The sequence below is a fragment of the Paenibacillus sp. KS1 genome (genome assembly GCF_001680695.1).
Lineage (GTDB): Bacteria > Bacillota > Bacilli > Paenibacillales > Paenibacillaceae > Paenibacillus_B > Paenibacillus_B suaedae.
The window spans coordinates 1-50,145 of the sequence record NZ_MAIS01000042.1; the positions used below are offsets into that span (position 1 = coordinate 1).

At 47.4% G+C, this 50,145-nt stretch carries 45 protein-coding genes, 1 tRNA gene and 1 pseudogene; 36 read left to right on the forward strand and 11 right to left on the reverse strand.

The window, feature by feature from the left end:
- Nucleotides 1–75: 75 nt before the first annotated feature.
- Nucleotides 76–161: transfer RNA gene (locus BBG47_RS15235), tRNA-Leu, on the forward strand.
- Between the two features lie 441 nt (nucleotides 162–602).
- Nucleotides 603–1,385: a BclA C-terminal domain-containing protein gene (locus BBG47_RS15240; protein ID WP_065292399.1), complete on the forward strand. Its 783-nt coding sequence runs from the start codon at nucleotides 603–605 to the stop codon at nucleotides 1,383–1,385.
- A 199-nt stretch (nucleotides 1,386–1,584) separates the two neighbouring features.
- On the opposite strand, the gene BBG47_RS15245 is transcribed toward BBG47_RS15240, so the two are convergent.
- The 6 genes from BBG47_RS15245 to BBG47_RS15270 form a co-directional block, all read right to left on the reverse strand.
- Nucleotides 1,585–2,454: a polysaccharide deacetylase family protein gene (locus BBG47_RS15245; RefSeq protein ID WP_065292400.1), complete on the reverse strand. Its 870-nt coding sequence runs from the start codon at nucleotides 2,452–2,454 to the stop codon at nucleotides 1,585–1,587.
- A 90-nt stretch (nucleotides 2,455–2,544) separates the two neighbouring features.
- On the reverse strand, nucleotides 2,545–2,763 hold the full coding sequence (locus BBG47_RS15250) for a hypothetical protein (protein ID WP_021256403.1): 219 nt from the start codon (nucleotides 2,761–2,763) through the stop codon (nucleotides 2,545–2,547).
- Between the two features lie 95 nt (nucleotides 2,764–2,858).
- The gene (locus BBG47_RS15255; protein ID WP_065292401.1) at nucleotides 2,859–4,037 is read right to left on the reverse strand and encodes a YncE family protein; all 1,179 of its coding nucleotides are present in this window, start codon (nucleotides 4,035–4,037) and stop codon (nucleotides 2,859–2,861) included.
- A 64-nt stretch (nucleotides 4,038–4,101) separates the two neighbouring features.
- On the reverse strand, nucleotides 4,102–4,932 hold the full coding sequence (locus tag BBG47_RS15260; protein ID WP_028531680.1) for a carbohydrate ABC transporter permease: 831 nt from the start codon (nucleotides 4,930–4,932) through the stop codon (nucleotides 4,102–4,104).
- Between the two features lie 9 nt (nucleotides 4,933–4,941).
- On the reverse strand, nucleotides 4,942–5,889 hold the full coding sequence (locus BBG47_RS15265; protein ID WP_021256400.1) for a carbohydrate ABC transporter permease: 948 nt from the start codon (nucleotides 5,887–5,889) through the stop codon (nucleotides 4,942–4,944).
- 137 nt (nucleotides 5,890–6,026) lie between these two features.
- Nucleotides 6,027–7,361, reverse strand: a complete 1,335-nt coding sequence (locus tag BBG47_RS15270) for an ABC transporter substrate-binding protein (protein ID WP_065292402.1) — start codon at nucleotides 7,359–7,361, stop codon at nucleotides 6,027–6,029.
- Nucleotides 7,362–7,749: 388 nt separating this feature from the next.
- On the opposite strand from BBG47_RS15270, the gene BBG47_RS15275 reads away from it, so the two are divergent.
- The 9 genes from BBG47_RS15275 (at nucleotide 7,750) to BBG47_RS15315 (ending at nucleotide 19,157) form a co-directional block, all read left to right on the forward strand.
- Entirely contained in the window at nucleotides 7,750–8,070 is a 321-nt protein-coding gene (locus BBG47_RS15275; protein ID WP_021256398.1) for a PadR family transcriptional regulator, read from the forward strand.
- Complete coding sequence (locus BBG47_RS15280) at nucleotides 8,067–9,425, forward strand: DUF4097 family beta strand repeat-containing protein (RefSeq protein ID WP_065292403.1); 1,359 nt, start codon at nucleotides 8,067–8,069, stop codon at nucleotides 9,423–9,425. The genes BBG47_RS15275 and BBG47_RS15280 overlap by 4 nt, the downstream gene beginning before the upstream one ends.
- Nucleotides 9,426–9,672: 247 nt before the next feature.
- Nucleotides 9,673–11,589 carry a heavy metal translocating P-type ATPase gene (locus BBG47_RS15285; protein ID WP_065292404.1) on the forward strand — a complete coding sequence of 639 codons (1,917 nt, stop codon included), beginning with the start codon at nucleotides 9,673–9,675 and terminating at the stop codon, nucleotides 11,587–11,589.
- 133 nt (nucleotides 11,590–11,722) lie between these two features.
- A complete protein-coding gene (locus BBG47_RS15290; RefSeq protein WP_028531682.1) occupies nucleotides 11,723–12,367 on the forward strand; it encodes an SGNH/GDSL hydrolase family protein in 645 nt (214 codons plus the stop codon).
- Nucleotides 12,368–12,566: 199 nt separating this feature from the next.
- Complete coding sequence (locus BBG47_RS15295) at nucleotides 12,567–13,544, forward strand: helix-turn-helix transcriptional regulator (RefSeq protein WP_083189329.1); 978 nt, start codon at nucleotides 12,567–12,569, stop codon at nucleotides 13,542–13,544.
- Between the two features lie 194 nt (nucleotides 13,545–13,738).
- The gene (locus BBG47_RS15300) at nucleotides 13,739–15,346 is read left to right on the forward strand and encodes a potassium/proton antiporter (protein ID WP_065292424.1); all 1,608 of its coding nucleotides are present in this window, start codon (nucleotides 13,739–13,741) and stop codon (nucleotides 15,344–15,346) included.
- Nucleotides 15,347–15,433: 87 nt separating this feature from the next.
- Nucleotides 15,434–16,228, forward strand: coding sequence for an alpha/beta hydrolase family protein (locus BBG47_RS15305; RefSeq protein ID WP_065292405.1), 795 nt, complete (start codon nucleotides 15,434–15,436; stop codon nucleotides 16,226–16,228).
- A 373-nt stretch (nucleotides 16,229–16,601) separates the two neighbouring features.
- A complete protein-coding gene (locus BBG47_RS15310; RefSeq protein WP_065292406.1) occupies nucleotides 16,602–16,886 on the forward strand; it encodes a hypothetical protein in 285 nt (94 codons plus the stop codon).
- A 147-nt stretch (nucleotides 16,887–17,033) separates the two neighbouring features.
- Entirely contained in the window at nucleotides 17,034–19,157 is a 2,124-nt protein-coding gene (locus tag BBG47_RS15315; protein WP_251488266.1) for a methyl-accepting chemotaxis protein, read from the forward strand.
- Between the two features lie 116 nt (nucleotides 19,158–19,273).
- Here the strand turns inward: BBG47_RS15315 and BBG47_RS15320 are convergent, their stop codons facing one another.
- On the reverse strand, nucleotides 19,274–20,083 hold the full coding sequence (locus BBG47_RS15320; protein ID WP_065292408.1) for a hypothetical protein: 810 nt from the start codon (nucleotides 20,081–20,083) through the stop codon (nucleotides 19,274–19,276).
- Nucleotides 20,084–20,358: 275 nt separating this feature from the next.
- On the opposite strand from BBG47_RS15320, the gene BBG47_RS31080 reads away from it, so the two are divergent.
- The 11 genes from BBG47_RS31080 to BBG47_RS15370 all read left to right on the forward strand — a co-directional run bounded on the left by BBG47_RS31080 (nucleotide 20,359) and on the right by BBG47_RS15370 (nucleotide 31,338).
- Entirely contained in the window at nucleotides 20,359–20,487 is a 129-nt protein-coding gene (locus BBG47_RS31080; RefSeq protein WP_260612239.1) for a hypothetical protein, read from the forward strand.
- Nucleotides 20,487–21,614, forward strand: coding sequence for a ParA family protein (locus BBG47_RS15325; RefSeq protein WP_251488264.1), 1,128 nt, complete (start codon nucleotides 20,487–20,489; stop codon nucleotides 21,612–21,614). Before BBG47_RS31080 ends, BBG47_RS15325 begins: the two co-directional genes overlap by 1 nt.
- A 74-nt stretch (nucleotides 21,615–21,688) precedes the next feature.
- On the forward strand, nucleotides 21,689–22,954 hold the full coding sequence (locus BBG47_RS15330) for a TadA family conjugal transfer-associated ATPase (protein ID WP_065292425.1): 1,266 nt from the start codon (nucleotides 21,689–21,691) through the stop codon (nucleotides 22,952–22,954).
- A complete protein-coding gene (locus tag BBG47_RS15335) occupies nucleotides 22,929–23,702 on the forward strand; it encodes a type II secretion system F family protein (RefSeq protein WP_065292410.1) in 774 nt (257 codons plus the stop codon). The genes BBG47_RS15330 and BBG47_RS15335 overlap by 26 nt, the downstream gene beginning before the upstream one ends.
- Nucleotides 23,703–23,742: 40 nt before the next feature.
- A complete protein-coding gene (locus tag BBG47_RS15340) occupies nucleotides 23,743–24,624 on the forward strand; it encodes a type II secretion system F family protein (protein ID WP_083189332.1) in 882 nt (293 codons plus the stop codon).
- A gap of 51 nt (nucleotides 24,625–24,675) precedes the next feature.
- Complete coding sequence (locus BBG47_RS15345) at nucleotides 24,676–24,852, forward strand: Flp1 family type IVb pilin (RefSeq protein ID WP_021256385.1); 177 nt, start codon at nucleotides 24,676–24,678, stop codon at nucleotides 24,850–24,852.
- Nucleotides 24,853–24,868: 16 nt separating this feature from the next.
- Nucleotides 24,869–25,573: a TadE/TadG family type IV pilus assembly protein gene (locus BBG47_RS15350; protein WP_251488261.1), complete on the forward strand. Its 705-nt coding sequence runs from the start codon at nucleotides 24,869–24,871 to the stop codon at nucleotides 25,571–25,573.
- Nucleotides 25,574–25,620: 47 nt separating this feature from the next.
- Nucleotides 25,621–27,876 carry an acyl-CoA cholesterol acyltransferase gene (locus BBG47_RS15355; RefSeq protein ID WP_251488259.1) on the forward strand — a complete coding sequence of 752 codons (2,256 nt, stop codon included), beginning with the start codon at nucleotides 25,621–25,623 and terminating at the stop codon, nucleotides 27,874–27,876.
- Nucleotides 27,845–28,882 (forward strand): AAA family ATPase, encoded by a 1,038-nt coding sequence (locus BBG47_RS15360; protein ID WP_251488256.1) that lies wholly within the window; start codon nucleotides 27,845–27,847, stop codon nucleotides 28,880–28,882. Before BBG47_RS15355 ends, BBG47_RS15360 begins: the two co-directional genes overlap by 32 nt.
- 37 nt (nucleotides 28,883–28,919) lie before the next feature.
- On the forward strand, nucleotides 28,920–29,429 hold the full coding sequence (locus BBG47_RS15365; RefSeq protein WP_083189334.1) for an A24 family peptidase: 510 nt from the start codon (nucleotides 28,920–28,922) through the stop codon (nucleotides 29,427–29,429).
- 16 nt (nucleotides 29,430–29,445) lie between these two features.
- A complete protein-coding gene (locus BBG47_RS15370; RefSeq protein ID WP_065292411.1) occupies nucleotides 29,446–31,338 on the forward strand; it encodes a DUF6382 domain-containing protein in 1,893 nt (630 codons plus the stop codon).
- Nucleotides 31,339–31,523: 185 nt separating this feature from the next.
- On the opposite strand, the gene BBG47_RS15375 is transcribed toward BBG47_RS15370, so the two are convergent.
- Both BBG47_RS15375 and BBG47_RS15380 read right to left on the reverse strand, forming a co-directional pair.
- Nucleotides 31,524–32,441, reverse strand: coding sequence for a TIGR01777 family oxidoreductase (locus BBG47_RS15375; protein WP_285853180.1), 918 nt, complete (start codon nucleotides 32,439–32,441; stop codon nucleotides 31,524–31,526).
- 120 nt (nucleotides 32,442–32,561) lie between these two features.
- Nucleotides 32,562–33,032, reverse strand: coding sequence for a DUF2621 domain-containing protein (locus BBG47_RS15380; protein WP_021256378.1), 471 nt, complete (start codon nucleotides 33,030–33,032; stop codon nucleotides 32,562–32,564).
- Nucleotides 33,033–33,158: 126 nt separating this feature from the next.
- On the opposite strand from BBG47_RS15380, the gene BBG47_RS15385 reads away from it, so the two are divergent.
- The 4 genes from BBG47_RS15385 (at nucleotide 33,159) to rarD (ending at nucleotide 38,933) form a co-directional block, all read left to right on the forward strand.
- Complete coding sequence (locus BBG47_RS15385; RefSeq protein WP_065292413.1) at nucleotides 33,159–34,280, forward strand: deoxyribonuclease IV; 1,122 nt, start codon at nucleotides 33,159–33,161, stop codon at nucleotides 34,278–34,280.
- A gap of 190 nt (nucleotides 34,281–34,470) precedes the next feature.
- Nucleotides 34,471–35,376, forward strand: coding sequence for a formyltetrahydrofolate deformylase (gene purU, locus BBG47_RS15390; RefSeq protein ID WP_065292414.1), 906 nt, complete (start codon nucleotides 34,471–34,473; stop codon nucleotides 35,374–35,376).
- A 304-nt stretch (nucleotides 35,377–35,680) separates the two neighbouring features.
- Nucleotides 35,681–37,699 (forward strand): transketolase, encoded by a 2,019-nt coding sequence (gene tkt / locus BBG47_RS15395; protein ID WP_028531697.1) that lies wholly within the window; start codon nucleotides 35,681–35,683, stop codon nucleotides 37,697–37,699.
- A gap of 280 nt (nucleotides 37,700–37,979) precedes the next feature.
- Entirely contained in the window at nucleotides 37,980–38,933 is a 954-nt protein-coding gene (rarD, locus tag BBG47_RS15400) for an EamA family transporter RarD (RefSeq protein ID WP_065292415.1), read from the forward strand.
- A 249-nt stretch (nucleotides 38,934–39,182) separates the two neighbouring features.
- Here rarD and BBG47_RS15405 read toward each other — a convergent pair whose 3' ends face one another.
- The gene (locus BBG47_RS15405) at nucleotides 39,183–40,082 is read right to left on the reverse strand and encodes an NAD(P)-dependent oxidoreductase (RefSeq protein WP_065292416.1); all 900 of its coding nucleotides are present in this window, start codon (nucleotides 40,080–40,082) and stop codon (nucleotides 39,183–39,185) included.
- A 290-nt stretch (nucleotides 40,083–40,372) separates the two neighbouring features.
- On the opposite strand from BBG47_RS15405, the gene BBG47_RS15410 reads away from it, so the two are divergent.
- The 10 genes from BBG47_RS15410 to BBG47_RS15455 all read left to right on the forward strand — a co-directional run bounded on the left by BBG47_RS15410 (nucleotide 40,373) and on the right by BBG47_RS15455 (nucleotide 49,671).
- Complete coding sequence (locus BBG47_RS15410; RefSeq protein WP_065292417.1) at nucleotides 40,373–41,728, forward strand: glucose-6-phosphate isomerase; 1,356 nt, start codon at nucleotides 40,373–40,375, stop codon at nucleotides 41,726–41,728.
- Nucleotides 41,729–41,829: 101 nt separating this feature from the next.
- Nucleotides 41,830–42,462, forward strand: coding sequence for a YigZ family protein (locus tag BBG47_RS15415; protein ID WP_028531700.1), 633 nt, complete (start codon nucleotides 41,830–41,832; stop codon nucleotides 42,460–42,462).
- A gap of 14 nt (nucleotides 42,463–42,476) precedes the next feature.
- On the forward strand, nucleotides 42,477–43,079 hold the full coding sequence (locus BBG47_RS15420) for a TetR/AcrR family transcriptional regulator (protein WP_021256370.1): 603 nt from the start codon (nucleotides 42,477–42,479) through the stop codon (nucleotides 43,077–43,079).
- A gap of 253 nt (nucleotides 43,080–43,332) precedes the next feature.
- Complete coding sequence (locus tag BBG47_RS15425; protein WP_094183171.1) at nucleotides 43,333–43,653, forward strand: LysM peptidoglycan-binding domain-containing protein; 321 nt, start codon at nucleotides 43,333–43,335, stop codon at nucleotides 43,651–43,653.
- Nucleotides 43,654–43,853: 200 nt separating this feature from the next.
- Complete coding sequence (locus tag BBG47_RS15430; RefSeq protein WP_065292418.1) at nucleotides 43,854–44,480, forward strand: hypothetical protein; 627 nt, start codon at nucleotides 43,854–43,856, stop codon at nucleotides 44,478–44,480.
- A 288-nt stretch (nucleotides 44,481–44,768) separates the two neighbouring features.
- Nucleotides 44,769–45,584: a sulfate ABC transporter permease subunit CysT gene (gene cysT / locus BBG47_RS15435; RefSeq protein WP_065292419.1), complete on the forward strand. Its 816-nt coding sequence runs from the start codon at nucleotides 44,769–44,771 to the stop codon at nucleotides 45,582–45,584.
- A 110-nt stretch (nucleotides 45,585–45,694) separates the two neighbouring features.
- A complete protein-coding gene (locus BBG47_RS15440) occupies nucleotides 45,695–46,501 on the forward strand; it encodes a sulfate ABC transporter permease subunit (protein ID WP_065292431.1) in 807 nt (268 codons plus the stop codon).
- Between the two features lie 2 nt (nucleotides 46,502–46,503).
- Nucleotides 46,504–47,655 (forward strand): sulfate/molybdate ABC transporter ATP-binding protein, encoded by a 1,152-nt coding sequence (locus BBG47_RS15445; protein WP_065292420.1) that lies wholly within the window; start codon nucleotides 46,504–46,506, stop codon nucleotides 47,653–47,655.
- A 68-nt stretch (nucleotides 47,656–47,723) separates the two neighbouring features.
- Nucleotides 47,724–48,791 carry a sulfate ABC transporter substrate-binding protein gene (locus tag BBG47_RS15450; RefSeq protein WP_065292432.1) on the forward strand — a complete coding sequence of 356 codons (1,068 nt, stop codon included), beginning with the start codon at nucleotides 47,724–47,726 and terminating at the stop codon, nucleotides 48,789–48,791.
- Nucleotides 48,792–48,993: 202 nt separating this feature from the next.
- On the forward strand, nucleotides 48,994–49,671 hold the full coding sequence (locus BBG47_RS15455) for a hypothetical protein (RefSeq protein ID WP_065292421.1): 678 nt from the start codon (nucleotides 48,994–48,996) through the stop codon (nucleotides 49,669–49,671).
- On the opposite strand, the pseudogene BBG47_RS29935 reads toward BBG47_RS15455, so the two are convergent.
- Nucleotides 49,668–50,145 (reverse strand): annotated as a pseudogene (locus BBG47_RS29935) (hypothetical protein); the annotation flags it as partial. The gene BBG47_RS15455 and the pseudogene BBG47_RS29935 sit on opposite strands and share 4 nt — an antisense overlap.

The window sequence follows — 50,145 nt, forward strand, 5'->3', positions numbered from 1 at the left end:
AGGTTCGAGTCCTTCATGGCTCACCAGTTTTATTCCTCGGTTGAGATGTCAATAGACATCCTTCCCAAAATACGTGCGGTAGTGGTGGAATGGCAGACACGCTATCTTGAGGGGGTAGTGGGCGTACGCCCGTGGAGGTTCGAGTCCTCTCTACCGCACCAAATTAACTAATGACAACTCCTTGCGCAGCAAGGAGTTTTTTAGTGTTTTTAATCATGTTCGGCTGACGTTTCATTACATGCGATTATTTTTTGGTTTATGGACGAGAGCCATGATAAATGCCCAAAACTACTAGATGTGTATATAAGCGAAATAAATCTGTTTACCATAAGAGTCGTTGAGAAAATAGAATCTCGCGGCTCTTATTTATGTTATGGTGAACGCTGATCGATCGGACTATTGAAAATGCCAAGGTTGATAGTAAGTTAACTGAAGTGATGGGGAAGGACATACTACAAGTAATGAGAGTGTAAATCTAATTGTTTTGGATATAAGCCAAGTCATATTGAGAGAGACTTCAATACTATGGAATATGTACGAACTAATAGAGTAACTCTCTTGAGAGATGGTAAGCTGATGGCGGTTCGAAAAGGAGTTTGTTTATGGACAATCATTATCGATTTCTAAACGGTCATCCATTTTCATCATGGCTTGCAAAGGCATCTGGAATCATCGTGCCCGTGTTACCTATGGGGGAAACAGGGGCTACTGGAGCAACTGGTTCAACCGGATCAACAGGTCAGAGCGGCGCCACAGGAAGAACAGGCCCTACCGGAGCCATAGGGGGAACGGGAACTACGGGTTCAACAGGTGCAACGGGTGTAACGGGAGCTACTGGAACGACAGGTATAACCGGATCGACTGGAATAGGTTCGACTGGGGTGACTGGCGCAACGGGATCGACAGGTGTAACGGGTTCTACGGGGATTACTGGATCTACCGGAGCCACCGGGGCAACGGGAGCAACAGGGACGAGCACTACCGCGACATCCTCGTATGCTGCCAATACTACCGGAGCATCGATCGCGGTCGTCTTGTTAGGTACACTCGTTCCGCTCCCAAGCGCCCAGAACATTGGATCTGGAATAAGCGTGAATGGCTCGAACGATACTTTTACCGTATCTACTGCGGGAAGATATTACATCTCGTATCAGCTCCACTTAACCGCGGGCTTGTTGCTGGGATCTAGACTGCTTATCAACGGAGTAGCAAATGTAGCCTCTACGATAACACCCGTTCTTACGGTATCCACCTTTAACAATGACGTCATTCTAACATTGGCTGCGAACACAACAATATCGCTCCAATTGTTCGGACTCCTAGGAACAGCTACGCTTATTAACAATGCTGCTGGTGCGGCTCTAACCATCATTCACTTAGGCTAGAAATACAACTAGAAATGGAGCGGTAATCGGTATGCAATCTGACTACAAAAAGAGCCGTTGAGGACGGGATCTCACGGCTCTTTTTGCGTTTTTCCTGTGATAAGTCTTTGTACCGCTGAAATCTATTCTTGTCCTCATCCGTAATAGGACGAATTACACGACTGGCATTTCTGTACCGGCTGCTAGACGTCTTTACGGGCTATTCCCGATATGCAGGCTTGCCTAGCAGTTTATCTAACGTCACCATCTCAATGCCTTGTCGATTTAGTTCCTCAATGATGTGAGGGAGCGCCTTGACGGTACCGTTTAAGTCATGATTTTTACCGCCGGCAGCATGCTGGAGCACGATAGCACCAGGGGTCAGGTGAGACATAATGTTGGCTTCGATTTGCTCTGCGGTGAGCCCTTTCCAATCTAGGGAATCGACATTCCAGTTCACGATCAGCATTTGTTGTGAGGCGAGCCACTTAATTTGCTCTTCACTTATATTGCCGTATGGCGGTCGAATGAAGTTGATCGTACGTCCCGTAGCAGCTCGCAGAATATTCTGTGTGCGAAGAATCTCATTATGGAAGGCCTCATTAGAGAGCTTCGGCAGATTCGCATGATCATAGGAATGATTGCCGACGATATGGCCTTCCTCTAGGATGCGCTTCATGATATCTGGATATTTCTCCGCTCGGTTGCCGACAACGAAGAATGTTGCCTTAACCCCATAGTTACGCAGCACATCAAGAACCTGCGGGGTAAAATGATTGTCGGGACCATCATCGAATGTCAGGGCAACCCTCCGTTGGTCAGACGGGCCCTGCATAATGAAGTGGGAGCGGTACTTCCTGCGCAGTTCGGATAAGGTGAGCGGCTTAGGGCTCCGGACATCGCTCTCATTGCCGCCGGCGAAGGAAGGAGCTTCCTTCGTTGCGACACGCGTTTGCCGTTGTTGAATCGAATATCCTTCATGCGATTTTTGGGCGGAAGGGGACTGAGGGGACGTGTTTGTCGTGCTGCAACCCGATGCATATATGCTTAGCATGGTACATAATCCGAGCAGAATTGGTCGTGTAATCATTGGCGGAACCTCCTGAACCGATGCTCATCAAATTAAGTATTGTACATAGGGTTCGAAGGAAGGTCGTAAATTATCCATCCGACACGGATTTTATTCGTATAGCGCATCCCTTAATTTGGTAGACATCTGGCTGTGACCACCATTTTGTTTCCTTGCGGAACTCAGTGCTTTGCGCAGGCGCTCATTCTCTGCTTGAAGTTCCTTAATTTCTTCAACCATCTCTTTGATCAAAGGTGAGCAGTCCTTGTTATGGGCTTCAATAAGTGCTGCAGCTCTATGCTGCAAATCCTGCCATTGCTGTTCATTCATCATCATATGACTCCTATTCCATAGCGTACATTCCTATCTACTCATTATAAGGCAAAAAGAAAGAGCCGTCACATGACGGCTCTGCGGGATGGCGCTTATTTGTTTTTCCACATTTGCTCGACTTGCTTCATATCCAGGATGTGCATGCGATCCATTGCATAACTTCCTGTCATCGCAATCCCTTCAGAGGCAGACTCATAATTGATATATAAGGAATCATCAGCAACAGTTATTTCTTCAGCCATTGGAGGTCCGTCAAGCTTCAGCTTAAGCTCAGCGTTATCCAAGAACCATAGCGGAACTTCCTTGTTGCTAATCGTTACCTTCTGGTGAGGCGCTTGCCCACGAGGATCGGTGAAGAACAGCATCGTGCTATTGCTGTTACGACCATAGGAATCACTCAATACCCAGTGGCCATTCCAGAACGATACGCCTTGAATTCGATTCGGAATCGAGAGGAGCTGCTCAGGTACAAGCTTGTCGCCGGAATTTTTTAGTTGCATAGGCAATCCTGTATTCGGATTTACCGAGAATCCCTCAATCCAAGCACGATATTGGTCGCCATCACGGTTGGTCATATGATGGGAGGTATCTGTTGGATAGCTTGTGCCGTGCGCAAATTCGCCAACCCATAGTTTTCCGTCCTCGAAGGCAATGAAGGATGCGTTCGTATTGACCTTGAATTGTCCGTCGAAAATAAGCTGTCCGCCATCTTCCGTCTGCTTCATCTTATCGATGGATACATATCTGGCCTTGCTGCCGGAAGCAACGAACACATAACCATTTGTGATGGCAACGCCACCGGCGTGACCCGTATATGGATCTCCTACAGCATCATACAGCTCGAAGGATTTCAGCAGCTGACCAGTTTTGGCATCCATAATCGCGATAACGCTGACGCCCACATCACGGTAGCCTGACATAACAAGCCATCCCTGTTCCGCGGAGTAGGCAAGACCCTGCGGGATAACAAGCTCGTGCAGACCAGGAATAATAGGTCCATCCTGTGCAATGTTGAGCAGCGGCTTGAACTCGTTCTTGTCAATGCGAAGCTTCGGATTCACCTCTTGTTGCGTCAGTTTGCCAGCAGCCACTACAGCAGCCGCACTTGGAGTTGTGTTGGATACTTGTGTGACTGGTGCAGCAGCTTGACTCAAGCCTGCCGGCTCTTCCTCACCATTGGCACAGGCAACGGCAGATGACAAGAGAATAGAAGAGAGCAGCACTGCTTGAACACTTTTTCGGCAACGTGAAGAAGTAGATTGAGATTTCATTACATAGCCTCCTTAAGATAGATGAAATGGTGCATTATAAGAGAAGCTGCATGCAGTTGTCTTATTATTTAAAAGTTGAATTCGCGAGTGCTGAGACGATATGCTTCTGTGCAAAAGCAAACACAATGACGATCGGCAGAATAACCATCACACTTGCAGCGCTAAGCAAATGGAAGGTCAGTGCTTCGTCGCCTGCTACTGCATCGCGCATCATCGCAACCGCAACCGTCAGCACACGCATGCTGTCCGAGTTCGTCATAATGAGCGGCCAGAAGTACGAGTTCCAGCTGCCGATAAAGGTGAGCACGATCAGTGTCGCAATCGTCGGCATTGCCATCGGAACGAGAATGCGATACAGCTGATGGAACCGGCCAGCACCATCGACTCGTGCAGCCTCCAGCACATCATTGTTAAGCGACTTGAATGCTTGACGAAGCAGGAAGATGCCGTAAGCAGACGCGCCGTGTGGAACGATCAATGCCAAGAAGGTGTTGAGCCAGCCAATCTTGGACATCATCACATATACAGGAACGAAGGTTACTTGTTCCGGAACGATTAGTGCAGCGAGCACGAGAACGAACCATTTATCGCGCCCCCAGAAGTTACCCTTCGCGAAGGCGAAGGCAGCCCAGATGGCAACATTAATCTGAAGAATCATAATCCCGAGCGTCTGCACGGCGGTATTGAAGAAATAACGGCCGAACGGCGACGCCTGGAATGCATCAATATAGTTCTGGAAGCGGAACGATTCTGGCCAGAAGGATGGAATCGCGAGCCGCAGCTCGAACGGTGTTTTTAAAGAAGTGACAACGAGCCAATAGGTTGGAAAGAACATCACTAATGTAATGAGGATGGCTGCTGCCAACCGGATGGATGAAAATAAGGATTTTGACATCCGCTAAGCCTACCCTTCGTAATGAACTCTTTTTTTCGATATCCACAGCTGGATTACGGTTAAGGCGATAATAATGATGAAGAAAATAACGACCAGTGCAGATGCGCGGCCTGTCCGGAACTCGGAGAAGGCCATCTGATAGATCCAGAACACCATCGCCTTCGTTGCATTCAGCGGTCCGCCGTTCGTCATAATATTGATCGACTGGAATACTTGCATCGATCCGATGAAGTTCGTGATAACAAGGAACAACGTCATTGGAGACAGCAATGGGATCGTAATATTGCAGAATTGGTTCCAGCGAGAAGCGCCATCGATGCTAGAAGCCTCATAGTATTCAACTGGGATGCTGCGTAAGCCGGCAATGAACAGCAGCATTGCGAAGCCGACGCCTTTCCATAGGGATACTGTAATAAGAGCGCCGAGCGCCGTGTTCGGATTCGTCATCCAGTTGATCTTATCGAATCCTGCCAAGTCCAATAGGTAGTTGGCAAGGCCGTATTCACCGTTAAATATCCACAAGAAGATCATGGCTGCGACGACCATAGAGATGTAGTAGGGCATGAAGATGATCGAACGCAAGAAATTATAAAACTTGGATTTAGAGTTGAACAAAAGTGCGAGTAGAAGCCCAATAACAATCGTAAAGAACACGTCGAAAATCGTGTACTTGAACGTAATCGTAAGTACCTTCCAGAAGTCTTCACTGGATAACAGCTTCGTATAGTTATCCGCCCCGATAAATTTCATCACTGGCCGCGACATATTCCAGTTCGTTGTACTAATGAAGATCGAGAATACCAGTGGAACATACGTAAAAATAAGCAGGAACAACAGTGCCGGCAGCGCGAAGCTGAAATCCTTCAACTTCTCGGAGAAGCGGTACCAAGACCAAGGCCGCTTGTACTTCACAGCTTCTGCCGGCGTATCATTCGAAATTCCGGAATTACCATTCATCTGTTTAATCGCCCTCTCCTTTAGAACAATGATAAAGAAAGGTCAAGTCAAAGCCGCATGCCCTGTTCCCGTGTGGTATATAGGGGAGACGACCTTGCTTGACCACAGATGTACACACGCAATATGTTAGTTGCTATCTAGTTGCTATCTTCGAGTACTTTGTTAATTTCCACAGCTGCTTCCTTCATCAATTTCACTGGGTCGCCTTTTTCAAGAACCATCTTGCCCATTGCTTCGATGTAGAGGTTGCTGAACTCAGGGTACAATGGATGCTGCATGCGCGCTTGCACTTGGTCGAAGTTGTCAAGTACGGCTTTGTATTGTGGCCAACGCTGCATGTACGCTTTGCCTTCTTCTGTATCGATGGCCGACTTGTGAGTAGGGAGGTAGCCTACTTTTTCCGCCCACTTCAAATTGTTCTCTTTGCCTGTCATGAATTGAATGAACTTCCAAGCTGCTTCTTTTTGATTGTCCTTAGCACCTTTCATCATGACGATGCCAGCACCGCCGATGTTGGAGATGCGTGTTTTGTCACCCGGCAAGAAGGAAACGCCAACTTCGAACTTCGCATTTTCCACGTATGTTTTGATCATTGCGGAAGTGTGCTCAACCATGCCAATTTTGCCTTCCAGGAACATTTGACGCATTGTACCAGAAGCGCCTTTGCCGTAACCGATGTGCATGTTGCCTTCATCAATCCAACGCTTGAAGTTCTCGATGTAGCGCAGGCTTTCAGGTGTATCGATTGCTGCTTTTGTCATGTCTTCGTTCAGAACAGAACCGCCGCCGTTAATCATCCAAGGATCGTAGTACCAGTTATCCCAGCCTGGAACGGAAAATGCATAGCGAACTGTTTTTCCGTCTTTCTTCTCTGTAACTTTCTTATTGTAGTCTTCGATTTCTGCCCAAGTTTGCGGAGGCTGAACGCCGAGCTTATCAAGCAATGTTTTGTTGTAGACCATAACACTCGTACTTACGATTAGCGGGAATCCAAATTGACGGCCTTCATACGCATATGCCTTCAGCATGCCTTCCGAGAAGTCGGAAGTATCAACCTTGTCGCGCTCTACATAAGGTGTCAAATCTTCGAAAATACCATCACGAGAGAAGATAGGCAAGGAAGATACTTCAACGTTCGTTACCGCTGGAACATCGCCGGCAGCTACAGCCGCAAGCAGCTTCTTATGTAGGTCTTCATAGCCGCCCTGGTATACAGGCTCGACAGTAATGTAAGGATATTTCTTCTGGAACTCCCCGATCATATAGTTCAAGCCCTCAGTCTGAGCTTCTGCATGGGAGTGCCAATATTGAATTTTAACAGGTGTCTTATCTTCCTCCTTCACAGCAGGCGCGCTTGCACCTGATTCACTGCCTGGGCCTTCTCCAGAAGATGAACCGCTCGAACAACCAATTACGGATATAAATAGTAGAGAGATGACAGTAAGCAGGGTAAACCAGCGTTTTGCTTTCATAATTACACTCCTTAGTAGAATTAAAATAACAGGTTCCCGTAGTGATACATCTTGTTAGCTAACCAATCAATCTTTAGCGAAATTCGTCGAATCTGTGCACATGCCTCATTGTAAATGCCAATATTAAACATAGCGTTAAGCAGAAGATAAGGAATTGTAAATAATTTCATTGCTTGTTTATGGGAACCTTGTGGAAAAAGCTTATCTCATCTTATGTGAATGCGTTTTCAATCATTACTATAGAAACTCATGATTTCGTAAATTTCTATTAAAGCTAAATCGCTTTAATTATTAGTAGATTGTGTATGAAAAGGTATCTTGCAATACACAGTAGTGAGTGATACAATGTAGGAAATTACCAATGACAAGGGAAGGTGGTGGAGATGTCGTGAATGTTCAATTTAAAAAGGGAGTTCTGGAGCTGTGTGTACTTGTACTTACCTATGAACAAGATCGATACGGGTATGAGCTTGTTCATCGCATCTCAGAGAAGTTCCAGGTCGCAGAGGGAACGATGTATCCACTGCTTCGCAGATTGACACAGGAAGGGTATTTTTCAACTTATCTGAAGGAGTCTCCGGAGGGGCCTCCGCGCAAGTATTACAAGCTGACGGATACAGGCAAGACCTACATGCATGAAATGCTGAAGGAATGGAGTCTATTCTCCAAAGGTGTAGATGAGATGATTAAGGAGGTAATGTCAAAATGAGCATGCAGAAGTTAGAATTTCTCGTAAGATTGGAACGGGAGCTGGGGGAGATTCCTTCGGCGGAGCGTGCGGAGATCATGACGGACTTTGAGGCTCACTTCCAAGATGCGATGCAGACTGGCAAGACCGAAGAGGATATTCTAAATGCACTGGGCAGTGTACAGACCATTGCAAGCGAAATTCTTGAACAGCATCGTCAGCAGGCTTCACTAGAGGGACAGACTGAGGGGGATACACGCTCTAATGGTGAAGGAGAACGCAGTGATGGATATTCAGTAAGTGAAGAAGCGCATGCTGAGGAATCGTCTCACACATTCTCTGCTTCTTCCTTTAGTCAAGAAGATCGCAGTCAATCGAATTTGTGTATTCACACACTCCGCATACATACTAGTGAGGTGGATGTCGCCATTGAATCGTATGAAGGAGACCGGATCGGCTATCGCATCGAATCGGATGAGCCAGAGAAGTTCGATATTCGTGATTATATAGACGGAGATACGTATACAATATCGGCTCGAATGAGATACAATGCGAAGCGCTTTTTCTCCTTTATCAATTTACGGTATGGCGATCATAAGTTGTATATCCGTGTGCCTAGCAGCTACCAGGGAGAGATTCAAGTGGTATCTGAATCAGGAGATATTGACATCCAGCATGTTCGTGCAGACCAATTACAAATGGAATTGTCATCAGGAGATGGAGTGATTCGGCAAGGGGCATTTCAAGATGTACGAATAACAAGCAAATCCGGAGATATCCGTATTGAATATAGCTCGGCCGAACGGATAAGTATGGAGGCATCTTCAGGTGACGTGGACGTCAGCCGCATTAACACGCATACAATGGCAGTTAGGACATCATCCGGAGATGTAGATATTGAGCAGCTTCATGCTGAAGAGCTGCGTGCAGAAGTCACGTCAGGTGATCTTAGTCTCAGCGACGGTGTCGGACTTAATTGGTACTTGTCCTCTTCTTCAGGAGATATTGAAGCAGAGCGAATTCGAGCTAATATGGATATCGTTAGCCACTCTGGAGAAGTTGAAATCGACGAATTGAACGGAGCACTCTTGTTGAAGTCGAGTAGCGGGGACGTGGAGTGCACATTTGGTCGTGATATTGGCCCTTCGGTGATTGAAAGTAAATCCGGGGATATCGACGTTCGAATTTCATCGTGGGCGGCGAATGTTCAGATTGAGGCAATGGCAGATCACGGAGACTTGTCCGTGAAGCTTCCGCAAGTACGGACAGAGACGGAACGTAGGGATTACTACCGCGGAAGTATTGGAGTGGATGGACCTGTAGTTCGGATTGCATCAGTAAGTGGCGATATCGAGCTTCGGGAGACAAGAGCCTGACAGATATAGGTGCGCCTCATTTCAATGTTTATTTTTCTGCTTGCAAATATTCACATTTCTATTCACATTTCTTGAACTGTTGATTATAATAAATACAGTAATGTTGCCTCAATTCAAAAAAAATGACCATAGTGAAAATTAATCTCATTCTCAATACACATGCTGCTTCCAACACGGAAGCAGCATGATGCATTTTTAGGGGATTAACAACGATAGTCATTTTCATTTGAAGAGAGGATGAAATGAAATGAACAATACAATTTCGATGACAACATCATGGAAGCAATGGCTTGGCGAACATAAAGAATCCTGCGCAGCAGCTGGAAGCCTGCTGTTTCTGCTGCTAGCCATGTTCAGCAATCAGCTTGCTGAACAATGGGCGGTAGCGTGCTATGTACTGTCTTACGTGTGTGGAGGATGGCTTAAGCTGAAGGAAGGCATTGTTACGCTGCTTCGCGACAGGGATTTGGATGTTAACCTACTCATGATTGCTGCCGCACTTGGCGCTGCTTCGATTGGATACTGGTCTGAAGGCGCAGTGCTCATTTTCATTTTTGCATTGAGTGGCGCACTTGAAACCTTTACGATGAACCGCAGCTCACGGGATATCTCTGCGCTGATGGATTTGAAGCCGGAGCAAGCGCTCGTCATTCGAAATGGGATTGAATTGTTACTGCCTGTAGAGCAGTTGATAATAGGGGATCTTGTGCTTGTAAAGCCAGGTGAGCGTATACCAGCAGATGGAACGGTTCAGGATGGCCAATCCTCTGTCAACCAATCCTCGATTACAGGAGAGAGCATTCCTGTAGATAAGGCCATGGGGGATGACGTATACGCAGGAACGGTGAATGGGCAAGGGGCTTTGTATGTTACTGTATCGAGATCAAGTGACTCGTCTCTCTTTGCGAAGATCATTCGCCTCGTTCAAGAAGCTCAGAGTGAGATGCCCAAGTCGCAGCGGATGATTGAGAAATTTGAACATATATACGCAAGAGTGATTATTGCTGCAACTTTGGCGCTTGCAGTTCTTGCCCCACTGCTGCTGCAAGAATCATGGTCGGATGCCTTTTATCGGGCAATGGTATTTCTCGTTGTGGCCTCACCATGCGCATTGGTTGCCTCTATCATGCCAGCAACACTGTCTGCTATTTCGAACAGCGCACGAAAAGGCGTTTTGTTCAAGGGAGGCGCATATTTGGATCTTATCTCGCACGTAAAGGCAATTGCCTTTGACAAGACTGGAACGCTCACCTCCGGCAAGCTGGAGGTTACGGATGTCATTCCGTATGAATCAATGGATAAACGGGAGCTTCTATCTGCTGCCGGAGCGTTGGAGAAGCTGTCCACACATCCGATCGCTAAGGCAATTGTTGCTGAAGCAGAGCGTAACCAAGAGCATATAGAAGCCACTGAGCGTTTGCTGCGCCCTACTCAATTCCAAGCACATGCCGGGCAGGGCATTGAAGCTGAATGGGAAGGGAAGCAATGGAGAATCGGCAAGCCGTCATATATTTGCTCTGAGCAAGGGATGGATGAGATGATTCGCGCTCAGATCGAATCTTTGCAATGCAAAGGCAAGACGGTGATTGTGGTGGAGAGATCCGAGCGTGTTGTCGGTGTGATCGCGCTGCAGGATCGCATTCGCCCAGAGGCGATTGAAATGGTGAAGCAACTGAAGCTGCAGGGCATAGAGGTGGCCATGCTGACAGGCGATCAGAGACAGACGGCAAGTTCTATTGCTTCCCAAGCAGGAATTGACTTGGTGTTCTCCGAACTGCTGCCTGAAGATAAGCTCAACATTATTAAGAAGCTTAAGGAGCAATATGGACAGGTGGCGATGGTAGGCGATGGCGTCAATGATGCGCCTGCACTGGCCAGTGCAACTGTCGGGATTGCTATGGGGGCGGCAGGCAGTGACGCAGCTTTGGAGACCGCCGACGTTGTCTTGATGAACGATGATCTGGCCAACATCGCGCATGCGATCGTGCTAGGGAGAAGAACACAGTCGATTGTAAAGCAGAACATCATATTCGCTGTAGCGGTCATTACGGGGTTAATTGCAACTAACTTCATACTCGGGATTCCTCTCCCGCTTGGAGTCGTCGGACACGAGGGGAGTACGATTCTTGTCATCCTGAATGGGCTTCGACTACTGCGATCCTAACATAAAAATTTGAATGTTTGCCCAAGTGGGCAGGAATTGATGATCTCCCTATTGAATTAGGTATGTGGAAAAAAACTCCTAAGTGAGGTTATGTTTTGGATGTTGTTTCCATAATGTGTAGGGAGGTCATTGTATTATGCTGCAGCATGGGGATAAGATCGTTATCATTGGAGATTCCATAACGGATTGTGAGCGGGCTAGACCGTATGGGGAAGGATTATTCGGAGCCAATGGCAAAGGATACGTATCCATGTTCGATGCACTAGTTCAGACGGAGCATCCTGAGATGGGAATTCGCATCGTGAATATGGGCATTAGTGGGAATACAGTGGTTGATTTAGAGCGTAGATGGGAGACAGATGTCGAACAATTGGAGCCGGACGGACTTGTTATTTGTATTGGAATTAATGATGTCTGGCGTCAATACGATATGCCCTTCGTGTCGGAGCAGCATGTAGGTTCGGATCAATATTATGACACCTTGAATCGTCTCGTTGAACGATCCAAGCCGAATGTACGCTGGATTGCGTTAATGACACCCTATTATATTGAACCGAACCAAGAAGATGCGATGCGCCGAACGATGAATGAATACGGTCGAATTGTTAAGGAGATCGCGAATGAGCATGGTACATTATTTGTAGATACACAGCAGGTCATGGATAAGCTGCTGGAGCATTTCTATCCGGCTACACTGGCATGGGATCGCGTTCATCCGAGCGCGGTTGGACATATGGCTCTAGCCAAAGCTCTGTATCAGGCATGTTTTGCGGAGTAATCCTCATGGCAACAGGAAGCCTACATGATTCTTCAGGCAAGATCACCGGGCCTTCCTGTCGCATTTTCCTTCATAGACAGTCTATAAACTTCCACATTGTTAAACATGCTTGTAGAAGAGGGATAAACCACCGCTCTTGCAAACGCTTACATTAAGAGCTTTCCAAATTCGATATTTCTAGCGAATAGGAGGGGAATTGATGTCTGTAATAGGTAGTCAGCCTGCAATGAAAAACATGTGGATTGGCAGAAGCATTGAGGAGTTCTCATCGAAGGGTGTCGTATTTTTTCACTCGCAGTTCGAATTTCCAGAGGCACTCCCTTGCAAATTGTATCGGATCGACCAGACACACGGCAATTTGCATGAGCATACCCATGATTACTTTCAAATTTGGTATGTCGTGAAGGGAGGATTCATGCATTCTTATCTCGGGAGACGTCACAAAATGCTCGCAGGAAGTGTATGCATCGTACCTCCGTTTGCGATACACGGTGTGGAATGGATTCCAGGACGACAGACGGAAGTCATTGGCTGCGAGTTCTTACCTTATTATATCAATGAGCGCTTTACCCAGCCTGAGCTCCAGAGTAATTTCATGGATTATCAATACTTGCATCCTGTGTTAAGTGAAGGGGGAAGGAAGCCAACGGTAATGTCCCTTTCTGGTGAAGAAGAACGACATGTGAGGACGATTCTGGAGGAGATGCAGAGGGAATTCCGGATGAAGACACCACATTACGGGCTTGTTTTAAAGGCGAATTTGCTGAAGCTTCTTGTTCTGCTGAGCCGGGGAAGTGAAGACCAATGCACGAGAACAGTCGTGCAGGTAAAGAAGGAGGAAGATCGTATAAATAAACACCGAGAGGCTGTTCAAGTCTCTCTTGATTATGTGCATAAGCATTTTCATGAGGATATTCGTCTGGAGCAGATTTGCCGGCTTGCATCACTATCCAAGACCTATTTCTGTGATGTATTTAAATCCTACACAGGCAAGTCATTTAATGAATATTTGAATGATTTCCGCATGCGACAGGCAAGCGAGATGCTGATGACTAGAGATACTACAGTAGCAGAGGTATGTCGGGCAGTCGGATTTCGGGACTTAACGCATTTCTCCAGGATGTTCAAACGGTGGACGGGAATCCCTCCTTCTCATTATCGCAAGAAGAGCCGCTAAATATAACGAATACTTATGATTCATATACAGGAACCGGCGACAAGTTCTTGTTGCCGGTTGTATATTTCGCAGCCTGTTCATAAGTTATTCTTATTTATTCGGTAGGTATACAGTATAATGGAGGTACAGTATGTAAACGCAATCCTCCAAATTCCATCTTGATTGTGCTGGACGATACTGTATGCGATATAGTGATGGAAAGGGATGATGCGAATTTGTGGACGACGGATATGATTATTTTCTTATTTGGTTCTTTGCTTCTAGCGGGAGTGATTAGTGCCAAATTCTCGAATCGATTCAATGTGCCTTCACTTGTATTGTTTATTATTGTAGGGATGGCATTGAATCCTCTCATTTATTACGATAATGCGAAGTTAACGCAGCTATTCGGGATTTTGGCTCTGATCATTATATTGTTCGATGGAGGGATGCAGACAAGCTGGCGTGACATTCGGCCTGTCATTGGCGGATCTGTATCGCTTGCAACCATCGGTGTATTGATTACTGCTACGGTTTTTGGTGTGTGTTCGGTATTTATCTTAGGAATTGATTGGAAAGAGGGCATGCTGATCGGTGCGATTGTCGGCTCTACGGATGCCGCAGCCGTGTTCGCAGTTCTCGGAAGCCAGAATGTGAAGAAGCGGTTGACCTCCACCTTGGAGGCGGAATCAGGAACGAATGACCCGATGGCCGTCTTCTTGACGATATCATTCATTGAATGGATTCAGATTCCGGATCTTTCCGTGTGGGAAATGCTGTTCTCATTCGTATGGCAAATGGGACTTGGACTTAGCTTAGGACTGCTCGCAGGCTGGTTCATCGTTCAAGTATTGAATCGAATTGCCCTAGATACATCTGGTATGTACCCTATACTTGCAATCGGATTCGCGATCCTTACTTATAGCGGTGTCGGTCTGCTGAAGGGCAGCGGCTTCTTAGCTGTATACGTGATGGCACTTGTCATCGGCAATTCCGATTTGCAATATCGTTTTACGATTGTAAGATTCAATGAGGGCTTCGCCTGGCTGATGCAGATCATGATGTTCATCCTTCTTGGACTTCTCGTGTTCCCGCTTCAGCTGCTGGAGATTACATGGCAAGGTCTGGTGCTGTCGGTTCTTCTCATGTTCGTTGCAAGACCGCTCGGTGTATTCATTAGCTTGATGTATAGTAAGTTTACAGGCAAGGAGAAGACACTTATTGCTTGGGCAGGGTTAAAAGGGGCGGTGCCTATTGTTATGGCGACATATCCCATGATTGCAGGCTTAGAGCATGGACAATTGTTCTTCAATATTGTATTCTTTATTGTTCTAACGTCTGCCCTTATTCAAGGGGCTACCATTTCTCCGCTTGCGAAGCGGCTTGGATTGGCTGGCGAACCAGGCGGGCAGCAGGTACATGCGCTTGAGCTGGTGTCGGTCGGGAAGACGAACATGGACTTGGTGAAGAAAACGATTGAGCCTGGTGCCTGTATAGAGAACAGCTACTTGCATCAATTAAAATTGCCGGATGACACTTTGATTACAGCTATAATTCGTGGGGAAGAGATGATTGCGCCCAAAGGAACCACGCAGTTATTGGCAGGAGATGTGGCTTATGTACTCGTTGCCAAAAATCAAAGGGACGAAATTAGAAGATTGTTCACCGAGCAGATCCAAGATGGTCAATGTACGGTAACAAGTGGCAATACCGCGGATCGAGACCAGGCAACCGTAGACACCCAATTAGACACAGAGAAGCAACCGGTAGTGAGCTCGACAGAACGTACGGTTGCGGAGAATAAGTGGCAAGGAAAAGATTAATGTATTCATGCAGGGGAAGGCACCATGATGAACACACCATGATGAGTTAGTACGATACAATGACTTTCAAGGAGGAAGTGGAATCGTATGCTAGGATTGGAGAAGCACACATACCGTATTCGCAAAATTGCGACGGAATGGAAGCGGGATGATAAGACGTTGCGTGGCTTGATTACTCTGCCTGTTACGGAACAACCAGTAGCAGCAGTTGTAATGAGTCATGGATTTACAGGGCATATGCTGGAAGGCAGAGGCTTCTTTCGACGTCTTAGTGAACAGTTGGCACAGGCTGGTGTCGCTGCGATTCGCTTTGACTTCGCAGGCAGCGGTGAGAGTGATGGAACGTTTGAAGAAATGACGCTATCAACTGAGCTGGAGGATGCATTAACTGTATTTCAAGCCGTGCGTTGTATGGAAGGCATCGATTCGAATCGTGTCAGCCTACTGGGCTTCAGTATGGGGGGAGCAGTATCGCTTCTGGCAGCTTCACAGCTGGGAGAAGAGGTGCATCGCTTAGTGGGGCTTTGCCCTGCTGCCAATATCTTCGATATTGTAGCTAGAGAGGCGGCCGGTTCACGATTCAAGCAGCTGTTGGAAGAAGGGCGCATGGACATGAATGGCTTCATCGTAGGTCAAGGATTGCTGGATGATACGGCACAGCATGATATGTATGCTGCTGCATCTCGTATCCACTGTCCAACGTTGTTCGTTCATGGGACGGCTGACGGCGCTGTTCCTCCTTATATTTCTTATCGATTGGCAGCTGCGATGGATGGGCGTGCTAACATTACGTGGATTGATGGTTCTGATCATGTATTTTCGTTGTCTGAGCATTCGAAGCAAGTCTGTGAGGCGGTTGTGAAATTCTTAGCAGATAAGTAGCAAAAAGTTATGTCGTAGGGGACGAAAAAAGAAGTGACTGATGTGATCTATCTCCTTTTATTGGTATGAGCAATGCTGCACAATAGATTCAGGTATGGCGTCTATGCATTGGCGTATACGTCATGCAATGTGCCCGTCCATCTGCCCCCCAACTCCAGGTAGGGCGGGACACTTTGCGCCATTTACGCATCTGCTTGCGAGCGGGTGCGTTTTGTTCTTTCTAGAGGCTTTGCTGCAGAGCATACAGTTTGAATAATAAAAAAATGAGGAAAATGTTTCATAATACTATTGTGAAATAGGACTAATTAACCGATATTAGTAGTAGTGCGTAAAAGTACAGCGAGGTTAAGAGAAGAAAGGTGAAGGCAAATAGATGAAGTATGAGAAATTGAATGAAGAGTTTAAGCATGTTGGCTACAGTCCGTACCGTTATGTTCATATTGTGGATGTAACGACAGAAGCAGTTGATTTTGATCACCGTGAGAAAGAACGTCTCGATCAATTAGTAATTGGGTCAGAAGAACCAATGACTGAAGAACAGTTGAAGGAAGAGGCACGCGCGAAGTTGATGGAAGAGCATCCAGATTTCCAGTTTTTCCGCGAGGTACAGGTGGCGAAATTGGATGTAGTGCAGTGCTTTGATCTAGAACTGCAGTAGAAACAAGAAGGAAGGCAGCGTTTGTGAATTTGGATGCTAAGTTCTCCCCTTAGGTGTGTTTTATGCAGCGGGTACGATGCCGCACGTAAGGGGACGAGCTTTCTAAATAGCAGCACAGGTACCTATAGCGATAAGGAGATGAATCGGTTGTTCAAGGGGCTTAAGAGAGTACAGGGGACGACATCACGGAAAGTGGATTGGAAATCACTCGTTTCATCCGTATTTCAGAATCCATCTCGTTCCGTGGGAACGAAGTTATTTCTTGTATTTGTAATCAGCATTATTGTGTTCGTATTCAGTGTTGGCATGATTTCGTATCTATTCTCCAAGAATGCAATTGAAGATCAAGCATCCAAGTCCAATTATCAGACTATGATCCAAGCAGCGCAAAAAATTGATCTTCAGCTGACCCAGTTCAACAATATGACGATGCAGATTATGTTCGATCCAAACCTGACTGCTTCGCTCAAAACCTTGAAGGACAATCAGCTTAGCGCTTATGAAAAGATTCAATCTACGGAAGCGATTACGAAAACGCTTCAAACCTACAGTGTTGGCAATCCATTAATCGAGAACATTTATTTGATCCCAATTGATCCAAAGCGCAATACGATGGCTGCACTTGGCATTCGGAGTAAGCTGGACGATTTGCGCAAGCAGCCATGGTTTGAAGAAGCAACGAAGAGCAATGGACAATCCATTTGGGTAGATACGATGCCGAAAGGTGTTGATAAGGCGCCGGAGCCGACATTCGGAATTGCAAGACCAATGCGTGATTTGAATTCCGGGATGGCTGAATACATCGTTCTGATGGAAATTAGACTGGCTACTTTCCAGAAGTCGCTCGATGGAATTAATCTAGGCGAGGGATCTACCGTTCAAGTGGTGAATCGTGCGGGTCATTTTATTTATACCGAGGAAGATGGGAAGTTGACCAAGGAAGCTCCGAAGTGGCTTCTGCCGGAGGTTGAGGAGGGCAATACTAGTGCGATTAGCGGAAGCGGGAAGATAAGCTCTGATTCCGATGGCGAGATGCTCCTGGTCTATGATCAGATGCCGTCGAGCCGATGGCTGCTAGTTGGAGCGGTCCCTGTAGCTGAGCTGGTGAAGGAAGCCAAGTCCATCTTGACACTTACATTCATCTCTATGCTGGCTGCCGCTGTCATCGCAGTCGTAATCGGCTGGTTGGTGATTCAATGGGTAGCGACACCACTCGTGAAGCTGCGGAATCTCATGAATGAGGGTGCACAGGGCAATCTGGCAGTACGTGCAGTTCCTAAGTCTAAGGATGAGATTGGCCAGCTTGCGAATGGATTCAATACGATGATGGAGCAGATTACGAATCTCGTGAAGAGCACAGATGCAAGCGCTCGTGCCGTCTTAGATACAGCTTCTTACTTGTCTGAAGCATCACGCAGCACCGCGATCTCCGCGAAGGAAATTGCGATTGCCACAGAGGAAATTGCGAAGGGAGCTACTTCGCTGGCGGTAGAGGCTGAGCGAGGCCATGATCTCACGCATAGTATTGCTTCACAAATGTCGAATGTTATTGATGCCAACGGGCAAATGGATCATTCGGTTCAGGCGGTTGCCGAATCGAGCACGCTTGGTGCATCGAATATGACTTCCTTAATGAGCCGCACGACTTCCACCGGGGATATGATGCGCTCGCTTGCGACGAAGGTCAATACACTGAGTGACAGTACACAATCGATTCGCAAAATTTTGGATGTCCTCCATAACATGACGAAGCAAACGAACATTCTGTCCCTGAATGCAACCATTGAGGCTGCGCGTGCAGGAACAGCAGGCAAGGGGTTCATGGTCGTTGCTGATGAAATTCGGAACCTTGCTGATCAATCAAGGCAGTCCATCGATATCGTCGGGCAAATTACTGAGAAGATTCAGCTAGAGATTACGGAGACCGTAACAGCGTTGTCAGAAGCATTCCCCCTCTTCCAGAAACAAGCGGAAGCTGTACAGGAGACAGATGTCATCTTCTCAACGGTTCAGCAGCAGATGGATGGCATGATTCAGCAGCTTGGGAATGTGACAGGCTCCATTGGTCGTCTAAATGAGGCACAGTCCATTCTGGTAGAAGCGATGAGCAATGTAAGCGCAGTTGCGGAAGAGGCATCTGCTACTTCCGAAGAGGTTGCATCGTTAAGCACGGAACAGTTGAATGTATCGAACCGCTTAGTCGAGCTGTCTCAACAGCTTGAGGATGTATCCTCGAATTTGAAGGAAACCTTATCTCAATTCAAATATTAGTACCGATCATACAAGAGCCCGTATCTCCAACGAGAGATACGGGCTCTTGTATGATCGGCGACTTCAAAGCATCTGTATAGCAGAATGGCAGCAGCTATTTTTCTTAATTTTCTGATTTAACGATTTAATTCGATCTCGCCTACCTGAGTAGAAATCAATAAAGATGGGCTCTTCGTATTGGCTGCCCCAATATGGCCTTTAACTTTCTTCGATACGATCATATTGGATGTACTTGCCCCGTCCAACTCGACATTATTAGTGATACTTCCCATATTAGTGGACAGCTCTACAGCCAGTGACTCCAGCTTCTCCGGCAAATCAAATGTTATTTTGCCAAACTCAGTATGAAGCTTAGTGCTCTCCATTCCCAATATATTGGAGGATGAAATATCGCTCGCACTGCCGTTGACAACTAGATGGCTAGGATACAGCCCAGACTCGGATTCAAGTGAGAGTTTTCCGAAGTCATTGTTAATCTCTAAAGTGTCGTAATCCTTGACTGGAACTCGGACAATTAGTGATGGCGGAGAATCTGTATTTATGAAACTTTTTTGTTTAGAATGTAATTTAATCGTCAGCGTATTATCGTTTATTGTGCCGCTCACATCTGTCTCCATTGACCTGGATGTTCCATCTATAAGCTCATATTGTGCTTGACTTAATTGATGATCTCCGATGACGGTAATGTGGGCAGCTGTACTTAGAATACGGATCGTATGTATTTGGTTAACATCAAATTGTTTTTTCTTTGGATTGCTAGTTGATACTTTGCTCAGTGCAGTTGAACCTTTTTCAGATATAGCTGAAGAAGATACTTCTGTGACGCTTGTATTCGATGCAGCTGTGGTTGTATGATCCGAAGCACACCCTGCCAAACTTATACTTGCTGTGGATAAGAGAATACATGCAAATTTGGTGTATCTCATTGTTCGTCTTCCTTTCAAATAGTAGTGTAATTACAAGTGGGAACTATGCAAACAAGACATGCTTCATGTTACCTGATTAAGGAACATTTGGTAACGGACTTCGGTCTGTTCACGTCCTAGACTTATGTCTAGGATGGAGAGGACTTGGATCGACATATTTGACAATGATCCGGAGATTGGGTGTAACGATTGATTTAGGAAAAATATGTTGAAAATTGGATGGAATTATGATATTGTTGAAATAACTTCACACAATAATGTACGGAAGCACCGTCATGAAACGAAGCATCAATATTGATGCCCGTTTAATGGCGGTGTTTTTTTATGTCCATATTGAATTGCGGGGCGTTCTAATCCGTGAAGTAGAAAAGGGGGGAGTGGGATTAACAGATGGGATATTGTAGTGGCACATCCGCAGAAGCGCATTTTAGACGGATACACGGATTATTGGAAGCAATCGACCTATGCTGAGAAGCTTCACCTTCGTGTATTTACTCAGGCGGATACGCTTGGTCACTATTTGCGTTTGAAGCCAGGCATACATGTTCTAGTCGCGGCACCTGAGCTGCTTGGGACACTCTCTTCGTCTGATGTAAGAGGAATAATCGTGATCGCATTATCCGCAGAGAAGTCTGAACAACTGACAGAGGCCGACTTCCCTTGTAGGATAGAGAATCCATATCAGCCCATTCCGCAACTGTTCCAATCCATCATTAAATATTGTGAATCGGAAAATGCCTCCGAAGGGGACAAGCGGAGCAACACAGCGTGCCGTATCGTTGGCATTACTTCAACCTCAGGCGGAGCAGGGAAGTCAACAACGGCATTTCATTTATCAGCTGCGGCTGCTCAATCAGGTCTTCGACCCTTCCTTCTGAATGTAGATCCGATCCAAGAATACAGTTTGCTGCTACAAGAAGCGATCGAACAGAACGAAAATCAGAGCAACTTAGCACAATTATTTTACTACTTGAAGAAGGCTCAGGGAGGGCCGGGGAGTGAGCTGCTGTCCTTAGATCCATATATGCTGAGTGTTCCTGCAATAGGAGCGCGAATGCTCCATCCGAAGCAGTTAGCAGAGGAATGGAAGTGGATGGATGCCAGTATGCTGCGATTATTGTTGAATACGCTTCGGAGCAGCGGGCAGTACGACTTGATTATTGTGGAGGGCGCGCATTTTCACTCTCCATTCGAAGCGGTATGGGATGTGGCAGATCAGGTAATGTGGCTGCTCCTAGATGATATGGCCTATATACAGAAGACGAAGCTGTTGCTGCAGCAGTGGGCGCTTGCGGAAGAGTCTGTTGTGCGTCATCGAAGCAAGCTCATTCGGATGGGTGTGAATCGTTATATGGGGACGATGCTCAATTCATGGCAGCAGCGTGATGCTCCGATCTCAGGATATCTGCCTTACATACCGGCCTGGAAGCAAATTTATCGATTTGATCAATGGCTTCAATCGAGTGTATTCCGCTCAACCTTGGAGGAATGGGCAGGTTCAGAGTTGGGATTATTCAGCGGAGCGCGGTAAGGGGTGAGTCGATGGTACATGGGGACGAGGGGTACCAGTTCCAGCTGAAGCCTTCTGGGACAGAGTCTAATCTGATGTCGCTTGATGAATTGTATCTTACAATTCGGCAGCAGGTGCGCGAGAGTATGGAATGGGGGGAACCGTTATCTGATGAAGCATTAACAGAGAGGATCGAACAAGCGTTGTTTGCGTTTTCGAAGGCGATGAAATTGACCTCGGCAGATCTTCGAATGGTAGTACGCAGAGTTTTTTATTCTTTCCGTGGTCTTGATGCGCTTCAGCCGCTCGTTGATGATCCCGAAATTACGGAGATTATGGTGAACAGTCATCGGGAATTGTTCGTTGAACGTCAAGGACATATGGAGAAATTAAATCATACCTTCGAAAGCGAGGAGAAGCTGGAGGACATTATTCAGGCGATCGTCTCTCAAGTAAATCGTACGGTGAATGAGTCTTCACCAATCGTCGATGCGAGATTGCGAGATGGATCAAGGGTTCATGTTGTTCTGCCCCCAATTGCGCTTAAGGGACCCACGGTAACGATTCGGAAGTTTCCTTCTAAGCCGCTTCATATGGAGGATCTCATACGATACGGCGCGATGAGTGAAGAGGCGGCACAAATTCTGCAGACGCTGGTAAGGGCGAAGTACAATTTGTTCATCAGTGGTGGAACTGGATCGGGCAAGACGACGTTCTTGAACGCTTTGTCTCAGTTCATTCCATCTGATGAACGGGTGATTACAATTGAGGATGCAGCAGAGCTGCAAATTCATTCAGTGCCGAATCTGGTGTCATTGGAAACGCGCAATGCGAATTCGGAAGGAAAGGGAGCCATAGCCATGCGTGACCTTATTCGAGCTTCGCTTCGGATGCGGCCAAACCGCATTATAGTGGGAGAGGTGCGCGGTGCTGAGGCTTTGGATATGCTTCAGGCAATGAATACGGGCCATGATGGTTCTTTATCTACGGGTCATTCCAATGGGCCCAAAGATATGGTGAGTCGCTTGGAAACGATGGTATTGAGTGGGGCTTCGCTGCCGGTTGTCGTCGTTAGACAGCAGATTGCCTCCGCAATTGATGTCATTGTTCATTTGGCAAGGATGCGAGATGGATCCCGCAAAGTGCAGGAGATTGCAGAAGTAATTGGATTTGCAGAAGGTGAAGTGAAGCTGTCGAGCCTGTATCAATTCGTGGAACACGGGCAGGAAGGCGGCAAAATTCTAGGAGGCCTTGTTAAGCGCGATACGCTGCAGCATGTGGACAAACTGCGAATGGCGGGGCTGACTCTGCCTCAAGCAGAAGGGGGCGCGGACGATGAAGGGATCGAAGATCAAGACTGAAGCTGGACTGCCTCGCTACGATGTATATCATTTGAACCGCAAGGAGCAGCTACTGGCGATCTTTGTTGGATGTTCTGTAATGGCTGGAATCGGATATCTGTTCTACCAGCATTGGATCGGGATGATCCTGCTGTCAGTCATTGGGGTTCGATTTACCCAGATTCGGCAGCGGACACTGCTGGAACGAAAGCGGTCACAATTGACCCAGCAGTTCAAGCAGACCTTGTATTCTTTGTCTTCTGCACTAGGTGCAGGGCGATCAATGGAGAATGCTTTCCGTGAGGCTGCACAGGATTTGAGGCTGCTCTATCCCGGCACTGATGTGGATATGATTCGGGAGCTTCGTATTTTGTCGTTGCGAATGGAGAATGGCGAGCCAGTGGAACGAGCCATGATGGACTTCAGTGAGCGGGCACAGCAGGACGATATCGCGAATTTTGCAGATGTATTTGTTACTTGCAAGCGGACAGGCGGGGATTTCATTGAAGTGGTGCGCAGAACTTCCTCCGTTATTGGAGAGAAGATGGATATTATGCAGGAGATAGAAGTATTAGTCGCACAGAAGAAGCTGGAGATGAAAGCGATGATGGCTGCTCCATTTTTGTTTCTAGCTTTTCTCAATATGACCTCGCCTGATTTTATGACGCCGTTATATGAAGGAGTCGGCAGAGTGATTGCAACAGCTGCATTGATTGTGTTGTCCATTGGGATCTTGCTAATTCGCAAATTAATGGATATTAGAGTGTAGTAATATCGTTTATGCATTATAGCAGGGAGGAGGTTGGTAGATGCTGCCCTCATGGATGTGGGGATTGGCATGCCTGCTTGTAATAGGGATTTATGCTGTGATGAATCATGTAGGAAAGGCCCGCTATACGGAATTACTTGCCTCGATCCAGTCGGAAGTAAAGACAGCGAAATGGCTTCCAGCACCTATGATGTGGCTGGAACGATTACAACCAACGCTTGATACGCATCCTGCACTGGTTCAGTTGAGGCAGTCGCTTATGCAAATGCACGGTCCAGCCCTGTCCCATACGATGTATCGCGCACTTCTGGCGGAGATGGGATTGTATGTATTTGCGGGCGTCGTAGCTGGATGTATTCTCCCTGCTGTGACGGACGGAAGTTTCGCCAACATGGCTGGAGGAATGCTGCTCGGTATCGTTCTGCCGCTAGTACGCGGGAAGGAGGTTGTCGGTAAGGCGGAACGCAGACGTCAGGATATTCAGCTGGAACTCCCCGAATTGATTAATAAGCTGAATCTGCTCGTACAAGCGGGAGAGACAGTTCCCAAGGCTCTTGCAACTTGCATTGAGCGGAAGAAGTCGGAGAACGAGCACCCATTATACATCGAGCTATTCCGAATGATGTCAGATGTACAGAATGGTTATTCTTTTGCTCAGGCCATGGAGCTGCTGGCGAAGCGCTGCACGATGCAGGAAGTTTCGATGTTCGTCACGACGGTGCTGATTAATCAGCGGCGTGGAGGAGAGACATTTGTGCTTGCGATGGCGGATTTGAGCCGACAGCTGTGGGATAAGCGCAAGGCGGTGGCTCGCAAGCGAGGCGAAGAGGTATCTACCAAGCTGGTGTTTCCGATGATGCTCATGTTCCTCGTTGTACTAGTTGTCGTAGGAGCTCCTGCATTGTTAATGATGCAAGGGTGAGGAATAAGCAATTTCACTTATGATGTAATTCAATTGAAGGAGGATCAAGATATGAATTCACTTTGGAAACGGTTATGGACGGAAGAAGATGGGCTTGGCATGGTGGAACTGGTCATTATCATTGCAGTTATTGTAGTTTTAGCGATTGCTTTTAGGGAGCAAATCAAAGGATTTCTGACAAGGCTGTTCACGAAAGTAGATAAACAGACGGATGAAATTTTTAAATAGTAATTGTAAGTAATAATTGGAGGTAATAGAGGAGGGTTACAAGCTGCATAAAAAGCTACGTAAATGGTGGAAACGGCTTGCCTCCGAAGATGGGGCCTACACCGTTGAAGCGAGTATAATCTTTCCGGTTGTTTTCTATTGCTGCTTAGCAATGCTCTTCTTCGCCATGTTGATGTTCCAGCATGTTATGTCATCACATGCTGCTACGTTAGCGGCGGAACGGGGGGCGGCGTTCTGGGACAACAGCTATAAAGATGCAACCAGGGGATCTTACCCTGTAGGAAAACATGATGGTCTGTACTGGCGGATGCTGGATGATTATATGCTGGATCGTTTGCTTGGTTTTGTGACAGGCAGTGTGACCAACGAAGTATCACTGCCGGTCAGTAGTGACTCTGAGTCTCTGCCGGAGAAGAAGCTGATACGGGCAGGAAGACTGCTGCCTCCGATATTCCATGGAGAGATGAAATTCGACAATATTGCAATTGAGCGGAAGGTGACCGTCTCACTCGAACGGCCATTGTATCAAACGGCATTCGAACGTTTAACTAGACGACGTGTATCTGGAGAAGGAGGAGCATCTGCTGCAGTCGTAGAGCCTGTAGAATTTATTCGTTCCGTAGAATTTGCGAGGTACATGTCAACGAAGCTGGCTCAATGGAATAAGAAGGGGATATCGAATGAACAAGCTGCAGATACAATCAAGCGTGCGGCGAAATAGCAAAGCCAATGATGTAGCGATGTCTCATACATGCGGAGGTGCTGGAAATGATGGGGGACGAGAGTAATGCCCGAATACGGCGGAATTTGTGGAAAGAAATTCGAGGTTCCGTGTCCGTCCTGCTCATTTTCATAGTAGCTGCAATCTTTTTATTTACAAGTGTACTGATTGACTACGCACGAATTGCTGCTGCTGAATGGAGGGCAGAGGTACTCGCTCAGACTGGAATTCGCTCCGTCATGTCCGCCTATGAACCGGCACTGCAGCAGCGGTATCAATTGTTTGCTTATGGGAAGAGCGATCCTGCTTTCATAATGGATGAAGTGATGCGGGATCAGGCTGAGCTTAAGGCGACGGGGGTCTTTCCCTGGGTGCCTGTGCTGCTTGATAGTCATACTACCTCGATCACTAGGGAACTTGGTCGATATGACGAACTCGAGCGGCAAATCTTAGAGGAGATGAAGTATAAAGCTCCTGTTCAATTTGCCTTCGATTTGTCCAGCAAGTTGAAGCCGATGTCCAAAGTGATGAAGGAGGCAGCGCAGACGACAGAACTGTTATCCAAGCTGCAGAAGCTAGTTGATAAGCGCGATAAGGAAATAGCCTCTGCCCTCAAGCTCCAGAAGTCGCTTCGCAATTATGCGGCGCGTTCTGATCTTTCTAGTCGGATTGCAACGGGAGAAAGTGATATTATGCGCGACAGCTCGCTTGGTTCAATTGGAAGTGCAGCGGATGTGGGAGCTCAATATGCAGACTATGTACATAAGATTCGTCTGGATTCGAATCGCGGTAAGGATGAGGACAAGCAGTATGAGAATGAAACGGATGACTATGAATCCGATTCATGGGATATATCGCGTAGGCTGACATCTACAACATCTAGTTTGCTGGATCAACATCGCATCGGATTGAACACAGCTCTGTCGCATATAGAGAAAGCCCGTCAATATAATGAGGACATGAAGCGTGTCATTCAAGAGGTACGCGCAAGCTCGAACTATAACGGTTATGACCGAGTTGGACAATCTAGCGAGCAGAGTGAAGGGACAATGGATGAATCGGACCAGATGTCAGATTCGATTAAGCGTATTAATGAAGCTGCTGATGACCTAGTGCTGCCAGACGACTTCCTTACCGAATGGAAGCAGGAAATGGAAGAACAGCATCGGAGTATGGAACAAGTAAATGATGCAGTAAACCGTTTTCAATCGATGGTCAGTCAAATCGTCGGGAGAAGCATATCCGCTTATAACTTGAAAACTTCGATCCTCAGTCTGTGGAGGCAGTGGGAGCAATATGCAAAAGATTATATTGGCAGCTCGAATGTGATAGATGCTAGAGAACAGCGATTTGAACAGGGCCGATCTACAGAGAAGGAACGCAAGCAGAAAGAGAAGGAAGCGAATAGAAAGCTCGGGAAAGCGGCAGACTTATTGTCCTCATTGAAGAAGCTGAATGATCAATTGAAGGAGCATGAACAGCTGTTTCAAGAAGTGAAAGAGAAGGCTAATGCAATCGCTGCATTTAATGAACATGAATCAAGTGAGGAGTCGGCAGTTGACCAAGAACGTGACGATGCGGTAGAAGAGGGGAAGGAGTCTATGGACGCTGTTACCTCTATCTATGATAGCATTGCTAACGGATTTAGCATGTTAAGAGATCGTTTATACCGTGATGAGTATGCGTTTCTCTATTTCAACACCTATGACCCTACGAAATTGAAATCGATACTTACTTCAGAGCAGTCTGCGGAAGAACTGATAAAGTCCTTATCCATACATAATCAAGAAGTGGAGTACCTATTGTATGGTCTTCATAATCCAGCAGGCAATGTGGCTGCAGCGCTGGGGGAGATCTTTGCTATGCGGCTTGCCATTCGTACAATGGAGGGCTTTATCGAATGTGCGAACTTGAGACATCCGCTGCTTATATTAGTAGCAGCTATTATTTATGGGATTGAACAGGCAGTTCAGGATTTGATTCTTCTTGCTACGCAAGACAAAGTGCCAATTTCGAAATACTTGCCTTCCGTCACATTGTCTTACTCGGATCACTTGCGATTATTTATGCTCGTCCATGGCAGTCGGGAAGGAATGTTGAAGCGAATGCTCGCACTCATTCATCAAAATACAGGTATTGACCCGACGACAAGGGGTACCTATGGCGAGACGGAGCTGCGAATAAGCACACCGTTGTGGTTTCTGCCCGGGGTCATGAAGTGGATTGGACAAACCGGCATATTGGGCGGTGAAGTGGAGAATGGAAGATACAATGCAACAAAGACATCCGTGTTCTCCTACTAGTGGCAAGTTACTAGCTCGGGCAAGGGGCTGGTTCATACGATGCGGCAATTGGCTCCGTCGCTATATGGGGGACGGTAGAGCCAGCATCACAGTCGAAGCTGCGCTAATGCTGCCTATGGTGCTGCTTTTGTTTTTGTTTTTTGTATATATGATTTACGCTTCTGTCATTACGACATCCTTGCAGTCTGCTGCGACGAATACGGTGAAGCAGATTGCCGCTCATATGTATCCCATCGAACTGATGACGAAGAAGGTTGGAGCGGAAGCAGGGGACAACAACAGTCCTTGGCTCCGCAAGCCGCCGGCAATCGCTCTGAAAATGACAGCACGTCATTTCGCCGAGCGATTCAGCAATGCTTTGCCACCTCCATTGAATCAATGGGCATCCGATCATGTGGTGGACTGGGCGGAGAAGCGAGCGGAAGCGGCGGGGGAATGGGGCCAAGCGCGAGTCGGAGAAGCCTTGATAAAGCCTTTGTTCGTCCGTTACGGGATTCAAGGGACACTTAGAGAAGATCGGATCCGGATCACACATGTGAAGCTGCCGGATATTGTGGAGAAGGAAGACCCATATATCGCAATTGAAGTGGAATATGATCTGCCGATGCGTGTGCCGTTCTTATATAAGACGATCACGATCGCTGCAAGAGCATCTGAGAGAGTTTGGATTGGGGATGGTCCGCAGCCCGGTTCAGCCAATAGAGAGTCAGGCACGGAAGAGAAAGGTGCGCCACCCGCTTTTGTTAGTTTGGAACCGGAACCGCTATTGCCAGGCCGCAAGGCCAAGTTAACAGCGAAGGCTAAGCCGCATGAAAAAGTCGAACTCGTAATCTTCTATAAGAGCGGCAAGAGCCAAGCGAGGCACATCGGTTGGGCAGAAGCGGATGCCGATGGGAATATAAGCTGGCTATGGCATGTCTCAGGCAATACAACCTCAGGTACGTGGAGATTAGTTATGAATACGGGAGACGGAAGAAGTGCGGAAAGGCAATTTATCGTAAAGTGATCTGGAGTCATACCGCATGGGAGAAGGGGGCTGCCAAATGATGTGGTCGAGTTGGCTATGTGGGATATTGCTAGTGGCTGCGTTCACCACGGATTTGCGTACTCGTAAAATACCAAATTATTTAACGGTCTCAATAGTACTTGCTGCTCTAACTGGATATTGCGCTGTAAGTGGATGGGACGGTTTGCTGTTCAGTCTATTCGGAGCGGGCTGTGGGTTTGGGATCATGCTTGTTCTATTCTTGCTGCGTGCGGTCGGGGCAGGGGATGTGAAGTTGTTTGCAGCGATTGGCGCCAGCATGGGAGCTAATTTTGCATGGGAGACGTTTATCTATGCCATTATCTATGGGGGACTGATTGCAGCAGGGATTATGCTGTTCGGGCATGGGGGAAGGTGGAGTCGCATCGGGATCGCAATCATTCAATTTTTTTGGCTTCGCTCCGTAACACCCTTGAAACAGCTAACCTTGAACCAAGCGACCTTTCCATTTATGTGGGCGGTACTGCCTGCAGCGGCAACCGTTTATTGGACTCAATTATGCATATAGGGGGTGATGAGGAGCGATGTATGGTTACCGGTCGGATTTCATCCACGAGGGTAAGATGAGGATGCTCCTTACGAGAGAACCAGCGGTTCATTCCAATGACTTGGATACCTATCAAGTGAATATGCTGCGGTTTAACGAAGTTCCTCATTTGCTTCCAATAGAAATTAGGGAAATCGATTTTGAGGTCACGTTTTTGTACGATGTTAGTGGTAAAAAAATGCTGGAGCAGGTTCTGCGTTCATTACAGATTACTGCAATTCAATATTTTGAATGGATGATCCAACTGGTCAATGTGTTGGAAGGATGCCGTGCATATATGCTGCATCCGAATCAGATTCTGCTTCATGAGCGTTTTATTTATGTAGATGGGCACTCCTGGAATAGCGGCCTTTATACAGCGTACATTCCAACAGAAGAGCCTTTGCACCCCCAAGCGGGGCTAGAGGGATTGAAGCGATTAGGTATTCTGCTCTCCTCCCATGTGAGCCATTGGGATGGTGACGGCTTTCAGTGTCTTGTCCAGTTGTTGTCACAGGAGGGGACGACTCTTGCAGATGTACGAGGCTTGCTGCAATCCTTAATTGTGGGCACAGCAGGCGGCACTTCTGCGAACCCCAATCAATCTGGACGAGGGCAGTTTTTCCCGGGGAGCGGTGAAAGGGATGAGCGTGAACCTAAGCAGCAGGTTGCTTATGGACAAGCTGGCTTGCACAATGAGCAGGGGAAGAACAGTTGGAATTCGACGGCGAAGCCTTTTGCAGATGGGCAAGAGCAAATACCTGTTACATCTGCTGCATCAATTTCGAATCCTGCCATGGGTGGATATGATCGAGAGCATAGCACCCATTCGGGCACAGATACGGCTAACGAAGCAATAACACCGATACCCAAGAAGTATACCTTGGTAACCTCGGTTGTCGTAATTGCAGCAGCCGGATTAGGCTGGAAGTTCGGATATATGTCTCAACCTACATCGGAGGTATTCACTTACACTGTCATTTGGAACATTGCTGTCATAGCACTGGGAGCGATGTATTTAACGGGGATTCCCAGCATGTGGTGGAGCAAACGATTCTCTCGGAAGAAGGACAGCCGAGTTAGTGCTGATGAACAGGATTTCCAACCAAGCTCCAGCCATGGGTGGAATAATCCGAATAGGCTTCCCGACTTTTTGTCTATGGAGTTGTCTCATCTCCCCCATGCTGCAGATGCAAGGGATGCACACAGCAATCATGCAAAAGGGGGCCAGCAGCATAAGGAATTCGTTTCCTCTTCCCCGACATGGGCTAGGGAGTCATCCGGACGATATATGAATGGGCAAATAGCCCCTCATGCAGCAGTCTCAAGTTCCGATATCGCGGGAATAGGGCAGCAACAGGGAATTGGCATGCCGGCTAGTACTTCTCAATTGGGGCTACAATCCTTCAACAATGAGCTGCGATCACGGTCAGGTGATGGGATGAATCAAGCTCCGAATATGTCAACGGCTGATCGCTATTATGCTGCTTTAACCGAACATACGGTAATGCTAAACCCTTCGAGCATTGATGCAACGGTAATGCTTGGAGAAATGGAAGAGCAAGGGGAAGGTTCGCAGCAGGAACCATATCTGCAGCAGCTCGATGAAGCGGGAATAACTGTGGTAGGAACTCATCCACTCCGTGGATTTCCATTCATAATAGGGCGTGCTGAGCAAGGGGTGAGTCATCGAAATGATAGCATGGGGGTATCCAAGCACCATTGTGAATTGATTCGCACGTCAGAGGGCAACTTAGAGCTTCGGGATTTGGGATCGAGAAATGGAACGGAGCTGCAGGGTGAACTGTTGATTCCCTACAAGCTCTATCCGTTGAAGGATGGGGACAAGCTCGCAGTTGCTCGTTCGCAGTATATATTCCGAGCTGGTTAGAAGGGTCAGATAGTGTGTCTGACCCTCTTTGTTATGTCATGCCGTTCTTGCTGAGTAACTAAGATCAATCATGTGGAGAATTCTAATATATACATCAGATAGATCTGACATTTACATCTACAACTTTACGTTTCATGTAAGTACAGTCGCACTCCCATTCGAAATGATAATCAGATGCTTTCTGATCATCGGGATGTAGTGCGATTTCTCCCCGAATTACGCAGCTCGGTTAGCGCCTTCTCCAGCGTTCCATAATGGAAGGTGAAGCCATGCTCCAGAGCTTTAGCGGGATAGACACGCTGTCCTTCCAGCAATAGTGAGGACATTTCCCCGAATAGAAATTTGAAGGCTATAGCAGGAACGGGCATCCAATGGCGGCGATGATATACTCGCGCAAGCGTTCTGCCGAAGTCGTCGTTCGTTACGGATTCGGGGGAAGAGGCGTTGACGACTCCCTCAATCGAGTCTTGCAGGACAAAATCAATCAGCCGAACCATGTCCGCAATATGTATCCAAGATAAAGGCTGCTTCCCGGAGCCTATTCGTCCTCCAACGCCCAGTAAATACGGCAGCTTCATCGTTGGATATGCCCCGCCTTCATTGGCGAGCACTGGCGCAATCCGCAACTTGACGCAGCGTGCGGCTGGAACATGATCTGCTGCATCTTCCCATTGGTAGATGACATCGGTCAAGAAGTCATCTCCACCCGCATTGCTCATCTCATCGAATGTCCCTGTCTCGGAAGGCCCATAAATGGAGATGCCTGAGGCGCTAATATAGAGGGGCAACTTGCGTGACAGCTTGCCTGCCCATCCCGCAATTCTTCTTGCAGGAACGATCCGTGACGAGAGAATACGATTCTTTGCGATATTTGTCCACCGCTGATTAATCGTCTCGCCCGCCAGATTTACAACGGCATCCACGTTATGGCAATTCTCTGGGCAATGGGCAAGCTCCGACCAGCTAATAGCGTGAATGGAACTTCGTCCCTTATAGGCATGTAACTTCGCTGGGGAGCGGGTAACGACGATGAGCTCGTGTCCTTCTTGAAGCCAGAAGTCAACCAGGGCTCTGCCGATTAATCCAGTCCCGCCGCAAATCATCACTTTCACGTCTTATCCCTCCTAACACGTTAATGGAATGGATAGAACTAAGATGTGATTGTACTCGATCATGATTTTTATGTAGGCGCATCCATTTCTGCTGATGGGAAAAGTCATGAATTATTTGTTAAGCAAATGCTTATATGGCGTATAATCGATTCCATTATTGTCGAGAAATTTAACGAGGCTTCGATAGTCTCGCTTGGGTGTGGCCATGATGTAGCCTTGAATGCAATGATCTTGCGTTACTTCTGCCGCACCACTCTCACAGGCCACCTGTCCGATCTTGGCTGCAATCGAATGACGTGCAATATCACGGAAGGGGGTTGGAACTGGCTCAACAAGCTTTTCTAGAAATGCCTTGGAGTCATCAGTCCATAGGCTTCGGCTTTGCTCAACCCAGTAATTTTGCCAATCGAGCTTCGATTTCCCGTCATTCATGGGGAGTACTTTCATAAACTTGCGGAACATGAAGTAGCCTCCAATCGCCATGAAGCCTAAGAGGACGAATGTCCAAAATGCGATGGAATTCATAAACCAACGGCCTGGGCCATCGACAGCCATTGGAAAAAGGGTGGACGAGCTAAGCATAATTTCTCACCTCATGTATTTTGGTACTTTTTACTAAGATGCTTACATCGAATTATACCCCATTCCTAGATTTATTTCGATAATCCTTGTAGAATAAGGGGAAATGATTTTGAAAGGAGCAATTACATGTTGAAAATTGGATCACATGTTTCGTTTTCCGATAAAGGGCTGTTGACTGCTACAAAGGAAGCTTTGTCTTACGGGTCAAGCTCATTCATGATATATACTGGGGCGCCGCAGAATACGCGTCGTAAGCCGATTGAATCGCTATATATTGAAGAGGGCAAGGAAATGATGGAGAAGCACGGCATCGGTGAAATTGTGGTGCATGCGCCGTATATTATTAACCTTGGATCGTACAAGCCGGATACGTTTGAGTTGGCCGTTAATTTCCTCCAGGAAGAAATTCGCCGCACAGACTGCATCGGTGTGAAAAATATCGTTCTTCACCCAGGTGCTTATACCGACAAAGATGCTGAGTTCGGCATCAACCGGATTGCAGAGGGATTGAACGAGGTACTGAGCAATACGAAAGATACAGATGTCAATATCGCTCTGGAAACGATGGCTGGCAAAGGGACAGAGGTTGGCCGGAGCTTCGAGGAAATTGCCTCGATTATTGAGAAGGTTGAGGATAATCATCGCCTAACTGTATGTTTTGACACATGCCATACTCATGATGCGGGTTACGATCTCGTCAATGATCTTGATGGTGTATTGGAGCATTTCGATCGTACTGTTGGACTGAATCGTATCGCCGTTGTTCATATTAATGATAGCAAAAATCCACTTGGAGCCGGTAAAGACCGCCACGCACCAATCGGTGCAGGAATGCTTGGTTTTGAAGCGATTCAACGTCTCGTGCATCATGAAGGGCTTGCTGGCCGTCCATTTATTCTGGAGACACCGTGGATCGGGAAGGACGCGAAGAAGCAGCGTCCGATGTATGAAGCGGAAATCGCCCTTCTACGCGGTGATGTAGACAAGCGTTTCGGTGCAAGCTTTATCCCTGATGTGGAGCGCCTTGAGCATTTCTTCAAAGAGCAGGATGTATCCCCTCGTGATTACGTATTGACGACATGGGATGTTATCAAGAAGGATGCAAAAGCAAGAAAGGCAGATCCGCGCGAGCCGATGGAACGTCTCTATGATATGGTTGCTGAAGCCAACCTGTTCCCTGAATTGAATGAGGAAGAGATTAATCAGCGTCTGACTGTTTGCTTGGCTGGACAAGCTGCCTGGAAATAAGCTGCTATAGCTTGTGTGTGAGATTAAGTCGCAGCAGAAGCAGAGCATCCGAAGGATACAAGTAGGCTGTACGGGTAATTTAGAAACGAGTGAAGCATGAAGATAGCATGGGATGCAGTAGAAAAATCATGATGGGGAATCTATGTAAGATTTGCAGAAAGCAACGCTAATTCATGGAGGAGAAACAAAGATGACGCACCAACACACGATGGTTCATGCCCTTCAGCAGGCTGGGGAACAAGCCCGCAATCGCGCACGGATGTTAATTTCTTGCCCGGACCGAGCTGGTATCGTCTCTGCTGTATCTAAATTTCTATATGAACATGGAGCGAATATTGTCCAGTCCGATCAATATACAATGGATCCAGAGGGCGGCATGTTCTTCATGCGCATTGAATTCGATATGGAGCAGCTTGATGATAAGCTGCCTCAATTGCAGGCTGAATTCGAGTCTATTGCTTCGGAATTCAAGATGCAGTGGAGAATTTCTTGCGTGAGCAAGAAGAAGCGAATTGCCATCTTTGTCTCGAAAGAGGATCATTGTCTAGTTGAGTTGCTGTGGCAATGGCAAGCAGGCGATCTCGATGCTGAAATCGCGATGGTGGTGAGCAATCACCCGGATATGCGTGAATATGTAGAGTCCTTCGGAATTCCGTATGTTCATATTCCAGTAACATCAGGCAACAAGCCAGAGGCTGAACGCCAACAGCTTGAAGCAGTTGAAGGCAAGGCTGACCTGATCGTATTAGCACGCTATATGCAAATTATTTCGCCGAAGTTTATTGAGAAATATCCGAATCGAATTATTAATATTCATCATTCGTTCCTACCGGCATTTGTTGGCGGCAAGCCGTATCAACAGGCTTACACCCGCGGCGTGAAGCTGATTGGAGCAACAGGCCATTATGTAACGGAGGAGCTTGATGGCGGGCCGATCATCGAACAAGACGTTCAGCGCGTAACGCATCGTGCGGATGTGGATGAACTGAAGCGTATCGGCAGAACGATTGAGCGTGTCGTCCTTGCTCGTGCTGTGCATTGGCATATTGAGGATCGAATCCTCGTTTATCAGAACAAAACGGTTGTGTTTAATTAAAATGATGGTATACTGGCTGTCTCCGGCTTGCAGTTGAATCTGCGGCTGGAACAGCTTTATTTAATTGCTCTGGTTAGGGATTGAACACCACTATATAATCCCACTGTTAAGTTGAGCATGAAGTTCGGTTATACTAGATCTTGATATCCATAGCTTTTCACACGTTAAAGTAGCATCGAATGGGCTAGTAATGGTACAATGAATGCAAAATAGAGCACAGCGTACAAGCTTGGTAGTTACGCAATTTCATTTGTTCTGTATAGCTTTCAGCTTGTGATGAGTAGGGACAAGGAGGAAATCAGCAATGACTGCAAACCAAATGAATATTGACGCGCTATCGGTGGCAGCGATTCGAACACTTGCCATTGATGCGATTGAAAAAGCGAAATCCGGTCACCCGGGCATGCCAATGGGTGCTGCTCCAATGGGATACCATCTGTTTGCGAAGGCGATGACGCACAATCCGACCAATCCAACATGGATTAACCGCGACCGTTTCGTTCTTTCCGCTGGACATGGTTCCATGCTGCTGTACAGCCTTCTTCACCTCAGCGGATATGACCTTCCTATGGAAGAAATCAAGAATTTCCGCCAATGGGGAAGCAAAACTCCAGGTCATCCGGAGTTCGGACATACAGCTGGTGTAGATGCAACAACTGGTCCACTTGGACAAGGAATTGCAATGGCTGTAGGTATGGCTATGGCAGAAGCACAACTGGGTGCAACATATAATCGTGACGGCTATTCCGTTGTCGATCATCATACGTTTGTTATTTGTGGTGATGGAGATATGATGGAAGGTGTTGCTAGTGAAGCAGCATCGCTTGCAGGTCACTTGAAATTAGGTAAATTAGTCGTATTATACGATTCGAACGATATTACGTTGGATGGCGAATCCGGTCTGTCCTTCAGCGAGAACGTGCGTCAGCGCTACGAGGCTTATGGCTGGAACACGCTGCTTGTTGAAGACGGCAACGATCTTGCTGCAATTGCGCAAGCGGTTGAGAAGTCGAAGCAGGATTCCAGCAAGCCGACATTGATCGAAGTGAAGACCGTAATCGGATACGGAAGCCCGAACAAGCAAGGCAAGGGCGGACATGGAGGTACACACGGTTCTCCACTCGGCGCTGATGAGGCGAAGCTGACGAAGGAATTCTATAAGTGGGGACACGAGGACTTCTTCGTACCTGAAGAGGTATACAACCACTTCGATACAAATGTGAAGCAGAAGGGCATTCAGGCGAACGAAGAGTGGAATAAGATGTTCCAAGCTTATCAAGCTGCTTACCCTGAGCTTGCGAAGCAATTCGAAACTGCAATTAGCGGACAGCTTCCTGAGGGATGGGATAAGGATCTTCCGGCATATGCGGCAGGAGACAAAGCATTGTCCACCCGCGTCGCATCTGGAAATGCCTTGAACGGTCTTGCGAAGAACGTTCCGAACCTGACAGGCGGTTCTGCTGACTTGGAAAGCTCCACAATGACACATCTGAATGATCTGACTGCGTTCCGTCCGGGCCAATACGACGGCCGCAACATTTACTTCGGTGTGCGTGAATTTGCAATGGCGGCTGCAATGAACGGTATGGCATTGCATAGTGGTGTGAAGGTGTTTGGTGGTACGTTCTTCGTATTTACGGATTACCTGCGGCCTGCTGTTCGCTTGTCTGCATTGATGGGATTGCCAGTCACATATGTATTGACGCATGACAGTATTGCAGTTGGGGAAGACGGCCCTACTCATGAGCCTATCGAACAGCTTGCGTCTGTACGTATCATCCCGAACGTAACAGTAATCCGTCCAGCAGATGCGAATGAGACATCCGCTGCTTGGGCATACACATTACAGAACCAATCTAACCCAGTCGTGCTTGTGCTTACACGTCAGAACCTGCCTATCTTGGAAGGCGGCGTAGCAGCTTCCCGCGAAGGTGTTGCTCGCGGAGCTTATGTTGTGTCCGATGCGAAAGACGGCAAGCCTCAAGCGCAAATCATTGCGACAGGCTCTGAAGTTCAATTGGCGATTCGCGCTCAAGAAGCATTGGCTGAAGAGGGCATTCAAGTACGTGTTGTCAGCATGCCAAGCTGGGATCTGTTCGAGAAGCAATCGAAGGAGTATAAAGACTCCGTATTGCTTCCAGATGTGAAGGCTCGTCTTGCAATCGAGATGGCTTCACCATTTGGTTGGGAACGTTATGTAGGAGACCAAGGCGACATCATTGGTATCTCCACATTTGGCGCTTCCGCTCCTGGAGACCGTGTCATCAGCGAGTACGGCTTCACCGTTGAAAACGTAGTGAGTCGTGTAAAGGCATTGCTGTAATACACGAAACGAATGAAGCAAATCACTGGATAGGGAAGATTCGATTCACTCCTATTTAGGTGCAAATAAGAATAAGTGCGTTCTCTAGCCGATTTAGGCGAGGGGGCTCGGCAATGAACAAGGCCGCTTAACGGGTACCAGAGATGGAAGTCCCCTGTTGTAGCGGCCTTGTTCGTGTTGTGATCTATTTTATCTGTAAATATCATCCTAATATTGTGTCTGAACTGATATAATAAAATTTATATATTAAATCATTAAGGATAGGGCGAGGAGTAAACGAGTGAAACAGAAGCAAAATCATTATGCGACCGGTATCGCAGCCGCCGGGCTGTCCTATATTATTTGGGGCTTCCTTCCGATCTATTGGAAGCTGCTCGGCTCTGTGCCAGCAGCAGAGGTATTGGCTCATCGGATTATTTGGTCATTAGTATTCATGATTGTCCTGTTGGCATTGCTGGGGAAGTGGAAGTCCACTATGGCAGAAATCAAGCAGCTGCTCACCCATAAGAAACAAGCTATAAGTATCATTGTGGCTTCCGTTGTAATTAGCATCAACTGGCTCGTTTATATTTTTGCTGTGGAAAGTGCGCATGTAGTGGAAGCAAGCCTTGGATATTATATCAACCCTTTGCTTAATGTCTTTCTCGCGACATTTTTCCTGAAGGAGCGGTTGACGAAGACGGAGTGGTCAGCAGTTGGCATCGCAGCAGCAGGGGTTATATGCCTGACCGTATATTACGGCAGCTTTCCTTGGGCAGCGTTGACGCTCGCGACAACATTCAGTTGTTATGGACTCATTAAGAAGAAGGTATCTGTAGGCCCATGGACAGGGTTAACGGTGGAAACTTTGATCATGACGCCGTTTGCGCTTGTATTTCTTTTCTTCTTCAATCCTAATGGGATCCCGCTGTGGGATAAAGAAGCGTCTATAATCATGCTGCTAATGGGAGCGGGAATTGTAACGGCAATTCCGCTGCTATTATTCGCTACAGGTGCGAAGCGAATATCATTTACCCTTGTAGGCTTCCTGCAATATATTGCACCTACGATCATGTTGCTGCTTGGCTTGTTTGTGTTCGGGGAAGAATTTACGACTCCACAGTTTCTTGCATTCGCCTTGATATGGATTGCATTAGCTGTATTTTCGCTCTCTCGAATCGTAAGGAATACCAAAGCATCCAAGCAAGCTTCCCAAGCTCAGAATCCTTCGGATAGCTCATATACAGCTTCATAGAGAAAAGCTCATTATGCAAGTGAACGCTCTGTTTTCACAAAAAAAGCTTATCATACAAGGTCTGCAGGTTTCGTAGAAAGAGACCGTCTGACAATGCAGAAAATGCAGTAGTGAAGATGAAAAGCTTATTAGTGAATAATTTTATTGGGCTTTATCGTGAGTATCGAAATTGAAACGAATAATGAAAGGGAGTGTCGGTGTATTCCGTGCACTCCCTTGGTGTATAAAACATCTAGAATTAGGCTTATCCTACTCGTTGTTCTTGCTATGTCCGATCGGGTGACCAATCCATTGCTCGTAGATTTTCACAAGTGAACATAAATCCTCTTCCCCAAAGCCTGAGGTTTGGCCCATTTGGAACAAACTCTTGGCAACCTCCAGCATAGGTGTCGGAGACTGCATCGTATCAGTAAGCACGGAAGCGAGCTTCAAGTCCTTCAACATTAACTGCAGGGAGAATTGATTGTCGAAGTTGCCTGCAATAATCTTCTCACCTTTCAGTTCAGCAGCCTTACTGCCTGCACTGCCGTTGCGCACAACCTGAAGGAATGCCTCGGGATTCACGCCTGCCTTGGATACCATTGCAAACCCTTCCGCCAGAGCGGCATTGTTAATGCCGACAATTGTATTGTGGGCCAGCTTCGTGATGGAGCCGCTGCCATTAGGGCCCATATGAACGATCATTCGTCCCATTGCTTCCAACACGGGCATAGCTTGTTGCAGGGCTGTCTCTTCACCGCCGACCATAAAGACAAGTGTTCCATCAATGGCTGCAGGCTTGCTGCCCGTTACAGGAGCATCAAGGAACTGGGCTCCCCGTTCGGCGCAGGCTGCTGCGAGCTGTTGAACCAGAGAAGGAGATATGGTGCTGCAGTCAATTACGATATGACCGGAGCGAACACCTGCGAGTACCCCGTCTTCTCCGTAATAGATCGCTTCTATGGAGGAATCATCGCTAACCATGGTAATTACGACATCGGATTGTGCTGCGGCCTCACGCGGTAGATGTACGGCAGTCGCACCTTGCTCAACTAATGGAACGGTCTTATCTGTGGAACGATTGTATACGGCTACTTCGAATCCTTTGCTAAGCAGATTGGCTGCCATTGGCGCACCCATCGTGCCTAATCCAAGTACTGCTGCCTTCATTGTCTCTCATCCTCTCGCACTGTGAATGATTCGCATGATTTCGATGATGTTAGTGTACCATATTTGTCAGTGGCGGAGACAAGGAATCAAGCAAACAAATCAGCAGAGAAAGATGGTGAGAGCGTATTCATATGCAAATTTATGCAATGTTATAAATTTATTTTATCGTGGATTCTCGTTCAATGAAACGCGTTCCCTTGTGTTTCCGACCAAAATCCAGTATCCTATGACTATATTGATTTTCGTGGGTTAAAGTGGCAAAGTCAACCAATACTCGAGGAGGGTGTACGATGGCAAAAAAAGTGCACTTTGATTACAGCAAGGCGTTGGCGTTCGTAAGTCAGCATGAAATTGATTATTTTAAAGAGCCCATTCGCTTAGCGCATAAGCAATTACATAATAAGTCAGGAGCAGGTTCCGATTACCTAGGCTGGATTGATCTACCTTCCGCTTACGATAAAGAAGAATTTGCGCGCATTCAAGCAGCAGCTAAGCGCATTCAATCGAATTCTGAAGTGCTTATTGTTATCGGGATTGGCGGCTCCTATTTGGGCGCTCGTGCAGCGATTGAAATGTTGAGCCATTCCTTCTACAACATGCTTCCGAAGGACAAGCGCAACACACCTGAAATTTACTTCGCAGGCAACAACATCAGCTCGACTTATATGACGCATCTGATGCAATTAATTGAAGGCAAGGACTTCTCAATCAATGTTATCTCCAAGTCGGGTACAACAACGGAGCCAGCAATTGCATTCCGTATTTTCAAAGACTTGCTAGAGAAGAAATATGGCAAGGAAGAAGCGAAGAATCGTATCTTTGCTACTACGGATCGTGAGAAGGGCGCACTGAAGACGTTGGCAACGGCAGAAGGCTACGAGACATTCATCATTCCAGATGATGTAGGCGGCCGCTACTCCGTATTGACGCCGGTTGGTCTATTGCCAATCGCAGTCGCTGGCATTGATATTGACGAGATGATGCAAGGTGCTCGTGATGCTTCGGAAGAGTTCAGCAATCCGAACGTCGAAGAGAACCTCAGCTATCAATACGCAGCAGCACGCAATGCGCTGTATCGTAAGGGCAAGACAACAGAAATTCTCGTGAACTACGAGCCATCCCTTCACTATGTGTCGGAATGGTGGAAGCAGTTGTTCGGCGAGAGCGAAGGGAAAGACAACAAAGGGATCTATCCATCCTCCGTTGACTTCTCGACTGACCTTCACTCGATGGGGCAGTTCATTCAAGAAGGAACTCGCAACCTGTTCGAGACGGTTATTCAAGTAGAAGAAGTGAAGCATCACATCACGATTGAAGAAGATGCTGATGATTTGGACGGCTTGAATTTCCTCGCAGGCAAGACAGTCGACTTCGTGAATAAGAAGGCATTCCAAGGCACTTTGCTGGCACATACAGACGGTAATGTACCGAACTTGGTCGTGACGATTCCAGACATGACGCCATATTCGTTCGGATATTTGGTATACTTCTTTGAAAAAGCATGCGGCATCAGTGGCTATCTGCTCGGAGTGAATCCGTTCGATCAGCCTGGTGTGGAAGCATACAAGAAAAATATGTTCGCCTTGCTCGGCAAACCAGGATTCGAAGTCCAAAAAGCGGAATTGGAAGCAAGATTGTCCGAATAAGCGGGCGGCAAGAGTTAACAGCTTAGATAGGCAACAAGCCGTGAAAGCAGTTCTCCAACATGGGGGGCTGCTTTCTTGGCAATCTCGGAAGGTGAATCTTCATGCTAGAACAATATAAGACGTTGCGCCAATTTGGCAGCAAGGAGATCGTCATCAAGAAGTCGCGCTTTATCGGTTATGGCAAGCCAGTTGCCAACGAGGAAGAAGCGATTGCTTTTATAGAAGAAATCAAGAAACAGCACTGGAACGCCACACACAATTGTTCCGCCTACGTCATTGGCGAGCGGGATGAGATTCAGAAGGCATCCGACGACGGAGAGCCAAGCGGCACGGCAGGCAAACCCATTCTGGAAGTGATGAAGAATCAAGGTCTGAAAAATACCGCCATTGTCGTTACACGCTATTTCGGGGGTATTCTGCTTGGGGCAGGCGGCTTGATTCGGGCCTATACAGATGGAGCTGTTGCAGCGATTGAAGCGGCAGATGCGATTGTGAAGGTGCTGCATCAAGAGGTTTTTGTAGAAATCGATTATACTTGGCTTGGCAAGCTTGAGAATGAATTGCGAAATAGAGAGACGAGGATGGGAGAAACGCAATTTACCGACAAAGTGACATTGACGTGTTTGCCCGTTGTGTCGGAAACAGAGCGGTTTATGGCGTGGATTACGGATTTGACGCAAGGTCAAGCCGTTATTCGGAAGGGAGATTCTATTTACTATATCGAAGGGGAATAAGGAGAACAACCTCTATGCCAAGAAAAGCAGTGGATCAAGAGCTATCGCGAGAGCGAATCTTGGAAGTGGCGCGCCACTTGTTTGTCACGAAAGGATACCGCGCTATCTCCATGCGAAGTATCGGCCAACAATTAGGGTATAGCCACGGATCGCTTTATTATCATTTCAAAGACAAAGCGGAACTGTTCTACGCGCTCGTACAGGAAGATTTCAAGCGTTTGGGACGGCTGTTCGAACGTGTTATGGTTCAGGCTCCTTCCGATGGGTTGTCCAAGATGGAGCAGGTGATGCTAGAATTCATCCGCTTCGGTCTCGAGCAGCCGCACCACTATGAAATTATGTTTATGACGCGGGATGAAGAATTGCTCGCGTATGCCCGCTCAGAACAAGGTCGTTGCTTGGAATTGTTCTCGACGATTGTGAGACAGACGCTCGTGAGCAGCATTCATACCGAGCAGGAACGACATAATATCCCACGAAGCATTTTTCTTGCCATGCATGGATTCATCTCCTTTTACATTCAAGATCAAGTCACCTTTGATGAGGTGAAGCCGGCGGCGCTAGCTCACGTTCGCTTCTTATGCCGCAGAACGCTGGAGTCAGCACAGACGGCATAGTCACTTGCATTCTCATTTCAATGATAAATCGATATAAAAAAGCTCTTCTCACGTTTCTGTTCTCCTGCACATATAGTGACGATAGCCCAGCTTCGGGTTATCGGCATGTGTGTGAAAGGCAATTAGACGTAAGGGGGCTTTTTTATGTTAAAGCAATACAGTGACTTGTACTTACATGCACAGGTCATCAGGATAAAACATCTCCATCTTATGGTGTACACTCATGCCAATACTTCGATAGGAGTGTGTCTTCATGATTGAGTATATAGTACAGCCTGGAGATTCCTTGTTCACGATTTCAAATCGGTATGGGGTTCCGGTGTCTTCCCTCATTCAAGCGAATCAATTAACGAATACGGATGTTGTATATGTGGGGCAAGTGCTTCGATTCCCTGTGGGTGGAGGGGGGACATTTCCATTTCCGCCGCCACCGCCTCTCCCGCCAACGCAACCATTTCCTCCTTTTCCAGGAGGGATCAATTTGGAACAGCGTGTTACGATTCTTGAACAACAAGTTCGCCGCCTTCAGCGGGAAGTCGCGCAATTGCAAGGCAGAGAAGTGACGAGCAGTTGAATGGCCTGCTCGATGACAGGGTGTCCAATGTGTTGGGCGCCCTTCCTCTTGCCAATAGACGGTGAAGATGACAATATTGTAAGCTGAATTGTGACCAGATTCAGATGCTCATTCTACAAACTTCATGTAAAGTAGTAGGTATGGGGAATAGAGAGGTAGAATCTAACCATACCGATGGGATGAAGCGGGGTAGATGAAGGATGAAGAAGGCAGCGCTGCTGCTGGCGGTCGTGGCGATCAGCTGGCTGTTGGCAGGATGCGGACAAGCCGTTCAGCATACTTACGACAAGGTGAATCAAGTCGTAACCGATTATGGCAAAGAGAAATCGATTAATAAAGAGAAGGTTCTTCTTATTGTGAAAGAAGAACTGTACAAGCTGTATGATGTTCAGATCAATGATCAGGAATGGAACCTGATATGTGGGTTTTCAAAATATTTTCCGAACCAAGAGGATACCAAGTCGGATGAAGGACATGTTGCCTTTATTGGTACGATCAATGGAATGGAGCAGCGGCGGGGCGGCATAAGCGGTTTCTATGGGGAAGTGAACCTGAAGACGGGAGAGCTATACAAGCTCGGCATTCTGAGGCCGTCTGCAGAGGGGAATGTACAGGGTGACGATGCAGGAGAACTTCAGATGAAGGCGCGAGCTTTTATTGTAGACCGATTGCAAGCGAATGAACGAACACTTCGAATCCTTTCGGAGAAGGGCCAGGATCGTGGAGTCTTTCTATTTCAAGATTCAGATAGCGGGATGCGGTATTGGATTCAGATGCATGTCGAACAACAGAAAGTCACCTTATTCAAAAAGTGGAAATACATGTAAGCAAAGTCCGTCTGATGCAGGAAATGCAATCGGCGGATTTTTTTGTGCTTCCATCTGGCGAATCGAAACGGCGGCTTCATCGTCCATATCACATGAAATTGGGTTATCACCTATCATAAGGGTTTCGAATAAGTTGCATAAGGTTCACTTACAGATTGGGCGTTATAAATCAATCTTTGTATTGACGGTGTCATCTATTTTTTGGTAAAGTGGTGAAAACCATTACCAAGTAAATAAGTTGGAATAATGGACATAAAGAGTTGAGTTTACGTAGATGGAGGGACGAAGGTGAACGCAGTACTGCGCTATCGTGGAGCGTTGTGGGGGTTTCGAACCACGCTGCTTCTATACGTATTTTTGCTGGTTGTGGTACCACTTGGCGGCATATATGCTCAATCGTTCTATGGCGGTTGGAGCACATTTGTAGACAGTCTCATGGAACCTCTTGCATGGCAATCAGTGGCGCTGACGTTCCGTCTGGCGATCATTGCAACGGCGATCAACGTTGTCATCGGAACATTGTCGGCTTGGGTGCTCCACCGCTATCGTTTCGTCGGGCGAACTTGGCTGAATAGCTTGGTAGACTTGCCATTCGCTCTGCCCACCGCGGTAGGCGGGTTGATGATCCTGCTGCTGCTCGGGCCAGGAAGCTTCATTGGGAGATTGGCAGAATCTATGGGGTGGAGAATTGTTTTTGCAGAGCCCGCTATTGTAGCTGCTATGGTCTTCGTCACTTTTCCCTTCGTCATTCGGGCAGTTCAGCCGCTCTTGGAAGAGGCCGACTTGTCTGAAGAAGAAGCCTCTTATACGCTTGGCGCGTCCCGTATGTACACGTTCACTCGTGTTACGCTGCCGCGTATGAGGCCAGGCATTGTGAGTGGTGCAATGCTTGCCTTCTCCCGGGCAATGGCTGAATTCGGAGCAGTAGTGCTCGTCGCTGGGAACATACCGGGGAAGACGCTCGTTGCATCTGTATACATTTTCGGTGAAATTGAAAGTGACCACCCTCAATCGGCAGCAGTCGTTTCTGTCTTATTGTTGACCTTATCATTCATAGTCTTATGGGCGATTCATTGGATACAGAACCGGAGGAAATCGTTATGAAGCATACTCCTTATCATCGGCCCAATTCTTCAGAAGAACCGCATCAAGTGTTAACTGCCTCGCAATCCTCAGCAGCTGTACATGATCCACACCCACACTCACGCTCTAAGCTGCAGTTGCTGCTTATCATTCTGACTTACGCTGTATTTATTACATTACTTATTGCTCCATTATTGCAAATGCTGTTGGGAGCTTTCCAAGGTGGTTGGGGTTCAGCCCTCGCCTCCCTGCTTCGGCCTGAGTCGCTTCATGCACTTGGAGTTACAGCAGCTGTTGTAGGCGTTGTGACGCTGCTTAATGTTGTGTTTGGTGTATGGTTATCGATCGTCCTTGTAAGAGGGGGCTGGTTAAATGGTTTTGTTCGACGATTACTCAATGCGATTATCGATCTCCCTTTTGCGGTATCCCCGATTATAGGCGGATTTATGATTGTACTCTTGTTAGGGCCGCAGACGATTATGGGGACGTTATTTGCGAACATGGGCGTCCAAATCGTATATGCGTTCCCGGGTATGGTGCTTGCCACCTTATTTGTGACATTCCCGCTGCTTATCCGAGAAGTCGTGCCCGTCCTGCAGGAAATTGGGACACAGCAGGAAGAAGCTGCGTCGATGCTTGGCGCTTATGATTGGACTACCTTCTGGAAGGTAACATGGCCATCTATACGATGGGGAGTGCTCTATGGAGTCGTTCTAACCATAGCTCGTTCCCTTGGTGAATTTGGCGCCATTCTTGTCGTATCCGGCAATATTATGAACAAGACGCAGACCGCAACGACACTTGTATACCAAGACGTGGAGAACTTCAACATTACGGCGGCCAGCAGCTTGGCCCTAGTACTTGTATTCAGTTCGATCTTCCTGCTGCTCGTCATGGAATGGGCGAAGCGTCACGCAGGACGCAAAGGAGTGCATTGACGATGCATATTGAGGTAAATCAGCTCAACAAATGGTTCGGTTCCTATCATGCAGTGCGCGACGTCAGCTTCTCCATTGAAGCAGGTCAGCTTATCGGCTTGCTCGGACCGAGCGGTGGCGGGAAGACTTCTGTACTGCGCATGCTAGCTGGCCTAGAGCAGCCAGACAGCGGTGAAATTCGATTCCAAGGGAATCGGGTCAATGAAATCCCGCCCCAGCAGCGCGGCATCGGCTTCGTATTCCAGCAATATGCGTTGTTCAAGCATATGACCGTCTATGACAACATTGCCTTTGGGCTGACGATTCAGAAATGGCCCAAGGATCGCATCCGTGAGCGAGTTACAGAGCTGCTCGAGCTAACCGGGTTGTCTGGGATTGAGCGAAGATATCCGCACCAGCTGTCCGGAGGCCAGCGCCAGCGTGTAGCTTTCGCGCGTGCATTGGCCCCTGAGCCACAGCTGCTGCTGTTGGATGAGCCATTCGCTGCAATTGATGCCAAGATTCGCAAGGAGCTGCGAAGCTGGCTGAGGGAACTGATTGAACGGGTTGGCATTACCTCCATCTTTGTTACCCATGATCAGGATGAAGCGATTGAAGTTGCTGATGAGATCATGATTATTAATCAGGGAAGTGTGGAGCAAAAAGGGACACCGTGGGATATTTATCAATCACCGAACACTCCATTCGTGGCTGAATTTATTGGAGAATCGACGATTATTTCGGATCTGGACTCCCTGCGGGGATTCGAGACTCTCTCGTCGTCACTTCAGACGGCTATTCCTTATTCAGCTGATCCTGTAGAAGCTGTACTAGAGACGCAGGCTGTTCGGGAGACGCTTCAGGAACTCGGAGATGCATTCAAGGCATTGATTCGTCCTGAATATATTGAGGTGGGCTTGCCTGGTGAATTGAAAATGGCATCTGCCTGCATACACGGCACCGTGAGGTCGCTCCAATTTCGTGGGAGTGAATGGATGGTGGCTATTGAAGTTGGCGACATGATATTGAAAACATATCGTTCATTGGAGAAGCCAATGCTGCAGGCGGGGGATTGGGTGCAGGTGCTTGTCCATCGCATCTATGTGTTCGAGGGGGGTCGGAGTTGGGTAGTGGAAAATGCGTTAAAAGAAGACCCGATGCCGGTTCATATTTGAACACGGATCGTGTTCGAGGGGGGAGGACACCCTTGAGCCGAATTAAGACCAGAGATAGGCTTACAGCAATGATGGCGGTGATCATACTCTCACTCCTTGTGGTACTGCCGGGCTGTAGCAGTAAGTCAGCCGATCAAGACGGAAATGGGACGGAGAGGGCCTTAGCCATGAAGCAGATCTCTGCTTCTGACAAGGATACCGTGACTATCGTAATCGGTGCCTACTCAGTTGTGAAGGACGCACTAGGGCGCATACTCCCACAATTCGCTGCCGATTGGGAGGCGAAAACGGGGAAGAAGGTGGTCTTTCAGGAGTCTTATGAAGCCTCCGGTACTCAGGCCAGAGCGATAGCCGGCGGGATGGAAGCGGATGTAGCCCTTCTCGCCATGGAAGGGGATATAGATAAGCTTGAACGTGCGAAGCTGATTAACTCAGATTGGAAGCAACAGGATGCTTATCAGGGAATGGTTACTCGTTCTGTTGCTGTCATAGGTACACGGAAAGGCAATCCTCTCGGCATTCGGGATTGGACGGATTTGACCCGTGAAGGGGTAAATGTCTTATATCCGAACCCGAAGACATCAGGTGGAGCACAGTGGGATATTAATGCCATATACGGAGCAGGGTTGAAGATGGCAGCTGAGCAAGGGAAGGATGGGCTGCCTTTTGCCAAGCAGCTGCTGATGCGCGTCCATCATAATGTACTGTCCATGGATAAGAGCGGCAGAGCGTCGATGGCGGCATTTGAGTATGGTGTTGGGGATGCAATCGTGACCTACGAAAATGAGATCCTGTCCCGCAAGCGTGAAGGCGTACCTTATGAAATGGTTCTTCCTAAGCATACGATTCTAATCGAGAATCCAGTTGTTGTTGTGAGGAAATATGCGAGGAAGCACCAAGTTGAGGAAGCTGCGGAAGCGCTCGTCGCTTATTTGCGTGAGCCGAAGGCGCAGCGAATGTTCGCGGAAGCAGGCTTCCGTCCTGTGAATGAGCAGGTTGCTAAAGAGACCATCAAGGCCTATCCCGTCCCAGATGGCTTGTTTCATATCGATGATATGGGCGGATGGGATGAGGTTAGGGAGAAATTGTACAGCAATCGGGGAGTTTGGTATCAGGTGTTAGCGGGAATAGAATGATCAATATTCCTTTGCACAAGGCTAAAAACGAGTTAATTATGGGGTATGGTTAGACGGAAATGAGGGTGATAGGTACAATGCCCTCTCTTTTTTATTTTCGGAATAGGTGATGGAGAACGGAAAACAAAAGGGGCTTATCATAAATCCTTGACTGAGTGCATAGATTCGTCACGAATGACTTTTCTAAGAAAGGAAGTAGCCTATGACCAGCGTAAAGTTCAATCAGTTGTTGGACTTCGCAATACTGCCCGCTCAGGAAAAGATAGTGGATAAAAGGTGGCCTGATGACAGCTCGAGATGGATTAAAACGAAGCGCGTCAAAGGCCTATGTTGGCCGTACCGGATGGCAAAAGAATTGGGCTGGACCATTTACTGTCCGGTCGACATTGATATTCAGCCCGTAAAGGAAATCCAAACTTCCATTCAGGATCCCACAGATTTTGCCCGTCTTAAGCATATGGTTCCCATGGAGGATTGGGCACATAAAAATGATGTCGTCATCGGCATTTCGCCCGCAGGTTGGTATAAAATCCACGAATACAAGTACAACGGACTTTATTATCCGATGCTGCTTCCGAATGGAGAAGGTACATTTGAATGGAGGCAAGGTTGGAGTGTAGAGATCCCAAAACAACATTTCATCCTTATACAACCACTCGAAACGCAAGACGGGAGATTCGCCATCTATCCTGGAATGCTTCATGGCCCGACATTGGCAAGAGTTCAGGAGAGAATAGGCTTGCCACTGGCGTTCGAACCCTTGAAGGAATGTCGGATCCAAAGAGGAGAGCCACTAGCTAAGCTTCTAGTGCTCCCCATGTCGGTTCTTTCTATTAAGAGTGAAATATCTATATCAAATACAGATGAAAATCCAGGTTAAGTGATCGCTACGATTGTGAACGTTACTCCTACGTTGTTGATTGGAAACAAAGAAGTATTAACAAGATTCAGCACGCTATCTGGTCCCGGTGGAGTGGTAACAATCATCGTCCCTGACGTATGGATGCCAACTGGCGAATTCGGAGGGGCTGAAACAAAGCTGAATTGGATTTCGGTGCCGTTCAATGTCAATATGAATTGTATGGATGAAGATTGCGGTAATGTGATTGTTATTTCCGATGCTTCCCAATTGACCAGATAGCTGTGTCCGCCTGCAAGCAAGATGTCTGGCGAAGGAGGCGTCTGAGAGATCAATGTCCCACTAATAACTGGAGCCATATTAAATGGAACGGTTCCTCCCGATGGGACCGGCGACGGAAGAAAACCACCATCAATTACGGCAAAATTGGAAGTGATCAGAGGTCCTGTGGCCCCCGTAACACCAGCAGCGCCCGTTGCCCCAGTAGCCCCCGTA

Bases quoted from the DNA above. Each gene is read 5' to 3' on its own strand.
- BBG47_RS15255 (WP_065292401.1), bottom strand. From the start codon at position 4,037: ATGAAATCTCAATCTACTTCTTCACGTTGCCGAAAAAGTGTTCAAGCA.
- BBG47_RS15385 (WP_065292413.1), top strand. From the start codon at position 33,159: ATGTTGAAAATTGGATCACATGTTTCGTTTTCCGATAAAGGGCTGTTG.
- BBG47_RS15285 (WP_065292404.1), top strand. From the start codon at position 9,673: ATGAACAATACAATTTCGATGACAACATCATGGAAGCAATGGCTTGGC.
- BBG47_RS15420 (WP_021256370.1), top strand. From the start codon at position 42,477: ATGCCAAGAAAAGCAGTGGATCAAGAGCTATCGCGAGAGCGAATCTTG.
- BBG47_RS15455 (WP_065292421.1), top strand. From the start codon at position 48,994: ATGACCAGCGTAAAGTTCAATCAGTTGTTGGACTTCGCAATACTGCCC.
- BBG47_RS15335 (WP_065292410.1), top strand. From the start codon at position 22,929: ATGAAGGGATCGAAGATCAAGACTGAAGCTGGACTGCCTCGCTACGAT.
- BBG47_RS15265 (WP_021256400.1), bottom strand. From the start codon at position 5,889: ATGAATGGTAATTCCGGAATTTCGAATGATACGCCGGCAGAAGCTGTG.
- BBG47_RS15365 (WP_083189334.1), top strand. From the start codon at position 28,920: ATGATGTGGTCGAGTTGGCTATGTGGGATATTGCTAGTGGCTGCGTTC.
- BBG47_RS15295 (WP_083189329.1), top strand. From the start codon at position 12,567: ATGTCTGTAATAGGTAGTCAGCCTGCAATGAAAAACATGTGGATTGGC.
- BBG47_RS15450 (WP_065292432.1), top strand. From the start codon at position 47,724: ATGATGGCGGTGATCATACTCTCACTCCTTGTGGTACTGCCGGGCTGT.
- BBG47_RS31080 (WP_260612239.1), top strand. From the start codon at position 20,359: ATGAAACGAAGCATCAATATTGATGCCCGTTTAATGGCGGTGTTTTTT.
- BBG47_RS15380 (WP_021256378.1), bottom strand. From the start codon at position 33,032: ATGCTTAGCTCGTCCACCCTTTTTCCAATGGCTGTCGATGGCCCAGGC.
- BBG47_RS15300 (WP_065292424.1), top strand. From the start codon at position 13,739: ATGGAAAGGGATGATGCGAATTTGTGGACGACGGATATGATTATTTTC.
- BBG47_RS15345 (WP_021256385.1), top strand. From the start codon at position 24,676: ATGAATTCACTTTGGAAACGGTTATGGACGGAAGAAGATGGGCTTGGC.
- BBG47_RS15250 (WP_021256403.1), bottom strand. From the start codon at position 2,763: ATGAATGAACAGCAATGGCAGGATTTGCAGCATAGAGCTGCAGCACTT.
- BBG47_RS15410 (WP_065292417.1), top strand. From the start codon at position 40,373: ATGGCAAAAAAAGTGCACTTTGATTACAGCAAGGCGTTGGCGTTCGTA.
- BBG47_RS15305 (WP_065292405.1), top strand. From the start codon at position 15,434: ATGCTAGGATTGGAGAAGCACACATACCGTATTCGCAAAATTGCGACG.
- BBG47_RS15370 (WP_065292411.1), top strand. From the start codon at position 29,446: ATGTATGGTTACCGGTCGGATTTCATCCACGAGGGTAAGATGAGGATG.
- BBG47_RS15340 (WP_083189332.1), top strand. From the start codon at position 23,743: ATGCTGCCCTCATGGATGTGGGGATTGGCATGCCTGCTTGTAATAGGG.
- BBG47_RS15320 (WP_065292408.1), bottom strand. From the start codon at position 20,083: ATGAGATACACCAAATTTGCATGTATTCTCTTATCCACAGCAAGTATA.
- BBG47_RS15445 (WP_065292420.1), top strand. From the start codon at position 46,504: ATGCATATTGAGGTAAATCAGCTCAACAAATGGTTCGGTTCCTATCAT.
- BBG47_RS15415 (WP_028531700.1), top strand. From the start codon at position 41,830: ATGCTAGAACAATATAAGACGTTGCGCCAATTTGGCAGCAAGGAGATC.
- BBG47_RS15425 (WP_094183171.1), top strand. From the start codon at position 43,333: ATGATTGAGTATATAGTACAGCCTGGAGATTCCTTGTTCACGATTTCA.
- tkt (WP_028531697.1), top strand. From the start codon at position 35,681: ATGACTGCAAACCAAATGAATATTGACGCGCTATCGGTGGCAGCGATT.
- BBG47_RS15270 (WP_065292402.1), bottom strand. From the start codon at position 7,361: ATGAAAGCAAAACGCTGGTTTACCCTGCTTACTGTCATCTCTCTACTA.
- BBG47_RS15430 (WP_065292418.1), top strand. From the start codon at position 43,854: ATGAAGAAGGCAGCGCTGCTGCTGGCGGTCGTGGCGATCAGCTGGCTG.
- BBG47_RS15405 (WP_065292416.1), bottom strand. From the start codon at position 40,082: ATGAAGGCAGCAGTACTTGGATTAGGCACGATGGGTGCGCCAATGGCA.
- BBG47_RS15240 (WP_065292399.1), top strand. From the start codon at position 603: ATGGACAATCATTATCGATTTCTAAACGGTCATCCATTTTCATCATGG.
- BBG47_RS15330 (WP_065292425.1), top strand. From the start codon at position 21,689: ATGTCGCTTGATGAATTGTATCTTACAATTCGGCAGCAGGTGCGCGAG.
- BBG47_RS15280 (WP_065292403.1), top strand. From the start codon at position 8,067: ATGAGCATGCAGAAGTTAGAATTTCTCGTAAGATTGGAACGGGAGCTG.
- BBG47_RS15360 (WP_251488256.1), top strand. From the start codon at position 27,845: ATGCAACAAAGACATCCGTGTTCTCCTACTAGTGGCAAGTTACTAGCT.
- BBG47_RS15245 (WP_065292400.1), bottom strand. From the start codon at position 2,454: ATGATTACACGACCAATTCTGCTCGGATTATGTACCATGCTAAGCATA.
- BBG47_RS15260 (WP_028531680.1), bottom strand. From the start codon at position 4,932: ATGTCAAAATCCTTATTTTCATCCATCCGGTTGGCAGCAGCCATCCTC.
- purU (WP_065292414.1), top strand. From the start codon at position 34,471: ATGACGCACCAACACACGATGGTTCATGCCCTTCAGCAGGCTGGGGAA.
- BBG47_RS15310 (WP_065292406.1), top strand. From the start codon at position 16,602: ATGAAGTATGAGAAATTGAATGAAGAGTTTAAGCATGTTGGCTACAGT.
- BBG47_RS15375 (WP_285853180.1), bottom strand. From the start codon at position 32,441: ATGATTTGCGGCGGGACTGGATTAATCGGCAGAGCCCTGGTTGACTTC.
- BBG47_RS15355 (WP_251488259.1), top strand. From the start codon at position 25,621: ATGATGGGGGACGAGAGTAATGCCCGAATACGGCGGAATTTGTGGAAA.